This is a genomic window from Micromonospora sp. NPDC047521 (assembly GCF_055587305.1).
Window position 1 is genome coordinate 208,956 of record NZ_JBVJGN010000010.1, and the last position, 51,199, is coordinate 260,154.

Genomic DNA, 51,199 nt, shown 5'->3' on the forward strand with positions numbered 1-51,199 from the left:
CGGGGCCGATGGCCAGGGACACGCCCGGGCCGGGGCCGATCTCCCCAGGCGCGCCCGGGCCGGGGCCGATCGCCGTGACGGCTGCCGCCACGCCGCCCAGGCCGAGGGCCAGGCCAGCTGCCGCCGTCACTCCGCTGATCAGGATCTTTCGCATCATCATCGCTCTCCCCGTGTCGTTGGGCTGATGAATTGACCGTACGGAACCGGCGAATGCCATAAAACCCCCATTTAGTGACATTTATCTATACTCATGCCCGTTGATTGATCGACCTCGCTGTGCATGGCTGGCGATGTCCCGGACACGACACAAAAGGTCGGCCGAAGGTACGCAACCGCTCGGAGTGTCCGGCTGTGTGACGGGTGCCGGCGGGACACGCTGTCCGCGGCCACCACGGGGAGGACGAGTGCTTGTGACGAGAGAAGTACGGGTGGGCGGGCGGCCCCCCGACCCGTCGGGCGGTTCCGCCCCGGTGGCAGCCGAACTGGTCTTCGACGACTTCTACCACGCCCACTTCCGCGGGCTGGTCGTCCAGCTCACCGCGTACACCGGTGACCGTGGGCAGGCACAGGACCTGGTCCAGGAGGCGTTCTGCCGGGCGTACGCCCACTGGGACCGACTGGCCCGGTACGACGACCCGCTGGCCTGGGTGCGCCGGGTCGCCTGGAACCTCGGCCACAACCGCTGGCGGCGGCTGCGGACCGCGCAGGCGTGGCTGCTGCGGCAGCGGGAGACCCACGTGGCGGGACCAAGCCCCGACCGGGTCGCCCTGGACACGGCGCTGGCGAAGTTGCCGCCGAAACAGCGGCGGGCCGTCGTCCTGCACTACCTCGCCGATCTGTCGGTCGCCGAGATCGCCGCCCAGGAACGCGTCGCCGAGGGCACCGTCAAGTCCTGGCTGCACCGGGGCCGAGCGGCCCTCGCCACGCACCTGCGCGACACCACCGAGGAGGTGCGAGATGTCTGAGCAGGAGACCCTCGGCCTCGCCGAAGAGTTCGCCCACTACCGCCGTACCGTGCTGGAGGAGGTCGAGGTGCCCGGGCCCGCCGCCGTCCGGCGGACGGTACGGGGACGCGGCCGTCGTCGGCTGTTGGCCACCGCCACTGCGGCGCTCGCGCTGTTCGGCGGATCAGCCGTCGGGTACGCGGCGATGATCGGGCCGGAGCACCGGCCGGGTCCGGTCGACCCGACGCCGAGCATCTCGGTGTCGCCGACCCCGACCGACCCGGCGACCCCGACCACCAGCCCGTCCGCGACGAGCGGCGGCCCCGCCTCCACCGCGCCCAACGGCCGGTTCAGCCGGGCGCAACTGCTCGGTGCGACGGTGACCCTGCCGGCCTGGCGGGCCGGGCCGGGCTGCCCGACGTCGGCCGTGCGGATCAGCGGCGACGACCGCGAGGGCGTCAACTGGCTGATCGCGCTCGACCACGGTGACGTCGACGGGGACGGGGCGGTGGAGACCGTGGCGCTCGTGCAGTGCGTGCTCGGCACCCGGGGGCCGATGCAGGTGGTCGCCTTCGACCGGGACGAGGAGGGGAAGGTGGTCACCCTCGGCCGCGTGGCCGCAACCACCATCGACAAGCCGCAGTGGCTGTTCGGGCTCGACGTGGCCGACGACGGCACGGTGCGGGTGCAGGTCGGCGACATCGCCCCCGGCGGTGGCTGGCCCGGCGAATGGTCCCAGCGACAGTGGCGGGGCTACCGGTGGAAGGGGTCGGCCTTCGCCCAGGTCTCCGGGCCGACGAGCTTCGGGCCCAACCCGCACTCCGCGGACCTCGCGGTCACCGCCACCGCGCTCGTGCTGGGCACTGCGGATGACGGCTCACGAACGGGTACGACAACGGTGCGGATCCGCAACAAGGGCACCGCGGCGGTCCCGCGCGTGGAGCTGCGCCTGAACCTGCCGTCGGACGTCCGCCCGGACGTCGACGGGTGGGCACCGTGCACAAACGAGCCGCAGGACACCAGCCGGCCGGTGACCTGTGGCCTTGGCCGGATCGGGGCCGGCGCGGAGGTGACGTTGACGTTGAGCTTCCGGGTCGCGAAGGACGCCCCGGTGGGCACGGGAACAGCCGATGTGGAGGCCCGGCCGATGAGCGGCGACTTCAACTTCCTGCTGGACCTCAAGGACGCCGACAACCGGGTCGCCATGGCCTACCGGTGACATCCGCCGGCCCGCGTCGCACACCGCTTGGGTGTGCGCCGCGGGCCGGCGCTGCGCTCACCAGGAGGGCCGTTGCAGCAGACCCACGAACTCGACGAGCAGCCGCTCCCGCAGCGCCGGCGGCGCGGCGTCGAGCAGTGTGTTCACCACAGCCATCCGGTCCGGCGTCGGCGCGTTCCCGGCACCGAGCCCGAGCCCGCCGGCGATCCCGGCGACCAGATCGGGCGTGAGCGCGTCAGGGGTCAGCGACGCCGCCAGCGCCATCAACTCGGGCGGGAGGGCGACCGGACCGGCCGCCCGGGCGGCGGCCACCGCGTCCGCCAGGTCCGGTGCGAATTCGGCGACCCGCGGCGCGACCGAGGCGGTCACCGTGAGGTGCACGCTTGCCGGCAGACCGGCGTACGACAGTTGGGGCTGGGTGTGCCAGCCACGTGCGGTCAGCTCGTCGACCAGGACGAACAGGTCGGGCCCGCCCTCGGTGGCGGTGAAGCAGACGACAGTCGACTCCGGCTCGGCCATCAGCCGGAGTCCGTCGACGGAACGGACCGCGTCGGCGAGGCCGGCCACCGCGTCCCGGGTGGCGGTGGCCAGCCGCAGGTAGCCGTCGTCGCCCAGGTGCCGCAGTGTGGCGTACGCGGCGGCGATCGGCCCGCCCGAGCGGGTGGACGCGATCACCGGGTTGATCATCGTGTACCCGGGCCAGTCCGCGTACGCGAAGTACTGCGGGGCGCGCAGCGCGGCGTCGCGGTGCAGCAGCACCGACACCCCCTTCGGCGCGTACGCGTACTTGTGCAGGTCCACCGAGATCGAGGTGACGCCGGGGACCGCGAAGTCGAACGCCGGCACCGGCTCGCCGAGGCGGCGCAGGTACGGCAGGGTCCAACCGCCGAAGCAGGCGTCCACGTGGCAGCGCACCCCGGCCCCGGCCGCCGCCGCCGCGATCTGGGCGACCGGGTCCACCACCCCGTGCGCGTACGACGGCGCGGAGCAGGCCACCAGCACCGTCTCCGGCCCGATCGCGGCGGCCATCGCGGCGGGGTCGGGGCGCAGCGTGTCCGGGGACACCGGCACCACGTCCAGTGCCACCCGCAGGTAGTGCGCCGCCTTCGCGAACGCGGCGTGCGCTGTCGACGGCACCACGATCCGGGGTGCGGCGATCTCCGGGTGGGCGTCCCGGGCCGTCTTGACGGCGAGGATCAGCGACTCGGTGCCGCCGCTCGTGACACTGCCGACCACCTCCTCGGCGGTGGTGCCGGGGCCTCCGCCGAGCACCCGGGCCGCGGCGCCGACGAGCGCGTTCTCCATCGCCAGCAGGGACGGGAACGCGGTCGGGTCGAGCCCGTTGACGTGGGCGCTTTCGCGGTGCGCGGCGGCGGCCAGCTCGTCGAGCCCGGGCACCGCCGGGTCGTAGACGTACGCGAACAGCCGGCCGCCGTGGGTGGGCCGGTCCCCGTCCCGCAGCGCGCGGATCTCGGCGAGCACGACGTCCGCCGCCACCCCGTCCTTGTCGATCATGGAGTCATGGTGCCCTTCTCGTGACGGTCCCCCACCACGGCTTCCTGCCCGACGCGCGGGTGGTGCATGGCGGCGGCCAGGATGGCCGGGGTCAGGGTGTAGCGGCGCAGCAGGAGGATCGGGGGCGCGATCAGGACGGCGGGGATGACCGTGAAGCCCAGGAGCACGCCGAGGCGGGCCGCATCCGACTGGGCAGCCGCCGTGCCGGTGTCGGACGACACGTACCCGGAGAGCTGGAGCACCAGACCGTAGATGCCCGGCCCGAGGGCCAGGCCGAGGGTCTCCCCCGCGGTCCACAGGCCGGTGAAGACACCCGCCTGCCGGCGACCGGTGCGCGCCGTGTCGTACGCGACGCAGTCCGGCAGCATCGCCAACGCGAAGACCTGCTGCCCGGCGTACCCGACGCCGATCACCGCGACCACCAGGTACACGGCGACCGGCGGGAGCACCGGCGCGGCGACCAGCACGAGCGCCCCGGCGGCGAGGATCACGGCTGCGGCGACCAGGCCGGCCCGCTTGCCCAGCCGGGCGCCGACCCGGCTCCACACCGGCATCACCAGCAGCGCCGGCCCGACGAAGCAGGCGAAGAGCAGGGTCGGGCCGCTCTGCTCGTCGCGCAGGATCTGCCCGGCGAAGTAGTTGACGCCGGCCAGGATGGTCGCCACCCCGGCGGACTGCACCACGAAGCAGATCAGCAGCGCCCGGAACGGCCGGTTCGCGGCGGCGACCGCGAGCTGGGCGCGCAGGCTGGGTTCGCTGCCGCCCACCGTGCCGGTCGGCGCGGCGCGGGTGCCGACGAACGCGCCGACGGCGCCGAGGGCGATGAGCGTCGCCACGAACAGGCCCATCCACCGGTGCCCGGGCAGGCCGTCGCCGCCGGCTGTCACCACGAGCGGGGCGAGGGCGCCGGAGACCAGGATGGTCAGCGCCAGCACGGCGATCCGCCAGGTCATCAGGCGGGTGCGTTCGCTGTAGTCGTCGGTCAGTTCCGCCGGCATCGCCACGTACGGCACCTGGAAGAAGGCGAACGCGGTGGCGGTGGCGAGGAAGGCGAGCGCCACGTACGCCCCGGCGGCCGGACCGTTGCCGAACGGCGCGGCGAAGATGGCCGCGAAGAGCACAGCCAGCACGAGACCGGCGACGAGCAGGTACGGACGGCGCGCGCCCCAGCGGGACCGGGTGCGGTCGGAGATCCGCCCGGCGACCGGGTTGACAAGCACGTCCCACGCCTTCGGCAGCAGCACCAGCAGGGCGGCCACCCCGGCGGCCACGCCCAACGTGTCGGTCAGGTACGGCAGCAGCAGCAGACCGGGCACGGTGCCGAACGCGCCGGTGGCCAGGGATCCGAGCGCGTATCCGGCGTGCACCGTCCGGGGCAGCGGGGCAGCGGTAGGCGTACCGGTGGCACCCGGCGGCGGGTTCATGGGGCCGAATGTTACTCACGTTATGCCGGAGGTCACATCCCCTCCAGCGGGGACCAACCCGCCACCCGGATGTCCACTCCTTCGCCGCGCAGCGGCACGCCCTCGGCGCGCAGCCGGGCGCGTGCCTCCCGCTCGTGCCCCGGCGGCAACCGACCGGCCGAGCTGACCACCCGATGCCAGGGCACCGAGCCGCCGTGCCGGGCCATGATGTTTCCCACCAGGCGCGCGGAGGCACGGCCCGAGCGTTCGGCGAGCGCGTCGGCGACCGCCCCGTACGACATCACCCGGCCCGGCGGGATGCGCTCGACCAGGTCGAGCACCGCCTCGACGTACTCGTCAGGTGTCACAATCGGCCACCATATGGGAACGTCGCCGGGCGCTGCCGCCGTGACCACGCAGAATGGGCGGGTGCGCGACGCAGTCACGGCGGCCCGGCGGGTCGTCGTCAAGATCGGATCCTCCTCGTTGACCACCGCCACGGGCGGCCTGGCCGACGGGCGGGTCGACGCGCTCGTCGACACCCTGGGGCGGCTCACCGCCGAGGGGCGCGAGGTGGTGCTGGTGTCCTCCGGCGCGATCGCCGCCGGCCTGGCCCCGCTCGGCCTGACCCGACGTCCGCGCGACCTGGCCACCCAGCAGGCCGCCGCCAGCGTCGGGCAGGGCCTGCTGATCGGCAGGTACGCGGCCAGCTTCGCCCGGCACGGCCGCACCGTCGGGCAGGTGCTGCTCACCGTCGACGACGTGACCCGACGCGCGCACTACCGCAACGCGTACCGGACGCTGCGCAAGCTGCTCGACCTGCGGGCGGTGCCGATCGTCAACGAGAACGACACGGTGGCCACCGAGGAGATCCGGTTCGGGGACAACGACAGGCTGGCCGCCCTGGTGGCCGCGCTCGTGCACGCCGATCTGCTGGTGCTCCTGTCGGACGTGGACGCCCTCTGGACCGGCGACCCGACCCGGCCGCAGTCGACCCGGATCACCGAGGTCCGCGACGACGCCGACCTCGCCGGCACCACCATCGGCGGGGCCGGCCGCTCCGGCGTCGGCACCGGCGGCATGGTCACCAAGGTGGAGGCCGCCCGGATCGCCACCGGCTTCGGCATCCCGGTGGTGCTCACCGCCGCCGACCTGGCCGCTCCGGCGCTGGCGGGTGAGCCGGTCGGCACGCTGTTCCACCCGCAGCGGCAACGCCCCACCGCCCGGCTGTTCTGGCTGGCCCACGCCACCTCACCCAGGGGGCGGCTGCACCTCGACCCGGGCGCGGTGGCCGCGGTCGTCGCGCGGCGCAAGTCGCTGCTGCCCGCCGGCATCACCGCGGTGGACGGCACGTTCACCGCAGGCGACCCGGTGGACCTGGTGGACACCGCAGGCGCGCCGGTCGCCCGCGGCCTGGTCAACTACGACGCGGTGGAGCTGCCCGGGCTGCTCGGTCGTTCCACCTCCGAACTCGCCGCGGCGCTCGGCCCGGCATACGAACGGGAGGTCGTCCACCGCGACGACCTGGTACTGCTCTAAGGAGTCGATGATGAGCGTGACCGAGCAGGCGCGACGGGCGCGGGACGCCGCAGCGGACCTGGCCACCGCCACCCGTACCGCGAAGGACGCCGCGCTTGTCGCGATGGCCGACGCGCTTGTGGCGCGTACCCCGGAGATCCTGGCGGCGAACGAGGCGGACCTGGCGGCCGGCCGCGAGGCCGGGCTGAGCGCGGCCGTGCTGGACCGGCTCGCCCTCGACGCGGGCCGGGTGGCCGGCATCGCCGACGCGCTGCGCCAGATGGCCGCGCTGCCCGACCCGGTCGGCGAGGTGGTCCGCGGTTCGACCCTGCCCAACGGCCTGGAGCTGCGCCAGATCCGGGTGCCGTTCGGGGTGGTCGGCATCATCTACGAGGCGCGACCGAACGTGACGGTGGACGCCGCAGGGATCTGCCTGAAGTCAGGCAACGCGGCGCTGCTGCGCGGGTCGTCGTCGGCCGCGCACTCCAACGCCGCGCTGGTCGCGGTGCTGCGGGACGCGATCACCGGCGCCGGCCTGCCCGCCGACGCGGTGCAGTTGCTCGACGCCAGCTCCCGCGACTCGGTCAAGGAGCTGATGCGCGCCCGGGGGCTTGTCGACGTGCTCATCCCGCGCGGCGGCGCGTCGCTGATCCGCACAGTCGTCGAGGAGTCGACAGTGCCGGTGATCGAGACCGGGGTGGGCAACTGCCACGTGTACGTGGACGCCGCCGCCGACGTGGCACAGGCCGTCGCGGTGACGCTCAACGCCAAGACGCAGCGCCTCTCCACCTGCAACACGGCCGAGTCGCTGCTGGTGCACGCCGACGTCGCCGACGCGTTCCTGCCGGCCGCGCTCGCCGCGTTCGCCGAGGCCGGGGTGACGGTGCACGGCACCCCTGAGGTGGCCGCGTACTCCGCAGCGGTGGTCCCGGCCACCGACGAGGACTTCGCCACCGAGTACCTGTCGGCGGACATCTCCGTCGCGGTTGTCGACTCGCTCGACGCGGCGGTCGCGCACATCAGGCGCTACGGCACCGGGCACACCGAGGCGATCCTCACCGACTCGGCGAGCGCGGCCCGCGAGTTCGTCGCCCGGGTGGACGCGGCGGCCGTGATGGTGAACGCCTCGACCCGCTTCACCGACGGGGGCGAGTTCGGCTTCGGCGCGGAGATCGGCATCTCCACGCAGAAGCTGCACGCCCGCGGCCCGATGGGTCTGCCCGAGCTGACCAGCACCAAGTACGTGGTCACCGGGAACGGGCACGTCCGCTAGGCGACGGTCACCGGGCGGCAGGCCCGGATCGCCGAGAGCGTGGTGTGCACGTCGAACTGGTGGCCGTCGTCGCTCTCCCAGCCGCCGTCGCTGCGCTGCGTCTCGGCCAGCCGGCGCAGCGCCCGCACCATCACCCAGTCCTGCGCGTCGATGCCGACCCGGCGTAGCGTGGCCGCCAACCAGGCCACGTCACCCGGGGACATCGTCGCCATCCGCTCGGCCAGCACCACCTGGATGCGCGCCGACTCGTGGAACATGTCCTGCCGGTGCAGCACCGCCGCGCTCAGCCAGCCGGCGGCGAGGAACGACGGCCAGCTGCCGTCCGGGCGGATCCGTCCGGCTATCGAGTGGGCCGCCGCCTGGACGACGCCTGCGTACGCCCCGCCGACCCGGTGATCGAGCGGCCCGGAGGCGCGGGCGTCCAGCCCGGCGACGGTGAGCCAGAAGCCCGCGTTGGCGGTGACGAAGAGCTTGGCCTCGGGGTCGCCGGGACGGGCCCACTCCGGAGCGGAGCCGGCCAGCGAGGCGTCCTCGTCCCAGCCGCCGTCGGCCTGCTGGCGTGACGCCAGCCAGTCCAGTGCGCGGCGGGCGGCGGGACGGCCGAGCGCGCCCAGGTCGTCCAGCTCGGCGAGCCGGAAACAGGTCGCGTCGATCGAGGCGACCTCGCCACCCCACGTCGCCGGCCAACCGCCGTCGGACGACTGGCCGACCTCGGCCGTCTCCAACAGCTCGGCGGGCACCGGGGTGCCGTTGCGAAGCCACGAGAGACGGGCGCGTTCCACCGCGTCCCCATGCGCCACGACGAACCCGATGGCGGCTTCCATGTCGACCACGGCGGGAACGCTACCTGCGCAGACGCGATACCGCCTCGGGGAATCGGCCAGCCGGGAGTGGCTGCGTCGCTCCGGCCCGACGGCGACTCGTCGTCATGTGCGTCGATTTGCCGGGACGGCGGTGACGCCGTCCCGGCTCAACCGGTCAGTACGCGGGCAGCGACGGGTCGATCTGCTTGATCCAGGAGAGCACGCCGCCCTGCACGTGCACGGCGTCGCGGAACCCGGCGGCCTTGAGCGCGGCGAGCGCCTCCGCCGAGCGGACCCCGGACTTGCAGTGCAGCACGATCTGCCGGTCCTGCGGCAACTGCGCGAGGGCGTCACCGGAGATGATGTCGCCCTTGGGGATGAGGGTGGCGCCGGGGATCCGGACGATCTCGTACTCGGCCGGCTCCCGGACGTCGACGAGGAAGATGTCCTTGCCGGCGTCCTGCCACTCCTTCAGCTCCAGCGCGGTGATCGTCGAGTCGAGCGTCGCCTCCTGGGCCTCCACCGAGACCGCGCCGCAGAAGTCCTCGTAGTCCTCGAGGAGGTCGGTGACGCTCGGGTTCTCGCCGCAGAGCACGCAGTTCGGGTCCTTCCGGACCTTGATCTTGCGGTACTCCATCTCCAGGGCGTCGTACACCATCAGGCGGCCGACAAGCGGCTCACCGATGCCGGTGAGCAGCTTGATCGCCTCGTTGACCTGGATCGAGCCGATCGACGCGCAGAGCACACCGAGCACGCCGCCCTCGGCGCACGACGGGACCATGCCGGGCGGCGGCGGCTCCGGGTAGAGGCAGCGGTAGCACGGGCCGTGCTCGGCCCAGAACACCGACGCCTGGCCGTCGAAGCGGTAGATCGAGCCCCAGACGTACGGCTTGCCGAGCAGCACCGCCGCGTCGTTGACCATGTAGCGGGTGGCGAAGTTGTCGGTGCCGTCGACGATCAGGTCGTACTGGGCGAAGATCTCGCGGACGTTCTCCCGGTCCAGGGCGGTGTTGTGGATCTCCACGTTGACCAGCGGGTTGATCTCGCGGATCGACGCGGCGGCGGACTCGGCCTTGGACCGGCCGATGTCTGACACGCCGTGGATGACCTGGCGCTGGAGGTTCGACTCGTCGACGGTGTCGAAGTCGATGATGCCGAGCGTGCCGACTCCCGCCGCGGCGAGGTACAGCAGGGCGGGCGAGCCGAGGCCACCGGCCCCGACACAGAGCACCCTGGCGTTCTTCAGCCGCTTCTGCCCGGCCACCCCGACGTCCGGGATGATCAGGTGGCGCGAGTAGCGGCGGATCTCGTCAACGGTCAGCTCGGCGGCGGGCTCGACGAGCGGGGGCAACGACACGGTGGACTCCCCGGGATCGGCGGTGTGAACCGCGCCATTGTTGCTCGCCGGAGCACCCCTCGGCCATGAGGGAGGACACGTGGTCCGCGATGCGGGAGCGGGAATAACCGACAGCCGGTCGATCAGGGGACGATGTCACCCGCGTAGCGACGACCGTCGACGTACGGCCAGGCGTTTGCCACGCAGCCCTCGAGGCCGTACGTCTGCTGCTGCATGACCGGCGCCGGCTCACCCGGGCCCGGGCAGGCCTCGTGCTGCTCGCCGAACTCGTGGCCCACCTCGTGGTTGACGACGTAGGTGCGGTACGTGTCCAGCGGGGCGCCGTAGTCGGGCACGGCCTCCTGCCAGCGCGCCAGGTTGATGATCACCTGCCCGGCCAGCCGGCAGGACGTGTACCGCTCGGTGCTCAGCCCACCCTCGGCGCACATCCGCTCCGAGGTGACGGGGGTGGCCAGGTAGATGGTGAAGTCGGCCGCCCCCGCGTCGGCGACCCGTTGGACGCGCAACTCACCGGAGGCGATCCAGCTGCGCCTGTCGGTCAGTACCTCGTCCACCTTGGCGGCGAACGCGTCGACGTCCTGGCCGGTGCCGCGTTCGACAGCGACCCGGTACCGGTGCAGCGGGCCGTCCTCGCCGTGCACTGTGGTTCCGCCGTCGGCGGCGGTGAAGCGTCCCGCGCCGACGGACGGGTAGCTGCTGGGCGCCGGGTGGGCGGCCCCACCGCCCAGTCCCATTCCGCCCTGGGTGGTGGTGGCCGGCACGTCGGCCGGCGGTTCGCCGCCGCGGGAGACGGTCACACCGACGGCGGTGGCGAGCACCAGCGCGCCGATCAGCAGGCTGCGGCGCCGGCGCCGGCGCATCCGGACGAGGGTGGGACGGCCGTGCCGGTACGCCGACCGGCCCGACGGATCGGGCGGCTGAGGCGGGCCGTAAGGGGACGACGGCGTCATGACGTCCAGCCTGCCAGATTATTCGGGCATTTCTCCTCTTATACCGCTATTCACGCAAGAGGGATTCTTCGTCACAGCCCGGGACCGGCGTAACGGCGTCCGTCCAGGTACGGCCACGGATTGACCCGACACCCGTTGAGGAACAGCGTCTGCTGCATCATCACCGGCGCCGGCCGCCCCGCCCCCGGACAGCGCTCGTGCCGGTGCCCGAGCTGGTGACCCACCTCGTGGTTGACCACGTAAGTCCGGTAGACCGACAGCGGCACACCGGCCGAGACGTAGTGCGGCACGGACAGCCGCCACCGGTCCAGGTTGATGATCACCTGACCGGGTGCCCGGCAGGACGTGTACGGGCGACCCCCGATCCGGATGTCCACGCCACCGGCGGCGCACATCCGACCCGCCGTACGGGCCGTGGCCAGATAGACGGTGAAGTCGCGGGGCGCGTTGCCGGGCACCTGCTGCAACCGCAGCCGCCCGCTGTCGACCCAGCTGCCCGGCCCGGCGAGCGCCGCCTCGACGGCCCGCCCGAACCCGACGGCGTCCTCGGCACTGCCCGACTCCACGGCCACCCGGTAGCGCCGCAACTCACCCGCGCGACCCAGCACCGGGCCGGAGCGGTCGTCGTAACCGAACCGGCCCGCACCCGCGCTGGGCACCGACCCCGGCAGCCGCAGCACCGCAGGCGCACTCGGCGACGCCGACACGGACGGCGACGGGTCCGCCGACGGCGGCAGCGGCGCGGCCACCAGCGGCGGCGGCGCGCTGCTGATCTCGTCCGCCGCAAGCCGGTCCGCCTCGGGACGGCCACCCGGCCCCTCGGCGACCACGGTCACCACCGCACCGACGGCCACCACCACCGCCACCAGTTGCGCGAACAGGGCGAAGCGACGGTGACGGCGAGCTGACCTGGGCATCCGGCTCAGCCTGCCAGATCAGACCGCCCGGTCGCGTCCTCCGTTTCGGCGAGCAGACCCACCACCGCCCGGGCGACCAGCCGGGGCACCTCCAACTGCGCCACATGACCCACGCCGTCGAGCATCAGCAGACGGCTGTCCGGGATGACCCGCGCGGTCTGCGGCGCGACCCGCACATCGACCAGCCGGTCCGCCCGACCGCCCACCACGAGCGTCGGCGCCCGCACCGACCGGGCCAGCCGCCACAGCGACCCCGACCCCGGCAGGTACGCCCGCAGGAAACTGGAGACCAACCCGCGGAACGTCCGCACGTACGCGGCCGCGTAGTGCTCCGCCTCGTAGCGCACCCGGATCTCCTCCAGCGCCTCGGCGCGGCGCTGGTCGCAGATCCGGTCGAGGTCAGCCACACACGCCTCCAGCACCTGCTGGGCCATCACCTCGGGCGCGAGCTGGGTGAGGTACCGGCCGACGAGCCGTTCACCCCCGGGGATGGCGAGCACCGGCAGCATCCGACCCTGCAACGAGCGCCGGAAGTCGAGGAACGGCAGCGCCGGAGAGATCAGGGTGAGCGTTCGGACCAGGTCCGGTCGCAGGGCGGCCACCTGGACCGAGACCGCACCGCCCAACGAATTGCCGAACAGGTGCACCGGCCCCCGGCCGGAGTGCTCGATCCAGCGGACGACCAGATCCGCGAAGGCGGGGATCGTGTAGCGGCGACCCGGCTCGCTGCGACCGAACCCGGGCAGGTCGATGGCCTGACCGTCGAGCCGGTCGGAGAGCAGCCCGGCCAGGTCCGTCCAGTTCTGCGACGAGCCGCCCAGCCCGTGCACGTACAACGCCGGTTCCGCTCCGGCGGCGGTTGCCGGAGTGTCCCGCACGTACGTGACCGAGCTGCCGAGGCGTACCTCACGCCCCGGCCACGGCGGCGGAACCCGGTGCTCGGGCAGAAGCTCGTCCGGCCAGAGGATGGCGCATTTCATCGTTCCAGTCTGCCCCGGACCACTCAGGACAGCAGTGCCTCCAGCCGACGGTTCACCGCCGCCAGCGTCGCCCGAACCACCGCCTGCCGCGGGTCACCTGCGACAAGCGCCGACCCGGCGAGCTGCTCCACCCAGCCCTCGCAGACCAGCAGCACCACCACCGTCGCCACCTCGCAGTTGCCGAACGGCACCACCGCCGCGTGCTCGACGAAGCAGCGCCCCCGCTCGGCGTTCTCGACGCCGCGCAGCAACTCGTCCACGGCGGCGGCAGCGGCCACCGCGCAGAGCCGCAGCACGTACCCGTCCACCGCCGGCCCGGTCGCGTACCCGGAGGCGTTCTCGCCGCCGGCCAGCAACCGCACCTCCACGTTGGCGTCCAGCCCGAACGTGCTCACCTGCACGTGGTCGATCACCACCCGGGGACCCGGCGTGCCGCCGGTGTCCAGCGGCCGGGACGGCGCCGACTCCGTGGTGGTCACCTGACCACCGGAGTACGACGTCCCGAGCGTCGCCGGGCTGCCGGTGGCGGCCCCGGCTGGCGCGGCCGAGACCGAGCCCGGCTCCTCCACGGTGGCACGACCCCGGTGCGGGGCGCTCTGCCGGCGACGACGTGACGTGTCCCCCACCGGCGGGGTCTCCACCCGCCCGCTCACGGTGGGCTCGGCGGCGCGTACCTCCCCGGGCCGTGGTTCGGTGCCGGCGTCCCGGGTCTCCGGGGCGCGCCGCTCGACGGCACGCGACTCGGCGCTGCGCGGCTCCACACCACGGGGCTCAGGGCTGCGCGGTTCGGGGCTGCGCGGCTCTGCGCTGCGGCGGCGGACCGGCGGGGCCGGCGTGGTGGGCAGTCCGGGCAGGTTCTGCGGGGCGGCGGCGAGACCCATCCGCTCCTGGAGCAGCCGGGCGACCTGTCGACTCACCTCGGCCGGGTCGGCGCCGTCGGCCAGGTCCAGTCGGAGGCTGTGCGCGCCCGCCGGCGTACGCCGCAGCGCCGCGTCGCGGACGCCTGCCACCTCCCGGACGGCGTCCAGGATGGCGTTGACGTCGAACCCCTCGGGGCGCTCCCGCAGAGGCGCGGGTTCGTCGTCGCGGCGCAGGTGGGTGGCGATACGGGCGAGTTCCGGGGTTTCGGCGGGGGGCTCCACGGCTGGCGGCTCCGGCACGACGGGCACGTCCGGTTCGGCGGGGACGCGCTGCGGCAGCACCGCCGCCGTCGTTTCCGCTCGACGGCCGGGGTCGGCCGGGTCGGGGGCGGAGCGGCGTGCCGCGTAGGGAGGGGCTGACGCGGGTGAGGGCCGGTCACGGCGGCCGCTCGCGCCCGGGACGACGCCCGTCGACGCGGGTGCGGCGTCGGTGGAGGTCGGACCGGTCGACGAGGGTGCGGGGCGGGGCGGCTCCGGCGGCTCAGGGGTCGCCGGGCGCAGCCGGAAGGGTGCGACCGACCGTGGCTCGGGGCGCAGCGGGCCGGGCCCGTCGCCCGCCTCGTCGAGTCGGGGCATGCTCGCCGGCCAGGACGGGCGCTCACCCGGGGACGCGGGGATGCGCCCCTCGGACCAGTCCGGCCGCTCGGCCGGCGGTGGGCTGCTGGACGCCGTGGGCGTTCCACCGGCCCAGGAGGATCGTTCCGCAGTCAGCGCCGGACCGGCGGGCGCCGGTGGCGGCGTGACCGCCGGGGGTGGCATGACCGCCGGGGGTGGCATGACCGCCGGGGGTGGCATGACCGCCGGGGGTGGCATGACCGCCGGCGGTGGCACGTCGGCGGGAGCCGTCGCTGTAGGGGCGGGGGACGCAGCAGGCGTCGGGTCGGTCGACGGCGGGCGTGCCCAGGACGGCCGCTCGGCGGAGGGCGTGGGAGCCGACTCAGGCCGACCGGCCCACGACGGCCGCGACGGCGCGCCGCTCGTCGGAGCCGCATCAGCCCCACCAGCCCACGACGGGCGCGACGGCGCGCCGCTCGTCGGAGCCGGGCCGGCCCACGACGGGCGGGACGGCGGGGCGCTGGTCGGGGCGGGGCCGTCGGCCCAGGTCGGCCGATCGACGGCCGAGGGCGCCGTCCCCGCGGGGGCGGGCGGGCCACTTGTCGGTGCCGATTCGGCAGCACGCGGCTGCCGGTCGACAGGCGGGGTGGCGCTCGGGGCCGGAGCAGCCCAGGACGGGCGGTCCTTCGGCGGCGCGCTGACCGGGGTGGTCGCCTGGCGTTCGCCGGCCCAGGACGGGCGCTCGGGGGTCGGCTCCGGTTCGGGTGCGTCCCGGTCGGCGTCGTACGCGCGGGGCGCCTCGGCGCGTACCGGCTCGTACGGGCGGGTGGGCTCGGCGCGTACCGGCTCGTAGGGCAGGTTGGGCTCGGCGACCCAGCCCGGGGCGGACTCGTCCCGGGCCCGGCGGCCGGTCGGCTCGTCATCCTGTCTGGACCACTGTGGCGCCCAGCCGCTGCCCCAGCTCGGGCGGTTCCAGTTCGGCCCGGACCAGTCCGGTTCGATGGCCGACGACTCCCCGGCCCGGGGCGGGTCCGCGGCGCGGGGGCCCTCGGCGGACCGGGGCGGTTCGGCAGGGTCGTCGGTAGGCAGGTCCGGAGTGCGGCCGGACTCGGCGGACGCCTCCGCCGGTAGCGGGTTTCTCCACTCGCGCGGCGCGGCTGACTGGTCGTCGGCGGCCAGCCGGTCGGCGCTGGGCGCGTGGAAGCCGGGCGGGACCTCGAAACCCGAGGCGGCGGTGCCCACGGGAGGCACCTGGACGGCCGGCGGCGACGGTGCGGGACGTTGGGCGGGCACCACCAGCCGGTCGCCGCCCGCAGCGGGCCGGTCGTCGTCGGTAGGACCGGGCGGCGCGCTCACCGGCGCGGGGCGGCCCGGCGACGCGTCGAGCCCCGGGTGGTGGACGCCGTTGGCCTCGGCTCCGGCGTGTCGGACGCCGTTGGTGTGGTGGCCGTTGACACGGGCCGGTGGCTCGGGACCGTCGGGCGGCCCGGCCAGTGGCGGCGGCAGGTCGCCGTGCCGCGCGGATGACGTACGCCACCCGGCCGCCGGGTCGGGCTGCCAACGTGTCGCCTGCTCCGGGTCGTCCGCACGCTCGGCGGCCCGGGACCACCCGCCCGACTGGGGCGCCCACCCACTGCCGGAACGGCCCGGGTCGTCGTGCTGACCCGTTCCGTCACCGTGCTCTCCCGGGGTGGCGGCTCCGGGTTGCCCTGTTTCACTCACCGCGCGCTCCTTGGTCGCCCCCGCTGAGGCTACCGTGTGGCGACAGTGGCGATAAGTTACAGCGGCGGGCCATTTCCACAACGAGGGTCACGGGCCTCGCCCGGTCTGGGGGGAAAATGCCGGCTCGTACGGAGAACTCGGAGGATCCCATGACCGCTGCGGGGAATGGCGCACAGACCGCTGGCCGACCCACCCGTCTGCCCCGGTCGGCGCGCCGTAAGCAGCTGCTCGCGGCGGCCCAGGAGGTGTTCGTCGCGCAGGGCTACCACGCCGCGGCGATGGACGACATCGCCGAACGGGCGGGGGTCTCCAAGCCCGTCCTGTACCAACACTTTCCCGGAAAGATGGACCTCTACCTGGCCCTGCTCGACACACACTGCGACGCGATCGTCGCCAAGGTGCGCGACGCGATGCACGGCACGATCGACAACAAGGAACGTGTCGGCGCGTCGGTACGGGCGTACTTCGACTTCGTCGACCACGAGAGCGAGGCGTTCCGTCTCGTCTTCGAATCGGACCTGCGCAACGACCCGGCGGTACGGCAGCGCGTGGAGAGGGTCGAGCAGGGGTGCATCGCGGCGATCACCGACACGATCATCTCGGACACGGGTGTGAGCCGGGCGCACGCCGAGCTGCTCGCCTCCGGGCTGGTCGGCGCGGCGGAGACGGCCGCCCAGTTCTGGCTGGCCGGCGGTCGGCAGGTGCCGAAGGCGGAGGCCGAGGCGTTGGTGGCGGCGCTGTCCTGGCGGGGCATCGCCAGCTTCCCGCTGCAAGGTGAGTCAGCCTGACCACTCACCCCGTGATCGGATAGCCTTCGCCTGGCGGTTCTTTCGCCCCAGTTGAGGAGGCACAGTGGAGGTCAAGATCGGCGTGCAGTACGCGCCGCGCGAGCTGGTTCTGGACAGCGCGCAGTCGCCGGCCGAGATCGAGCAGATCGTGACCGACGCCTTCGCCGGCAACGGCGGCACGCTCTCCCTGACCGATGAGAAGGGCCGGCGGGTGATCGTGCCGGTCGAGAAGGTCGCGTACGTCGAGATCGCCGAGGCGTCGCCGCGCGCGGTCGGTTTCACCGTCCGCTGACCGGTCCGGCCGTCGCGGCAGGTCGGCGCAGTCGTACCTGCCGCGGGCCGGTGCCGCGGTTTCAGTTGTTGAGGCCGACGACTGCCATCCGCGCGGTGTGCGCGGTGGTGAGCCTCCCGAACAGCCCGGGTACGTCGACCCGGTCGCCCCGCCCGACGAGTGCGGTGAGCGCGGCCCGCTCGGCGGCGACACGGCCGGCCTGGGACAGCGCCTCGCCCACCAGCCGGCGGGCCCACATGGAGAGCCGCCCGGCCACCCGGGGGTCGGCGGCGACGGCCTTTCTGATCTCGGCGGCGGCGAACTCCGCGTACCCGGAGTCGTGCAGGACGTCGAGCACCAGCGCCCGGTCTGGCCCGTCCAGGGTGTCGGCGATCTCGCGGAGGAAGTCGTCGGTGATGGCGTCGCCGACGTACGCCTTGGTCACCACCTCCGCCCAGTCCCGCGGCTCGGTCGAGTCGTGGTACGCCTGCAACGGCGCCACGTAGGGGGCCATCGCGTCCGCCGGCGGCACTCCCAGCTCGGTGAGTCGGTCGGCGAGCCGCCGGTAGTTGCTGATCTCGGCCGCCGCCATCTCGTCGAGCGTGGCCCGGCGGCGCAGGTCGGGGGCGAGTCGGGAGTCGCCGGCCATCCGCTCGAAGGCGAGCAGTTCACCAAAGGCGACCAGGCCCAGCAGGTCGGCCACGGCGGGACCGGGGGTGGTCGGCGCGGACACGAGCGCAGGCTACCGCGCGGAACTCGATGCGGATAATGTGACGCAGGACACATCCGCCGACCCCGCGTGGCGGCTGGCCGACCGGGAATCGGGACGTGAGCTTGCCTGTTCAGGTAACATAGAGCAGTTGCCGTGGGCGCCGATCTGATCGAAGCTCAGCCCGCGGCGCGCGTGCGGCCCGGTCCGGCTCGGCAGTGTGCCCCCGACCGTGTGGCCCGCGTCATACCGAACGCGCCCTGAGGACATGACGGGGCGCACCCACGAGAGGGCACCCCCACATCCACATGAGCGATCTGACTCAAGACCTGATGGACGGCCAGGAACTGGCCCCCACCGCCCCGGTTCGACCGGAGGCCCCCACCTTCGCCGCACTCGGCGCCCGCGACGAGACCGTCGAGGCGCTGGCCGCGGCCGGCATCACCCGCGCCTTCGCGATCCAGGAGTACGCGATCCCGATCGCCCTGCGCGGCGTCGACCTGATCGGTCAGGCGCCCACCGGCACCGGCAAGACCCTCGGCTTCGGCGTACCGCTGCTGGACCGGGTGTTCGCGCCCAGCGAGGGCAGCGACGGCGTCCCGCAGGCGCTTGTCGTCGTCCCCACCCGTGAGCTGGGCATCCAGGTCGCCAAGGACCTGGCCGCAGCCGGCCGTACGCGTGGCGTGCGGGTGCTGCCGATCTACGGCGGCGTGGCGTACGAGCCGCAGATCGAGGCGCTGCGCAAGGGCGTCGAGATCCTGGTCGGCACGCCCGGGCGACTGATGGACCTGCAGAAGCAGAAGCACCTGCGCCTCGACCGCGTCCACGCGCTGGTGCTGGACGAGGCCGACCGGATGCTCGACCTGGGCTTCCTCGACGACGTCGAGAAGATCCTGGCGATGCTGCCGGAGGACCGGCAGACCATGCTCTTCTCGGCCACCATGCCGGACCCGATCGTCACCCTGTCGCGGCGTTTCCTGCGCCAGCCGATGACGATCCACGCCGGGCACACCGCCGAGACCGGGCCGTCGCCGCAGACCGAGCAGCTGGTCTACCGCACCCACTCGATGAACAAGGTCGAGGTGGTGGCGCGCATCCTCCAGGCGGAGGGTCGCGGGCTGACCATGATCTTCACCCGTACGAAGCGGGCCGCCGACCGGGTGGCCGAGGACCTCGACTTCCGCGGGTTCGCGGTCGCCGCGGTGCACGGTGACCTTGGCCAGGGCGCCCGTGAGCGGGCGCTGCGGGCGTTCCGCGCCGGGAAGATCGACATCCTGGTCGCCACCGACGTGGCCGCCCGGGGTCTGGACGTCACAGGCGTCACCCACGTCATCAACTACGACTGCCCGGAAGACCAGGACACCTACACCCACCGGATCGGTCGTACCGGCCGGGCCGGGGCGACAGGCGTCGCGGTGACCTTCGTCGACTGGGACGACATGCCGCGCTGGCGCATCATCGACAAGACCCTCGGTCTGGAGATGCCGGAGCCGCCGGAGACGTACCACACGTCCCCGCACCTCTACACCGACCTGCACATCTCCACCGAGGTCACCGGCACGCTGCCCACCGCCGAGCGCACCAGGGCCGGGCTGTCCGCCGAGATCGAGGAGGACCTGGGCGGCACCACGCGCTCCCGTCGCGGCGACGGCGGCGGCCGTGGCTCCCGGCGCGGTGACAGCCGTGGCGGCGAGGGTCGGGGCGAGCGCCGTGGCCGGGGCGACGGCCGTCGGGACCGCTCCGACGCGGCCACGCCGGTCGCCGCCGAGGCGGCCACTGACGACACCGCCGAGGAGGGCACCCGTACCCCGCGTCGCAGGCGTCGCCGCCGGGCCGGCGAGGTGGTCGTGGGCGAGCCCACCGCGGTGATCTCCGCCGACGCCGGTCCGTCCGAGCCGGCCGCCGCAGCCGCCGACGGTGAGCCGTCGAAGCCGCGTCGCCGCCGGCGCCGTCGTGGTGGCGGTTCCGGCGCGGGTACGCCGGCCGAGGCGACCGCGGACTGACGCACAGCGACACCCGACATCCCCCGCACCGCGTCAGCGCGGTACGGGGGATGTTTCCCTTCCCGCCCCACCTGCCGAAGATGGAACGATGCCTGAACCACTGGACGCTGCCCTGACCGAAGTCCGGGCACTGCTGCTCGACCCCGCGCTGACCCGGGCGGTGGCCGCCGGCCGCCGCCGTGGGCGTCGGCCCACAGTGGTCCGGGCCGAGTTGCGGCCGGTGACGCTCAAGGCCGGGCCCCGGCTCCAGATCGCCACCTCCGACGGCGCGCGCCCGTACACCCGTAACGTCGCCCCCGGTGCGGAGGCCGCGGTGGCGGTCGACGAGCTGCTGGCCGAGCCGTTCGGCAACTGGCACGTGGAGACGGCCGACGCGACGCTCCAGCTGCGGGTGACCAAGTCCGGCGAGGCGCAGGTGCACCGCGCGGCGACGGCCCGACCGGCGGCGACGCCGGCTGGGAACGACAGGGCGAAGGAGTACCTGCTCGATCCGGGCGACGAGATCTTCGCCGAGATCGGCGGGTCGGCGGCCAAGCGTCGCCAGGTCGACGCGTTCCTGCGGGCCCTCGCCGCGACCCTGCCCGACGACCTGACAGGTCCGCTGCGGGTGGTCGACCTGGGCTGCGGCAACGCGTACCTGACCTTCGCCGCCTACCGCTACCTGACCGGCCGGGGGCTGGACGTCGAGCTGGTCGGCGTGGACGTGCGGGAGGACCAGCGGCGACGCAACACCGAGCTGGCGCGGCGCCTGGGCTGGGCCGACAAGGTCAGCTTCGTGGCCGGCACGATCGCCGACGCCGTCGTCGACCCCGCCCCGGATCTGGTGCTGGCGCTGCACGCCTGCGACACCGCCACCGACGAGGCACTGGCCCGCGCGGTGCGCTGGGACGCCCGTTGGGTGCTGGCCGCGCCGTGCTGCCACCACGACCTGGCCAAGCAGCTCCGCGCCAACCCCGCCCCTGCCCCGTACGAGCTGCTGACCCGGCAGGGCATCCTGCGGGAGCGCTTCGCCGACGTGCTGACCGACGCGTTGCGGGCCGGGCTGCTGCGGGTGCACGGGTACCGGGCCGAGGTGGTGGAGTTCGTCGACTCGCAGCACACGCCGCGCAACCTGCTGATCCGGGCCCGCCGCACGGGCACCGGCCCGACCGACGCGCAGCGCACCGAGTACCGCGAGCTGGTCGACAAGTGGCAGGTCACGCCCCGGCTGGAGACGCTGCTGGCCTCCGACGGGGTGCGGCCCTAGCGGAGGAGGTCGCCGCCCCGGTCGCGCCCGACCCGGTCACGGGTCGGCACCCGCTCGATGCCGGCCCGCTGGGAGGCCCAGTCGCTGTCCCCCGTGGCGGACGGGAACGGCACGACCTTGCCGGTGCTCCCGGCGTTGCCGGCTGCGGCGAAGGCGTTCCAGGAGATGTCGACGAGCAGCTTCTTCATCTCGGCGTGCCGGACCGAGGCGTTGCGCTGCAAGGCCATCCGGGCGCCGAGCACCACAGCGACAAGCGTGGTGGTGATCGCGCCGGTGGCCGCCAGCACCTGCGCTCCGGTCGCCGAACCGGTGCGCAGCACCAGGACCAGCAGCCAGATCCAGAACCCGGCGGCGAACACACCGGCCTTGGCGACGAAGAAGAGGCTCACCGCACCGGGCTGGTACGGCCGCCGGCGGCTCGGTTCGGCCATGATGCTGCTCCTCAGCAATGCTGCGAGAACCCGGCGTACGGGACGGACGTTACGCCGGGAGCAGAGCTTAGTTGATGAGCGGCGATGGTTCCTGCTCGTCGGTTCCGCATGTTCGTCGATGCGGCCGAAGAAAAAGTCCCGTCCACGGGACAGATTGTGCGGTCAGTCAATTGTTTCCGGCCCCTGGCGTACTACCCTCGGAAGGCGCATCGCCCAGTGTTCCGGCCGGGAGGGAAGACCCGCAGGGATGGGTTCCGCAGAGGTTTCGCCGCAGATGGCGTTCGCCCGCTTCGTCAGGCGAGCGATCGACGACGCCCGCGAGGAACGCGGGTGGACCGTGACCGATCTTGCCTCGCACACGGGCGTCGGCCGCTCGACTGTGTTCCGCTGGCTGGCCGGAGATTGGCAGGACTATCCCGAATTGGCCAAAGTACGGGGCTTCTGCGCGGCACTGGATCTGCCGGTTGCGGCCGCGTTCCGGGCGCTCGGTCTGCCCGATGCCGGCCCGACTCCCCGCCGCCGCAGCGACGACGGCCCGGTCGAGGCCGACGTCCGGGCCATCCTCGAACGGCTGGCCGACCCCGGTGTCCCGGCCGAGGAGAAGCACCACATCCGCGACCTGCTCCGCTACCTGGCCCGCCGTCCCATCCGCCGCGCCGGCTGAGCCTCCCAGGGTCAGGGAACGGTGAGCGTGAACTCGGCGGTGTGGACCTTCGCGTCTGTCTGGAAGTCCAGGAAGAGGCGGTAGCGGCCGGGGCCGGGGACGGTCAGCCAGAACCGCACCTGCCCGTCCACCAGTTCCGGCTCCGGGTGCACGTGCAGGTAGGCGAGGTCGCCCTCGCGCAGCGCCACCAGGTGCCCGTACGCCCCGAGGTAACGCTCCAGCGGGGCCGCGCCCGCCGCGCCGTCGATCCGGAAGGTCAGCGGCACGGTGGCACCGACCTGGGCCGTGCCCTGGTAGCCGACGGTGAACCCGTCAACTGTCGTCGAGGTGGCCGCCTCGGGCAGCGGACGGGGCTGGTAGCCGCCCGGCGCGGCTAGGTCCACGCCGAGGGTCACCGCGGTCTGACCGCCGTTGTCGGCGACGACCGTGAAGTCGGCGTACGCCCGCCAGACGCCTGCCCCGTCGAGGGTCAGCGGCACCGACCAGGTGCCGTCCGACGCCATGCTCGGGTGCAGGTGCTGGTAGCCGGTCAGGTCCCGGCGTACGACTATGAGGTGCATCGGCTTGTCGTGGACGACGGCGAAGCGGGTCACCGGCTGGCGCTGCGCGTCCCGTACCTGGAAGCGGAACTGCCCCGCCCGACCGGACGGGAATTCGGTGGCCACCGGGGCCAGCGTGTAGCCCGCCGCGCTGACCGACAGGCCTCCCGGCTCGACGCCCGCGCCCTGGTCGCCGCCGCCCACCACGGAACCGTGGTTGTGCGGGGCGGTGCCGGGCGGGTCGGTGTGCTCGGCGGCCAGTGACGGGCCGCCGGCGCCTGTGGTGGTGCCGGTGTTCATCCGGCCGAGACCGAAGCCGAGCAGCACCGCGAGCACCAGACCGCCGACCACCAGGGCCAGCCGCAGGGTGCTCCGATCCGGTGCGGCGGAGACCTGGTCAGGCACCGCCGACGTCCAGTGTGCGGCCGGTGACGGGGTGCTGATCGGTCATGCCGCCCACGGTACCGCCGCACCCGCCCGCCCCCGGCGGACGCCCGGACGGCGTGGCGACAGTCGCATTCCGCCGCGCCAGGGAACTTTTCCGCACCAGCGCGTTCAGCCGGCCACGGCGAGGGCCAGCGGAAGCACGTCGGGTGCGCCGGCCCGGCGCAGAGCACGGGTCACCATCGTCATCGTCCAGCCGGAGTCGACCAGGTCGTCGACGAGCAGCACCGGGCCGTCCAGCCCGGCCAGCGCGTCGGCCAGGTCGGTCGGGACGGTGAAGGCGTCGTGCAGCGCGCGTACCCGTTGGGCGCTGTTGCCGCGCGGCCCGCCGGTGCCGCCAGGGCCGTCGGGGACGACCTCGCCGAGCAACGGCAGCCGGCCCACGGCGGCGATCCGCTCGGCCAGCGACCCGACCAGCCGGGGCCGCCGCCGGGAACCGACCGCGACCACCGCCACCGGCCGGCGCGGCCACGGGTCGTCGCCGTGCGCCCACGCCTTCAGCACCTCCACCACGGCGGCGGCCACGTCGTCGGGCACCGGCACGTCGGGTGCCTCCGGGCCGACCAGGTCACGCAGCCGGGCACCCCAGCCCAGGTCGGAGAGCCTCCCGACGGCACGGCCCGGCAACGCCTGCTCCGCCGGCGGGATCCGGCCCTTCAGGGGTACGCCCACCGCGTCCAACCCGGTGGGCCAGAGCTTCTTCGGGGCGATCTCCATGCCGGGGCGGCCCAGGAAGGTCTGCGCGGCGGCGAGCGCGGCAGTCGACACGTCGGCGGAGAAGAGCGGGTCGGCGCACCTGTCGCACCTGCCGCAGTCGGTGGCCCCGGTGTCGTCCAGGCGTTCCCGTAGATACCGCATCCGGCAGTCGGACGTGGTCGCGTACTCCCGCATGGCCTGCTGCTCGACGGTGCGTGCCTCGGCGACGCGGCGCAACCGGGCCTCGTCGTAGACCCAGGGCTCGCCGGTGGCGAGCCAACCACCGCGCACCCGGCGGACCGCGCCGTCCACGTCGAGGACCTTGAGCATCAACTCGAGGCGGGCGCGACGCAGGTCGACGAGCGGTTCGAGGGCCTGGGTGGAGAGCGGACGGTCGGTGTGCAGGGCGGCCAGCACGGCCCGGACCTGCTCCTCGGGTGGGAAGGCAAGCGAGGCGAAGTACCGCCAGATGGCGGCGTCCTCCGCGCCGGGCAGGAGCAGCACCTCGGCGTGCTCCACGGCGCGGCCCGCGCGACCGACCTGCTGGTAGTACGCGATCGGCGACGGAGGCGCGCCGAGGTGCACGACGAAGCCCAGGTCGGGCTTGTCGAAGCCCATGCCGAGCGCGCTCGTCGCCACCAACGCCTTGATCTTGTTGTCGAGCAGGTCCTGTTCGGCGGCCCGCCGGTCGGCGTCCTCGACCTGCCCGGTGTACGAGGCCACCGGGTAACCCCGGGACCGCAGGAACTCGGCAGTCTCCCCGGCCGCCGCTACGGTAAGCGTGTAGACGATGCCCGAGCCGGGCAGCTGGTCCAGGTGGTCGGCGAGCCAGGCCAGCCGGTGCGCCGGGCTGGGCAGATCGAGCACTCCGAGGCGCAGCGACTCGCGGTCCAGGGTGCCGCGCAGGACGAGGGCGTCGCCCAGCTGCTCCGCCACGTCCTGGGTGACCCGGGAGTTCGCGGTGGCGGTGGTGGCCAGCACGGGGGTGCGCTCGGGCAGCTCGGCCAGGAACGTGCGCAGCCGCCGGTAGTCGGGCCGGAAGTCGTGCCCCCAGTCGGAGACGCAGTGCGCCTCGTCGACCACCAGCAGACCTGTGGTCGCGGCGAGCTTCGGCAGGACACCGTCGCGGAAGTCCGGATTGTTGAGCCGTTCCGGACTGATCAGCAGGACGTCCACCGCGCCGGTCTGGATCTCGGCGGTGATCTCGCCCCACTCGTCGAGGTTCGCCGAGTTGATGGTGCGGGCGCGGATGCCGGCCCGGGCGGCGGCCTCCACCTGGTTACGCATCAACGCCAGCAGCGGCGACACGATGACGGTCGGCCCGGCCTGCTCGGCCCGTGTGTCGTCGCGGAGCAGCGCCGTGGCGACGAAGTACACAGCCGACTTGCCCCACCCCGTCCGCTGCACGCAGAGCACCCGCCGCCTGTCGACGACGAGCGCCTCGATGGCCCGCCACTGGTCCTCACGCAGCCGGGCGTGGTCACCGGCCAGCCGGCGCAGCACCGCCTCGGCCCGCTCCCGTACCCCTGCCCGCTCTGCTGTCTCCACCCGACATGTCTACCAGCGCCGTCCGTCATCCCTCTGTTGATCAAGAGGTTTGCGTCACCGTCCGGCCGACTTCTGACGCAAACCTCTTGATCAACACGCGTCAGCGAGGGGGTCGGGGTGGGCGGAGGGATCTGGTCAGGTGGGCCAGGCGGGGGGCCAGGCTGGTCAGGCCTCCGGGGAAGAAGTAGACGGCCAGGATGAAGACCGTGCCCAGGACGAACAGGGGCTGGCTCAGCGGGCGGCTGAGGACGGCCGGCAGGTTGTCCACCGCGTCGCTGGTGCCGAAGGCGGTGAGCCGGTGGTCCAGGTACATGTAGAGGACGCCGCCGAGCACCGGCCCCCACCTGGTGCCCGGCCCGCCGAGCACCACCATGACCAGCAGTGACAGGGTCAGCTCGGAGGACGTGATGTGCGGCGACGCGCCCCCGACGATCAGGACGTAGACCACCCCGCCCGCCGACGCCAGCCCGCCGGCCAGGGTGAACGCCACAAGCTTGTAGCGGTACGGGTCCAGCCCGAGCACACCGATCCGTCGCTCGTCGTCGCGCAGCCCGGCGAGCACCCGCCCGGTCGGCGACCCGCTCACCCGGTGCACCACGAAGACCACGAGCGTCAGGTACGCCAGTGCCAGCCAGTACAGGTTGACCGTGTTTGTCACCCCCACCAGCCCGGCGGGCAGCCCTGACACGTCCAGCGGCAGGCCCTCCTCGCCGCCGGTAAGCCCACCGAAGTCGCGGGCCACCAGGATCGCCCCGACCTGCGCGAAGGCCAAGGTGACCATGGCGAACGCGATGCCCACGGTCCGCAGTGCCACCGCCCCGAGCAGCGCGGCGAGGATCGTCCCACCGGTGACGGTCAGCAGCGCCGCCTGCCACAGCGGCAGACCCGCCCGGGTGACCAGGATGTCGGTGCCGTACACGCCTGCCGCGAAGTACAGCGCGTGCCCGAAGGACAACATGCCGGTCCGGCCGAAGAGCAGGTCGTAGCCGGCGGCCAGCCCGCCGAAGATCAGGCAGATCGCGAGCAGTTGCAGGGTGCCTGGCGAGTTGACAGGCCCCTCGAAGATCCCCGGCAGGGAGATCGTCGAGTACGGCAGGATCGCCAGCACGGCCAGCGCGACGAGCGGCAGGAACGGCCGCGCCCGGTGCCACCGCCCCCGCTGCGGGGTCAACTCGTCGGGCACCTGCGCGGGAGGCGCGTCGATCACCGTCATGCCGTTGCCACCTTTCCGGCGATGCCCTGCGGACGCAGCAGCAGCACCACTGCCAGCAGCCCGACCACGCAGATGTCGCCCAGCCCGGACGTGCCGTAGTAGTTGACGAACTGCTGCACCAGCCCCACGACTACCGCCGCGTACGCGGAGCCGACCACCGAGCCCATCCCGCCGATCACCACCACGATGAACGCGAAGATCAGCAGTGAGCCGCCCTGCCCGGGCGAGACGGCGCCGAAGTAGACCCCGCCGAGCGCACCGGCGAGCGCGGCAGCCGCCCCACCGATCGCGAAGACAAGCGTGAACGCCTTGCGCACGTCGATGCCGAGCGCCGTCACCATCTCCCGGTTCTCCACGCCGGCCCGGATCACCAGGCCGTACCGGGTCCAGCGCAGGAACGCCAGGATCGCGCCGAGCACCAGCACCGCCGCGATGATCAGCAGCAGGCCACCGTTGGGTACCTGCGCGCCGAGGATCCCGGTCACCTGCCGGGTCCAGTCCGGGCGCGGGAAGGTGCGGGCGTCCGCACCCCAGGTGGCCTGGAGCAACGCCACCCCGGCCAGGGACAGGCCGACGGTGACAAGCACCTGTTCGATGGTGCGGGAGTACAGCGGACGGATCAGCACCAGCTCCACCAGGACTGCCACAAGCGTGCCGGCGGCCACCCCGAAGGCGACAGCGACCACGAAGCCGAACCCGTCCGAGCCGGCGCCCGGCAGGTTGCCCGCCGCCCACCAGGTGCCGTACGCGCCGACGCCGAGGAACAGCCCGTGCGCGAAGTTCAGCACGTCGGCCAGACCGAAGACCAGGGACAGGCCGGACGCGACCAGGAAGTACAGCGCGGCCAGGCCGAGCCCGGTCAACGTCAACAGGATCACGGTCCCCATCAGTGGGACACCTCCGCCGAGCCCACACCCAGCAACGACTTGGTAAGCGCCGTCTCCAGCAGCAGTTCCCGGGCGTCACCGGTCCAGGCCACCTTGCCGGCGGCAAGCACCACCGCGTCCTTCGCGAGCCGCCGGACCACCGCCAGGTTCTGCTCGACGAGCAGCACCGGCACCGACTCCGCGACCCGTTCCAACACCTCGGCCACCTCGGTCACCACCTTCGGCGCCAACCCCTTGGTCGGCTCGTCGACCAGCAGCAGCCGGTTGTCGTTGAGCAGCACCCGCCCGATCGCGAGCATCTGCTGCTGCCCGCCGGATAGCGAACCCGCCCGTTGCCGTCCGCGCCGGTCCAGCTCCGGGAAGAGCGCGAAGACCTTGTCGTACGCCGGGGTGGTGCCGCGCCGCTCGGCGAGCCGCAGGTTCTCGGCGACGGTGAGGCCGGCGAACACGCACCGGTCCTCGGGTACGTAGCCGAGCCCGCCACGGACCAGCCGGTGCGTCGGCCGGGCCAGCAAACTCCGCGCGCCCATCCGGATGGTGCCGCGGACCTCCCCGGCGGGCGGGGTGAGGCCGACGATCGCGCGCAACGTGGTGGTCTTGCCGACCCCGTTGCGGCCGAGCAGGACCGTCACGCCGGTCGGGGCGACAGTGAAGGACACCCCCTGGAGGATGTGCAGCCCGGAGATCCGGACCGACAGATCCTCCACGGTGAGGATCGGCTCGGTCATAGCGCCTCCCCGAGGTAGGCCTCTTGCACGGTGGGGTTGGCCATCACCGTCTCCGGGGTGTCGCAGGCCAGCAGCGCGCCGTGGTGCATGACGGCGATCCGGTCGGCCAACTCCAGAATGACGTCCATGTGGTGCTCGACCATCAGCACCGCCCGGCCGCTGTCCCCGGTCAACGACTTGATGACGGCGACCAGCTCGGGGACGTCCTCGGCGCTGACCCCGGCCATCGGCTCGTCCAGCAGCATCACCCTTGGTTCACCGGCGAGCAGCAGGGCGATCTCCAGCTTGCGTTTCTCGCCGTGCGCCAGGGTGCCGGCGAGCGCCGTACCCCGGTGGGCGAGGCCGACCCGGTCGAGCGCCGCGTCGGCGGCGGCGGCCACCTCCCGGTCGGCCGCCGCCCGCCGCCACAGTGCCATCGAGCCCCCGCGGTGCGCCTGCACGGCGAGCCGGACGTTCTCCCGCACGCTCAGCGAGCCGAAGACCGAAGACGCCTGGAAGGTACGGCCGAGGCCGAGGCGGGCCCGCCGGTGCGGCGGAAGTTCCCCGATGTCCTGCCCGTCCAGGGTGACCCGGCCCTCCGTGGCCCGGCGCAGGCCGGTGATCAGGTTGAACAGTGAGGTCTTGCCGGCGCCGTTCGGCCCGATCACGCCCAGGAACTCCCCGGGCGCCAGGTCGAGGTAGACGCTGTCGACGATGGCGACCTCACCGATCCGCCAGGTCAGACCGCGGGTGGCGAGCATTTCTCAGCCCTTCATCGCCACGGCCGGCGGCGCCGACTCGTCACCGGTGAGGCTCTTCTGCGCGGTGGCTGTGAAGGCGGTGCCGCTGCCGGTCAGCTTGGCCTGGAACATCGGCTGGAGCAGCGCGTGGTCGGCGGCCCGGATGGTCATCTTGCCCTTGACCCCGTCGAAGCTCCAGCCCTCCAGGGCGGTGACCATCTTGTCGACGTCGTCGCCACCCTCCTGCACCGCGCGGACCACCATCTGGGCGGCGGCGAAGCCGTCCGGGTGGAACAGGTCGATGGTGCTGACCTTCGCCTTGAGCGCCTTGCTCGCCTCGGTGTCGCTGGCACCGTCGAAGTAGTGCGACAGGAACGAGATCTTCGCGCCGGCCGCGCCGAAGGTAGGCCAGGAGGCACGGATGTCCAGGCCGGTGACGACGGTGGTGGACGACAGCACGCCCTGCTGGTCGAGGGTCTGCCACATCGCCGGAGCGGTCGTACCGGCCCACGCCACGAAGAGCAGGTCCGGCTTTGCCGCCTTGATCTGGCTGGCGAACGGCGTGAACTCGGTGGCGCTGGCCGGCGCCCGTACGCTGCTCACTGTGGCGCCCGCACTGCCGATGACGGCCTTCACGGCGGCCTCGTTGGCGTCGCCGAACGCACCGTCCTGGGCGAACACCACCACCTTCTTGCCTGTGGGGTCGCCGATGAACGACTTGGCGGTCACCACGTCCTGGTACGACTGCCTACCGGAACGGAACGTGTACTTGTTCGCACCGGTCACCGCGTCCGTGGCGGCCGGGCCGGAGATGAACAGGACCTTGTTCTGCGCCGCGATCGGCGCGACCTGGAGCGCCACGCCGGAGGCGGTGGAACCAGCGATGATCTTCGTGCCCTTGCCGATCAGGTCCTTCGCCGCGGACACCGCCTTGGCCGGGTCCCCCGCGTCGTCGACCTCGGTCAGCTCGATCTTCCGGTCGCCGACCTTGCCGGTGCCCTTGGTGGCGAAGTCCAACCCCGCCTTGAACCCCTCGATGTACTGCTTTCCATAACTGGCCAGGGCTCCCGACTGGGAGTACACCAGGCCGACCTTCACCGGCGCGGCGCTGTCGCCGCCGCCGGTGGCGGTGTCCTGCGGGCTACCACAGGCGGTGGCGGCGAGCGCCGCAGCCATCATCGTGGCGGCGGAGAGGAACGCCCGCCGCGTATGCCGGACCGTCATCGCGACTCCAGGTGAGGACAGGATGCTGTGTTGTCGGCTCACGCTAGAAGTGACGTCACCCACGGGCTATGTGGCAGAAACACACAAGTAACAGGAACGAGGTGGCCCGGGGTTACAGCGGAGCACACCCCCGTCCCCGACCCGGGCCTTCCGGTAGCCCGAAGCGCCACGGGTGAATCGACGGGTGTGTCGCCCCGAGCCATCCGCCGTCAGCCGCACGGCCCGTTGTGGTCCGCCGGGCGCGGGCACCGCCGCCGGCCGCCGAGCAGGTGGTCACAGAAAACCCGATGTCGTACGCACTGAGCATCCTCTTCCGACACCGTCGTCTCGGCCCGGTCCACGTCGGCGAGGAAACCCAGCGCCCGCGTGATCGCCCGAGCGAAGCGCAGCGCTCCCGACAGATCCTCAGCGATTACCGGCAGGTGCACCACGAACCGTTCCCTCGTCATGCCAGAGCCACCGTCCTCGACTCGTCGACCTGGAGGGCGGTCCGGTGTGCGGGTAGGGGACGCCCACCGGACCGCCCGGCCCCACGCCCGCAGCCTTCGACGGCGGCGACACGAGCGCGGGACCAACCAAAGGCCCGTACTCCGAGGGGTTTGCCGAACCAACCGGAGCCGGACATTCAGCAACCTACCCCAAATACTTGTGTAGGTCGACCCTCGGAACTGGCGGCGTCGCAGCTTGTTGCAGTAACTGGTGTAGGCCGGCATGATCGAAGACGCCGAACCAACCGGAGTCCTCACCATGCCCACCGCAGAAGCGCCATATCGCCGCATCGCCAACGAGATCGCCGCCAAGATCAAGAGCGGCGAGCTGAAGCCCGGCGACAAGCTCCCCTCGACTCGGGAACTCGCCGAGTCCTACGCCGTGCACATGAACACCGCATCGCGAGCGCTCTCCCTGCTGCACGACCGTGAGCTGATCACCGGCCAGCCCGGCCGCGGCACCTACGTCGCCGAGCACCCCCGCCGGTAGGCACTCCGGCAACCCGCCAGACGACCAACGACGGCTCCAGCGCACCAAAGCCCGCGCCACCGCCGTTCCCTGTGTCAGATCATGGACTGAGGACTGCGCGACGGCCAATCACTAACGAGCCGTCGGCGCTGCTCGCCGGGCGTCCCCGATCGAATCCGCTCCGGGTTGGCCCACTTTGCGGGCAGCGAACCCAGCAACGCAGCGCTACCTTCTCATGACCGAAGGTGAGCGATGCGGGGAGGGCCGTTGTCCAGCAACGACGAATTTTTCCGGTCGAAAAAGGCGGCGGCCGTACTGAAGCACGGCATCCTCAAGCGCTATCCCGTGGTATTCGCCTCCAAGACAGGGCAGGGAAACCCGATCGTCTTCCTCGACGGCTACGCCGGCAGAGGCGAGTACGACGGTGGAGAGCCAGGATCTCCGCTGCTGTTGTCCCGGTGCGCCGAGTTCGTCCAAGGCTTCCGCGACGTGCTCGCGTTCTTCGTCGAGCAGGACCCGGACAGCTACGCGAACCTGGAGCAGGTGCTCCGCGACAAGGGCGGGGCGGTTCGACGCGAACTTCGCCAAGGCACCCTCGACCAGCACCTGCCCGAGGTGCTGGCCTTAGCCAAGGGCGCCTCGCTCTTCGCCTTTCTCGATCCCTTCGGGCCGGCTCTTGACTTCGATCTGATCCGGACGCGGCTGCTCGGGCGTCCCAGTTGGCCGCCGACCGAATTGCTGCTGCACTTCAGCGTTTCCACCGTGGCTCGGATGGGACGGGCGGTCCACGTTGCCGAGAGTCGATCGGGTGGACTCTCGGAAAGCGACCGGAGGACGGCCGCGCGATTGGATCGGTTCCTGGGTGGCGGCTGGTGGCGTAGCTATTTCGCCAAGGTGTCGGACGCGGGCGATGACCAGCGCGCCATGGACGTCGCACTCCGGGTTGCGGACAGGTACGCCCGAGATCTCACCCAGGGGTCCAACTACCAGGCGGTGCAGATGCCGGTGCGCCCACGCCCCGGTCTCGCCCCGAAATACGTCCTCGCCCTGTTCACCACCCATGGCGAAGGTGCCTGGCATTTCGCCGACACCCTCGGCAAGGCTGGCGTCGAATGGGAGGAGGCGTGGGTCCGGGAGCAGATCCGCCGGGGCGACCACGTAGCGGAGACACTGTTCGGCGACGGTCCCGTCTTCGACGCCGAGCAGTACAAGGCCGAGAACGCCCCTCGCTGGTCAGGTGCGATCGAGCGGAACATCATCAAGTTGCTCGAGCAGACTTCTACGATCAAAATCGTCGATCATGTGCCGGAGATCTACGGTGACGTGCTTGGGCAGGCCTGGGCACCACATGTACGACAGGCCGTCAAGTCACTGCATCGACAGGGCCGTATCAGCAGCCCCGGCACGGGTGACTTCTGGAAGGAAGTCCTCTGGCGGCCTTGAGCCGAGGCTTGACCCGCGGCAGCCCTTATGTCCGCACAAGTAGGCGCGGGGCGGGCATCTCGTCCCAAGTCCGACCGTCGAGGTGCCGGCCGCCAAGTTTCGGCGTACGCCCGCCCCACTGCTTGAAGAAGAAGGCGGTGCCAGCAGAAGCGCACTGATCCCGGAGGTCACGCACCCACGCCGGATCCATCGGGCGGCAGCCCTGCCCCGACTCGCCCCCCGCGATCAGCCAGTCGATGCCGTCGAGATCCAGGTCGACCAGCGGCCCCAGCAGCGGCTCAGCCGAGATGAAACGTACCGCAGCCGGCACCTCGCGGAGCTGGGCGACCCGTTCCCGCTGAGCGTGATCCTCGACGCTCACGCCCATCCATACGTTCGCCGGCCAGTCGATCTGATGGGCGACCTTCGCCAGCCTGGAGGCGCGCTTGGTGAGCACCTGGAAGGTATGCCTGGGGGTCTCGCGCATGACAGCGAAGACCTGTTGCACGTAGGTGAGTGGAACCCGGGCGTGGAACAGATCCGACATGGAGTTGACGAAAACGGTCCGTGGGTCACGCCACCGACGAGGGATATCGAGAGCATCAGGGTGCAGGGCGACGCCAAAACCGGGGCCGGAAGTGCGCGGGTCTCCGTCGGTCTGATATTTGGCCGAGCCCATGGCCTTCAGGCGCTTCGCGAGAGTCAACGCGTAGCAGTTGTCGCAGCCCGAAGAGATGCGGTCACAGCCTGTGGTGGGGTTCCAAGTTGCTTCCGTCCACTCGATGGCGCTTTTGTCCGCCATGCGCGGCCCCTTTCCGCTCGACGCGACAATACTGTCGAACAACCGTACGCATGGGAAGCGTTGCAGGGCGTGTCGGCCAACATGCTCTCCTCGTACCCGGCGGTTGGCTAGGCGTCGCCGACGTGCGCCACTGCGACGAATCAGGCGCTACCGCACCCATGGTCGACTCCACATCGGTGAGGTAGCGCCATCGCGTCGTCCAGACACCCCCACCTCGCCGATCTGGAGTCGATCAAGCCACCAAGCCCGCCCCGGCCCCGCTCGGCACCAGCCCCCGGACGTGCCGCTGGCCCGCCGTCCGGGTGGCGGACGACGGGCCAGCGCGTGGGCCGGGCGTGATCGGCCCGGTGGTCGGCCCGGAGCGGGTCAGCTCCGGACCGAGGCTCGCAGCGGGTTATAGGCCGGGCCGAGGCTCGCAGAGGATCAGAGGCCGGCGCGGGCGGCGACGGCGGTGTCCGGGTGGTCACTGAAGACGCCGTCCAGGCCCAGGCCGAGGAAGAGTTCGTACTCGGCCGTGATGTCGCCGCGCGCGTTCGGGTCGGTGCCGATCCGGAAGTCGACGGGGAGGAACTGGTTCTCCGCGCGGAACGTCCAGGAGTGCACGAGCAGCCGCTCGCGGTGCGCGTCACGCACCACGTTCGTCGGGGCGAGCAGCTTGCCGGCGGCGTCGCGGGGCACGAGCAGGTTCTTGTTCGCCCCGATGCCGTCGGCGTACCCGGCGATCCACTTCAGGCCGGCCGCCGTGGCGAGGTCCTGGTAGCTGCGGGTGTCGCCGGCGACGGTGAAGTCGTACGGGCGGCCTGTGGCGTCGAGCAGTTGGATCAGCTTCACGTCGGTGAGGCGGCTCAACCGACGCAGGTTCGCCGTCTCGAACGACTGGATGAAGACCGGCGAGTTTCCGCGGTCCAGCTTGTTCTGCCGCAGCACCGTCAGCAGCGGCTCCTCCAGCGGCAGGCCGATCGACGTGAAGTAGCTGGGGTGCTTGGTCTCCGGGTAGATGCCGATGGTGCGGCCCCGTGCCCGCCCCTCGGTCCGGGCCAGGTCGATGACCTCCTGGAGGGTGGGCACCTCGAAGCGGCCGTCGAAGGCGGTGTTCGCGACGCGGACCTGCGGCAGTCGCTCCTTGGCCCGCAGCGTCTTCAGCTCGGCAAGGGTGAAGTCCTCGGTGAACCACCCGGTCACGGCGACACCGTCGATGGTCTTCGTCGCCTTGCGCGCCGCGAACTCCTGGTGCGTCGACACGTCGGTGGTGCCGGAGATCTCATTCTCGTGCCGCGCGACCAGGACGCCGTCGGCCGTGGACACCAGGTCCGGCTCGATGTAGTCCGCGCCCATCCGGATCGCCAGCCGGTAGGCCTCCAGGGTGTGCTCCGGCCGGTAGCCGCTGGCGCCCCGGTGACCGATCACGATCGGGCGGTCGTTCGCCCGGGCGCGGTCCCCGCTGGTCGAGGGCTCGGCGGTGGCCACGGTGGGCACGGCCACGGCGGCGGCGAGCAGCGCGCCGGCCAGGCCGAGGGTCGAGAGGGTACGTCGCAACGCCGTCTCCTGTCATCGAGGGATGCCGAAGACAGCAGACCGTCCGCGCTTGGCCGGGAGTTGGTCGGTGACTGGCCGGCAGGTGAATCTCCGGAATGGGCGTTCCCGCTCCGACGCCCGTACGGAAAAGGAAGATTGTCTGGTGCGCCGTCTTCTCCGCAACCCTGTGCGGCTGGTGCCGCTGGGGTTCCTGGTGCCGATCCTGCTCGGCACCGCGTTGCTGATGGCGCGCTGGGCCACCGTCCAGCACCAGCGGCCTCCCCTGGTCACCGCCCTGTTCACCGCGACCTCGGCGGTGTCGGTCACCGGAATGGCGATCACCGACACCCCCAACTACTGGTCCGGCTGGGGCCTGCTGGTGATCACCCTGCTCACCCAGCTCGGTGGTCTCGGCATCCTCACCGCCGCGGCGCTGGTGATCCTGGTGGTCTCGCGCCAGCTCGGTCTGCGCAACCGGCTGCTGGTGCAGGCCGAGACTGGCGAGTTCGGCGTCGGTGACGTGGCGCGGCTGCTGCGCCGGATCGCGGTGACCGTCTTCGCCTGCGAGGCGGTGATGACCGCGCTGGTCGCCGGCCGGCTCCTCTGGGCGTACGACTACGCGCCCGGGCGGGCACTCTGGTCGGGCGTTTTCCATGCCGTCCAGGCGTTCAACAACGGCGGCTTCGCGCTCTACAGCGACGGTCTGCTCGCCTTCGACCGCGACCCGTGGGTGTCGCTGCCGTTGGCGTTCGGCGCCATCGTCGGCGGGCTCGGGTTCCCCGCCCTGTTCGAGGCCTTCCGCGAGTGGCGCGGGCCGGCCGGGTGGGCGGTGGCCACCAAGCTGACCATCTGGGGCAGCGCGGCCCTGCTGCTGCTCGGCTTCCTCGGTCTGCTGGCATCCGAGTGGACGAACGTCAGCACCATCGGCTCGTACGACGTCGGGGGCAAGGCGCTCGCGTCGTTCACCCAGATCGCGTTGAGCCGCACCGGCGGCTTCAGCGTGTTGAACATCGCCGACCTCCAGGAGGAGAGCTACCCGCTGCTGATCGTGCTGATGTTCATCGGCGGCGGCAGCGCCAGCACTGCCGGCGGCATCAAGGTGTCCACGTTCTTCCTGTTGGCGTTCACCATCTGGGCGGAGCTGCGTGGCGAGCCCGACGTGACTGTCGGGCACCGCCGGGTGGCCACCGCCAGCCAGCGGCAGGCCGTCACCGTGGCCCTGCTCAGCGTCGCGCTGGTCACCGCCGGGACGATGCTCCTGCTGCTGCTCACCGAGGGCGTGCGCTTCGTGGCGGCCCTGTTCGAGGTCACCTCGGCGTTCAGCACCACCGGGCTGACCATCGGCCTGGCCGGCGAGCTGCCGGCCAGCGGCCAGCTGGTGCTGACCGTGTTGATGTTCATCGGCCGGGTCGGGCCGCTCACCCTCGGGTCGGCGATCGCCCTGAACACCAGGCGCAGGCTCTACCGCTATCCGCAGGAACAACCAATTGTCGGCTAGTCGCGAGGAGGTCGGGATGTCGGCGAGACGATCGGACGGCGGCGGCGTCGTGGTGATCGGGTTGGGTCGGTTCGGCTGCCACCTGGCCGGGTCACTCACCCGGATGGGCCGCGAGGTGCTGACCGTCGACCGCAACCCGGATCAGGTGCAGCGCTTCTCGGCGCAGTTCGACCGTGTGGTCCAGGCCGACTCGACGGAGGACGGGGCGCTGCGCCAGCTCGGCGTGGCCAGCTTCGAACGGGCGGTGGTGGCCATCGGGGCCTCGGTGGAGGCGAGCGTGCTCACCGTGCTGGCGTTGACCGAGCTGGGTCTGCCGCAGATCTGGGCGCGCGCCACGTCCCAGAAGCACGCCAAGATCCTGTCGTCGGTGGGCGCCCACCACGTGATCTTCCCGGAGGCGGAGACGGGCGACCGGGTGGCGCATCTGATCGTCAGCCGGCTGCTCGACTTCATTGAGTTCGACGACGACTTCGCCATCGCCACCATCCGGGTGCCGGAGTCGCTCGTCGGTCGGACCCTGCTCGACCTGCGCCCGGACGAACGTTACGGGGTCCGGGTGATCGGCGCGAAGGCGCCGGGTGAGCGTTTCCGGTACGCCTCGGACGACACCGCGCTGGCGCAGGGTGGGGTGCTGGTGGTGGAGGGTGGGATCGACCAGGTCCAGCAGTTCGCGGGGCGACGCTGACCGTCACCTCCGGTGGCCGCCACCGTGCCCCTCAGCGGCTTTCACCCTTTTCCCGGACCACCCGGCCCCTTGCCCTTGCCCGGCTTCTTCGGAGCCTTCGCCGGCGCCGGGGCCTTCGGCGCGACCTTCGTGGTGGTCTTCGTCGTCTTCTTCGGCGGGGTCTTCGTGGTGGCCGCCTTGGTCGCCGGGGCGGTCAACGGCGCGCTGCCGGCCACCCCGGAGACGCGTACGCCGCAGGTGCTGTCGCCGACCCGGAACTCCACCGGCAGCGGGTTCGCACCGCTGTACGTCCCGGTCAGGGTGACCTTCTCGGCCGCGCCTGGCGCGAGAGTGCTGCGCTGGGCCGCCGGGCGGATCAGCACCGTGTTCCCCTCCTGCCGCACCGACGTCGGGTCCGCCTTGGTCACCGCCTGCTGGCCGGGGAAGGTGAAACTCATCGTCCAGTCCCGCAGCTCCTGTTCACCCTTGTTGGTCAGGGTCAGCTCGGCGGCGAAGTCCTTGCCCGAGTCGGTCCGCAGCGCGTACGCCACCTCGCAGGGCGCCGCCTTCGGCAGGCCCATCCGGGCCTCGGTGGTGGGCCGGTCCTCGCCGCTGGCCGGGCTGCGCGAGGTGAACCCCCACATCGCGCCGGTGACCGCGATGAGGCCGACGGCGGCCACCCCTGCCTCCACCCGCCGCCGACGGCTGTGCTCCCGCCGGGTGCGGTTACGGGTCCGGGAAAGCGGCAACGCGTCGGTCGCCGCCGACCAGGGCAGGATGGTGGTGCCCGCGCTGGCCAACGCCGCCGGGTCCAGATTCCCGGCGGCAGGCGAGACAGGCACGGCCGACAGCATTCCGGCAGCCTCGGCGAGGGTCCGGGCCAGCTCGGCGGTGGCCGGACGGTCCGCGGGCTTCTTGGCCAGGCAGCGCCGCACCAGATCGCTCACCGCGTCCGGCAGGCCGGGTACCTGTGGCATCGGGTCCGGGTCGTTGTACATGTGCGCGCGCAGCATCTGCGTGGTCGTGCTGGCCTGCCACGGCAGCCGGCCGGTGAGCATCCGGTAGAGCAGCAGTCCGACGGCGTACACGTCGGTGGCCGGGGAGACCTGGCCGTTGTCCAGCCGTTCCGGGGCGAGGTACGCGGGTGTGCCGAGCAGCGCGCCGTCCGGCCCCTTCTCGCTCTCCCCCACCAGCGCGGAGATGCCGAAGTCGACGACCTTGACGCCGGTCGAGGTGAGCATGACGTTGCCCGGGGTGACGTCGCGGTGCACCACACCGCGAGCGTGCGCGGTGGCCAGCGCGGAGCTGACCTCGGCACCGATCGTCACCGCCTCCCGCCACGGCAGCTTCACCTCGCGGCCCAGCCGACTGGCGAGTGACGTGCCGTCCACCAGCTCCATCACGACGTACGGCACGGTCAGGCCGACCTGCTCGGACTCGCCGTAGTCGTACACGTTCGTGATGTTGGGGTGGCAGAGCCGCGCGGCGGCCTGCGCCTCCACCCGGATCCGGTGCCGGAACGCACGGTCGCTGGCCAGCCGGGACGCCAGGACCTTCACGGCGACCTGGCGACCGAGCACCTCGTCGTAGCCGCGCCAGACCACCGACATCCCGCCCGCGCCGAGTTGCTCGACGAGCCGGTACCGCTCATCGAGGAGTTGCGCGCCGTTCCGGTCCCCACCGCCCATGGTGGCCGTAGTTGCCCGCCCGGGGGACACCTACACCTGGACGATCGGAATCGGTCAGGATGTCACCCGATCAGGCGGTCGCCAGCAGCTGGTCCACAGGGGCGTAGTCGTCGGTCAGCACGAGCGCCGAACCGACGAAGTCCGTGAGGTCGGTGCCGGAGAGCAGACTGACCTTGCTGTCGGTCTCGCCCAGCCGGCCGCGGACGGCGTCCAGCGGCAGCGGAGCGTCGGACGCGACGATCAGGAAGTTGGAGCCCTGCTCCTCGGCGAGCGCCTCCGGTGGGGCGATCAGCGCGACGTGCGTGAACTCGGCGGCCACCGTGGCCAGCTCGGCGCGGATGAACCGCAGCGGCGGGTAGTCGATGACGTTCTGCACGTACACCCCGCCCGGGCGGGTCACCCGGCGGATCTCGGCGGCCATCTCCCGGGTGGCCAGGTGCCACGGCACCACCAGGTGCCCGAACGCGTCACCCACCACCAGGTCACGGCTGTCCGTCGGCTCCCCGGCGACGAGCATCCGGGCGTCGCCCACCACCGCCCGCAGGTCCGGGCCTGTGCGTACGCCCAACTCCCGCTCGCCCAGCTCGACCAGCCCGCCGTCGATCTCGAAGACGACGTTGTCGGTGCCCGGCCGGGTGGCGGTCAGGTACCGCGGCACCGTGAAACCGCCACCGCCCAGGTGCAGGGCGTCCAGCCGCTGCCCGGCCGGCGCGGCCACGTCGGCGACCGCGCCGATCCACTTGGTGTACGCGTACTCCAGGTGTTTCGGGTCGGCCAGGTCCACGTACGAGTGCTGGGCGGAGTTGAGCAGCAACGTCCGGCCGTCGGGCCGGCCGGGGTCAGTGGTCACGCGGGCACAGTGGTACGCCGTCTCGATGTCGCACGGGTTCGGGGCGACGGTGCTGAGACCCGCGCCGAGCAGGCCGAGCACGGCCAGCGCGGCCCGGGTGCGGGCCGGACCGGGCAGGTCGGTGGGCGCCTGCCGGCGCAGATACCACCCCAGGGCGATGCCGGCCAGCCCGAGCGCCACCGCCAACGCCACCAGGATCACTGTGGTGGGCAGGGCGGCGACCAGCACGAACCCGGTGAGCAGGGTGGCGGTGATGCCGCCGAGGGTGCCGATGCCGGACAGCCGCCCGACGACCTGACCGGTGCGGCGCAGGTCGGCGAGTTGGAGCTTCACGACAAGCGGGGTGACCGCGGCGAGCAGCGCGGCAGGCACGAACACGGCCAACGCGACGAGCAGCAGGATGGCGCTGGCCGCGCCGCCGCGCAGCACCTCACCGGCGTACCTGACGACGGGCAGCGTGATCGCGGTGGCGATGCCGGCCAGCACCAGCGCCGGCGCCAGCAGGCCGCGCGGGTCGCGCCGGTCGGCCAGCCAGCCGCCGGACCAGGCGCCGTACGCGATGGCGGCGAGCGCGATGCCGATCACCGAACTGGTGACCTGGAGGGTCACCCCGACGTACGGGCCGACCAGGCGCAACGCGACGGTCTCCAGCACCAGCACGGCACCGCTGGAGAAGAAGACCAGGAACGCGGCCAGGCCGTTGGGCAGCGCCCGGCCGGTGGCAGGTACGGGCGCGGCCGAGGCCTGCGGGGCCGCTACGTCGGACGGTGGGGAGCTCATCGTCGCGATGGTACGCAGCGAAGCTGGCGCTCCGGGTCAGTACATCGAGAGATGAACATGGTTCGTGTGGCTGGCGGCGGGACTGCCGCTGCCGCTGTACGCGCGCCAACCCGTGCCGGGATGCCAGATCTGCCGGTACCAGATCACGTAGAGCACACCGAGCCGGTCGGCGTTTCGGACGTGCCAGGCGGCCAGGCTGTCGCCGTACGCCTTGTCGCCGCCCGTCGCGTTGCGGTCCTCGAAGCCGTTCGTGGCTGCCGAGAAGTCACAGGCGCGGCCCTTTGGGTGCTCGCCGCCGCCGCCTTCACGCTTGCAGGAGACGTGCCGCTTGTAACCGGCCGCCTGGGTCTGCTTGAGGGCGTTGAGGGTGCGCGGGGTGATGCAGCCGGAGGTGGTCGGGTCCTTCACCGAGCACGACTCGGACGGCCACGACCCGTCGGGGTTCCGCGGCGCCGGCTTCGCCGAGGCGGAGCTGCCGCCGCTGAAACCGCCGCTGACGCCCGAGCTGACCTCGGCGAGAGCCGCCTCGGCCTCCTTCTTCTTCTTCGCCATCACGGCGAGCTGCTTCTGCTGCTCGCGGACCTCCGCGTCGATGGCGAGCTTGGCCTGCTGGGCCTCCTGCTGGGCGTTGACGAGATCGCGCAGCCGCTTGCTGTCCCGTTGGGCCATCATGTCGAGGTCGCTGACGCGTTCCAGGAACGCCTGCGGGGTGCTGGTGTTGAGCAGCATTGTCGCCGGGGTGAGCCGGCCGACCCGGTACGACTGCGCGGCCACCTCGCCGACCTGGGCGGTGAGCCCCACCAGCCGACCTTCGACGGACTTCAACTCGCCGGTCAGCGCCGTCTGCCGGCGCTTGGAGTTGTCCAGTTTGGCCTTGGCCTCGATGTGGCCCTTGGCGGTCAGCTCCAACGCGTCCCGCAGCTTCTTGGTGCCACCCTCGTCGGGCTCCGCGTACGCGGGGACGGCGCCGCCGACGAGCACGAGCGTGACGGCGGCGAGCACGGCGAGCAGAGCGCGGCGACCGCGCCGCTGGGTGAGCCTGGTCCTGGGCACGAAAGCGTCCTTCCGTCGACCGCCGGCCCCGGTGAAACCCACTACGCGGCGGCGTCCCCGCCGGCGCCGGTCGGCGGCCTGCTGGCGGAGACCGCCGGTCACGATACCGGAACGCCCGCCGGTGACCAGCCCCCTGACCCTCCGACGGGCTCGATGTCGACGCAGCGTCCCGGCACTGTCGCGCAGCGCTCGGATCAGGAGCTGAGGAGGGCTTCGTGCACCTCGGCCCAGACCTGCTCGTTGGCCGCGACGAGCAGACCTCGCCCCTCGTCGGCGGGGTGGTAGTCGACGCCGTCGAACCGGCGGGCCACCCCACCGGCGGCACGCACGAGCAGCACCCCCGGGGCGTGGTCCCAGGGCAGGGTGCGCCAGAACAGGGTGAACTGCTGCTCACCGGTGAGGATGTCCAGGTACTCCCGGCCCGCGCAGTGCTGGCCGGGCAGCAGCTCGCCGAGTCGCCGGCCGCCGGCACGGACCCGGTCCCGGGCCTCGGGGGGCAGGAACCGGGTCATGGCCGCGCCGCGCAGCTCACCCAGCGACGGCACCTGGCCCGCGTTGTCCACCGGCTCGCCGTTGAGCAGGGCGCCCTCGTCGGCCCAGCCCGAGGCCAGCGTCTCGGCCAGCGGATCGAGGATCCAGCCGGCGGTCGGCCGCCCGTCGGTCAACAGCGCCACCATCAGTGCGAACGGTCGACGGCCGGCGGCGAAGTTGGCGGTGCCGTCGACCGGGTCGACGAGCCACACGTCCCCGCCGTCGCGCAGGTGCCGCAGCAGCTCCGGATCGTCGGCGACGCCCTCCTCGCCCACCACGATCGAGCCGGGGCGCAGGTGCCGCAGCCGCGCCGAGATCAGCTCCTCGGCCCGGCGGTCCGCGACGGTGACGACCTCGCCCGGCGCCTTCTCCGACACGTCGGCGTCGTCGAGTTTGCGGAACAGCGGCAGCACGACCTGGTCGGCGGCCTCGCGGAGCAGGTCACCGACGTCGTCGAGCAGGGTGTCAGCCACGCGGCGGCAACTTGACCACGCTGACGAAGAACTCGTCGATCTGGCGGACCACCGAGATGAAGCGCTCGAAGTCCACCGGCTTGGTCACGTAGGCGTTGGCGTGCAGCTGGTAGCTGCGCAGGATGTCCTCGTCGGCCTGGGAGGTGGTGAGCACCACGACGGGGATGCGGCGCAGCTCCTCGTCCTTCTTGATCTCTTCGAGCACCTCCCGGCCGTCGCGGCGGGGCAGGTTGAGGTCGAGCAGGATCAGGTCGGGGGTCACCGCGTCGGCGTACTGGCCCTCCCGCCGCAGGTAGGCGAGCGCCTCGGCGCCGTCGGAGACGACGGTCAGCCGGTTGCGGAGCTTGTGCTCCTCGAACGCCTCCTGGGTCATCAACACGTCACCCGGATCGTCCTCGACGAGCAGGACCTCGATCGGGCTCTTGCCGTCCGCTGGCGCGGTCATCCCACCGTCTCCCTCATGTCACCCGTTCTACCGCTTTCCGGTGCTCCGTCGGCCCGGTCCGGCCGGTCCGGGTCGGCGGACTGCTCCGGCGGCCCGGCCGGCGCCTCGGCCGGGGTCGCCGCGTCGTCCGGCGCGGAGGGCTCCGACTGCTCCGGCGCGTCGGCGGCGGCAGCGGCCTCGACGTCCTCGGGGAGCGCCGGCAGGGTGAACCGGATCGCGGTGCCCTCCGGAACGTCGGTGTCCACCCAGACCCGGCCACCGTGGTATTCCACGATCTTCTTGACGATGGCCAACCCGATGCCGGTGCCCGGGTACGCGTCCTTCGAGTGCAGCCGCTGGAAGATCACGAAGATCTTGTCGGCGAACTCCGGCTCGATCCCGATGCCGTTGTCCTGACAGGTGATCTCCCACTCGGCGCCGACCAGCCGGGCCGACACGTGCACCTTCGGCGGCACGTCCGGACGGCGGAACTTGACCGAGTTGCTCACCAGGTTTGCCAGCAGGTTGGTGAGCAGGGGTTCCTCGCCACGGATCACCGGCATCTCGGTCCAGGTCAGCTCGGCGTCCGCGTACTGCCGGGCGGCCTCGGTCTGACCTGCCACGTCACCGAGCACCTTGTTCAGGTCGACCTCGGTGAAGCCGGTGGTGAGGCGGCCGATGCGGGAGAACGCCAGCAGGTCGTTGATCAGGCGCTGCATCCGCTGGGCGCCGTCGACCGCGAACGCGATGTACTGGTCGGCCCGCTCGTCGAGCTGCCCGGCGTAGCGGCGCTGGAGCAGCTGGCAGAAGCTGGCCACCTTGCGCAGCGGCTCCTGGAGGTCGTGCGAGGCCACGTACGCGAACTGCTCCAGGTCACGGTTGGACCGGGTCAGCTCCTCGGCCTGCTTCTGGAGCTGGCTGTTGACCCACTCGATGCGTTCCCGTGCCTGGCGCACCTCGGCCAGGTCGGAGGCGATCTTCTGGCGCATCGCGTCCACGTCGTCGCCGAGCCTGATGAACTCCGGTGGGCCGTCGGTGGCGATGCGGTGCTGGTAGTCGCCCTCGGCGACCTCGCGGACCTGGCCGGCCAGGCCGGTCAGCGGCCGGACCACCATCCGGTCCAGCGAGACCAGCAGCACCGTGCCGGCCACGACCACCACCAGGGCGGCGACGATCAACAGGACGACCAGCACGTTGCTGCTGCTGCGGACGTCGGCGGCGGACTGCTCCCGGGCGGCCAGGATCTCCTCCTGGAGGCTGGAGACCGCCGCGCGGACCTCGTCGAACTGCTGCCGAGCCTGGTCGGTGACCAACGCCTGGCCGGCCTGGGTGCCACTGCGCTCGGTCGTGGTGATCACCGGCTCCGCCACCGTCTGCCGCCACTGCCCGACGCGTTCCTGGACTATCCGCAGCTCCCGGCCGACCTGCGGATAGTCCCCGATCAGCTCGCCCATCGAGGCGATGACCGCCTTCTCCTGGTCCAGCCCTTCCCGGTACGGACCCAGGTCGGCCGGCTTGCCGCTGACCGCGTACCCCCGGACCGCCGTCTCCTGGTCGAGCAGCGCGTTGAGCAGCTCCTGCGACTGCACCCGCAGCGGACCTGTCTGGTTCAGGACGGCGTCGATCTGCGTGCGGTTGCGGGCCGCCACCGCCGCCTCCGCGGCGGCCAGACCGATCAACAGCACACCCACGACGGTGAGCAGGGTGATGACCCGGCGGCGCAGACTCCAGCCGCCGCTCATTGCCTTCACCGCCCACCACCCCGGCTGACCAGCAGCATGGCCACGTCGTCGGCGAGCGGGCCGCCGTTGATCTGCTCCGCGCGACCGACCAGCCAGGCCGGCAGATCGGGCAGCGACACCTCGCGGTTGGCCGGTTCGTCGAGCAGGCCGCTCAGACCCGGCACGTCGAGGCGTTCGTTGCCCGCGCCCACACGCCCCTCGATGAGGCCGTCGGTGTACATCAGCAGGGACCAGTCATCGGTGTCGAACTCCAGGTCGTAGGCGATCGGCCGGCGGGGTCGTACGCCCAGCAGCAGGCCGCCGGGTGCGGGCACCGGGACGACCCGGCCGCCGGAGAGCAGCAGCGGCGGCGGATGCCCGGCGAGTCGGACGGTGGCCCGGTTGGCGTCCAGGTCCAGTCGGGTGGTGGCCACCGTCGCGAAGATCTCCTGGAGCCGGCGCTCGCTCATCAGCACCTGCTCCAGCGCGGGCAGCACCTCGTCGTCCGGTACCCCGGCGAGCACCAGCGCCCGCCAGGCCACCCGCAGCTCGACGCCGAGGGCCGCCTCGTCCACCCCGTGTCCGCAGACGTCCCCGACGATCAGGTAGAGACGGTCCGGACGGGTCTGGACCACGTCGAAGAAGTCCCCGCCGATGAGCGCCGCGTGCCGGCCCGGCCGGTAGAAGGTGTGCACCGCCACCTGGTCGGTGGTCATCAGCGGCTGGGGCAGCAGGCCGCGTTCGAGGCGGGCCGACTCGGCCTGGCGCAGCTCGACCTCACGCAGCCGGCGGGCGTTCTCGTCGGCCCGTTTGCGCTCCACGGCGTAGCGCAGCGCCCGGGTCAGCAGCACCCCGTCCACCTGGCCCTTGACCAGGTAGTCCTGTGCGCCCTCGGCGACCGCCACGATGCCCAGGTGCTCGTCGGAGCGGCCGGTCAGCACGCACACCGCCGCGCCGCTGGACATCTCCAGCACCTGACGCAGCCCGTCCAGCCCCTGCGCGTCGGGCAGGCCCAGGTCGAGCAGGACGCAGTCGACGCCGGTGACCCGCTGCCGCGCCTCGCTGAGGCTGGTGGCGACCAGCAGTTCGATCATCGAGTTGGTCTCGGCGAGCAGTTCACCGACCAGGAAGGCGTCACCCTCGTCGTCCTCCACCAGCAGCACCCGCAGCCGCTCGCCCGGCGGCAGGTTGGCGTGCCGCGCCAGGCCGCCGTGCGGGTACGGCACGACTGGGGAACCGGCCAGGCCGGGTCCCCGGTGCGGCCGGGTCACCGCCGCGAGACGCGGGAGTTCGCTGGTGATGTCGGGCTCCTTCCGAGTGCCCTGCTGATCCTGTATTAGACAACGGTCGCACACAACACGGCGGCCTCGGCGCGGGCGGGGATGGGCCGCGTCACTGCCCCCGTGACCGTTCGGCCCGATCGCTGGCCGACCGGCCATCCCGCCCGAAGTCGCTGGACGGCAGGATAGTGCCACCCCAGGCCCCCACCACCTTCGAGGAGTTCCCCGTGGGCGCACCCCCCACCCAGGCTGCGACGGGCCGTCCGGCCCGCCCCGGTCCGGGCGTACCTCCCGCCGACCGCGCGTTGGCCCGACCGCGCCGCCGGCTCCTGGCCGTCGCGGCTGCGATGGCGGCGCTGGCCGCGGTGGGCGCCGGCAGCCTGCTCGACCTGCGCACTCCGGCGCCGTCCCCGGCGAGCGCGCCGGCCGACGAGTTCAGCGCCGGCCGGGCGTACGAGGACGTCCAGGTCATCGCGGCCCGGCCGCACGTCGCCGGCAGCGCGGCAAACGATCAGGTACGCGCGCACATCGAGCAGCGGTTGCGCGGGCTGGGCCTGGAGACCGAGGTGCAGGACACGGTGGCCCCGGAGGCCGGCCAGCTCAGCGGCGCGGCGGGTGGGGCGACTGTGGCCCGGGTCCGCAACGTGGTGGCCCGGCTTCCCGGCACCGATCCGACCGGCCGGGTGTTCCTCGTCGCCCACTACGACTCGGTGCAGACCGGGCCGGGTGGCAACGACGACGCGGCGGGCACCTCGGCGATCCTGGAGGTGGCGCGGGCGCTGGCGGCCGGTCCGAAGCCCCGCAACGACATCGTCTTCGTGCTTACCGACGCGGAGGAGGCGTGCCTGTGCGGCGCGGCCGCGTTCGCCGCCAGCCACCCGCTGGCCGCCGACGGCGGGGTGGTGCTCAACCTGGAGGCGCGCGGCTCCACCGGTCCGGTGATCATGTTCGAGACGTCGAAGAACAACTCCCGGCTGGTGGACGTCTTCGGCCGGGCCGCCCCACACCCGGTCGGCACCTCGTTCGCGGTGGAGATCTACCGGGCGCTGCCCAACGACACCGACTTCACCGCCTTCCTGGACCAGAAGTTCGTCGGGCTGAACTCGGCGTACATCGACGGCGGCGCCATCTACCACACCCCGCTGGACACCCCTGCGGCGATGGACCGGGGCAGTCTCCAGCAGCACGGGGACAACGCGCTGGGCCTGGCCCGGGAGTTCGGCCGCACCGACCTGACCGACATGCGTTCCGGGCACGACGCCACCTACTTCCCGGTCCCCGGCGGGCTGGTCCGCTACCCCGGCTGGCTCACCCTGCCGCTGGCCCTGCTCGCCGTGGCAGCCGTGGCCGCGCTGGGCTGGCTGACCCGCCGCGCCGGGCGGGCCAGCGCCGGCCGGCTGGCCGCCGGCTTCGGGCTGGCCCTGGTGCCGATCGTGGTCGCGCCGGTCGCCGCCCAGCTGCTCTGGCTGGCGATCACCACGATCCGCCCGGGGTACGCGGAGCTGCTCGACCCGTACCGCCCGATCTGGTACCGGCTGGCCGTGCTGGCGCTCGCCGCCGCGATCGTGTTCGCCTGGTACGCGCTGCTGCGCCGCCGGATCGGCCCGGCCGCGCTGGCCGTGGGCGGGCTGGCCTGGCTGGCGCTGCTCGGCGTGCTGCTCGCCGTGGCGGTTCCCGGCGGGGCGTACCTCACGACCCTGCCGGCCCTGGCCGGTGCCATCGGCGGGCTGGTCGCGCTGCGGACCCGGCAGACCGGGCCGTGGCCGGTGGTGGCGGTGACCGCCGCCGCCGCGGTCGGGGTGGCCATCCTGCTGCCGACGGTGGTGCTGCTCTTCCCCGCGCTGGGCATGGCGATGGGTGGGGTGGCCGCGCTGTTCGCGGTACTGCTCGGTCTGACCGCCCTGCCGGTGGTCGACCTGCTGCATCCGCAGGCCGGCGGGCAGCGCGGGCTGGTCGCACTGCGGGCCCGGCGGCTCGCGATGCTGCCGGCCGGGGCCGCCGCCGTCGCGGCGGTGGTGCTCGCCGGGGTCGGGCTGGCCGTCGACCGCTTCGACGCCGACCATCCCGCGCCCACCCACCTGATGTACGCACTGGACGCCGGCACCGGCCAGGCCCGCTGGCTGAGCCGCGAAACCGACCCGCAGCCGTGGACGGACGGCTACGTGGACGGGGTGACCGATGTCGGCGACGACTTCCCCGGGCTCGGCGACGCTGAGCTGCGCGCCGGGCCCGCGCAGGCGGCGAACCTGCCGGCGCCGAAGGTCGACGTGGTGGCCGACAGCACCTCCGGCGACGAACGCACGCTGCGGCTGCGGCTCACCCCGCAGCGGACGGTACGGCTCGCCACGCTGCACGTCGACGCGTCGACGGCCACGGTGCTGCGCGCCGAGGTCGCCGGCCGGCCGGTGCCGGTGGAGGCCCGCGAGGGGAGGTGGGGATTCGGGCTGGTCTTCCACGCCCCTCCGGCCGAGGGGATCGAGGTGACGTTGACGCTGCGGCCTACCGCCGCGCAGGTGTCGCTGCGGGCGATGGACGCCAGTGATGGCCTCGACGCGCTGCCCGGTTTCCGCCCCCGGCCGCCGGACGTCGGCGTCGTCGGGTCGCACAGCTCCGAGATGCTGGCGGTCGCGCGCACCTATCCGATCTGACCCGAAGCGGCCCGGCGGAGTCCCTCCTCCGCCGGGTCGCCGCCCTTCGGCGTCAGTGCGGTGCAGCCGGGCCGAGGTCGCTCGGGTCGGTGTTGCCGCCGCAGACGATCACCGCCACCCGCTCCCCCGCCTGCGGCACGTACGCCCCGCCGACCAGCGCGGCGAGCGCGGTGGCACCGCCGAACTCGGCGGCCACCCGCAGCTCCGACCAGAGCAGCCGACGCGCCCGCACCAGGTCCTCGTCGCTGACCAGCACGGAGACCACACCGGTCCGGCGGGCGGTGTCGAACGCGATGTCGCCGATCCGGCGGGCGCCCAGCGAGTCCATGGCGATGCCGCCGACCTCGATGTCGACAGGCCCGCCGGCCTTGAGCGCGGAGTGCAGGGTGGGGATCTGCTCGGGCTCGACGGCCACGACCCGCACCGACCCGTCGAACCAGCTCGCGATGCCGGACACCAGCCCACCGCCGCCGACCGCCACCAGCACGGTGTCGATCCCGTCGAGCTGCGCCTCCAACTCCCGGCCGACGGTGCCCTGACCGGCCACCACCTCCGGCTGGTCGTAGGCGTGCACGACCAGCGCGCCGGTCTCCGCGGCCCGCTGGGTGCTCGCCGCAAACGCCTCGGCGTAGTGCTGGCCCACCTGCCGCACCTGGGCACCCAGCCCGGCCAGCCGCTGCACCTTCACCGGTGCGGAGGTGACCGGCACGAAGACCTCCGCCGGCACGCCCAGCGACCGGGCCGCGTACGCCACCGCGAGGCCGTGGTTGCCACCGGAGGCGGCGATCACCCCGGCCGAGGGCAGCGGCCCCTGGAGCATCCGGTTGAACGCCCCCCGCGGCTTGAACGAGCCGGTGTGTTGGTGCAGCTCCAGCTTGAGGCTGAGCTGGCCGGGCACGCCCAGGTCAGCGCCGTCGACAGCGATGACCGGAGTTTCCCGGACCCGCCCGGAGACCAGCGCGGCAGCGGCCTCGACGTCGCTTCTGTTCACCATGGGAAACGCCCTCTCACTGGGACCGTGGTCGGTGAGCCATCCTATGGAGCGTCAACGGGGTCGCCCCTGTCGGCTGCGCGCCGCAACCGGCGGTGCTCGGCGGTCACCACCCCCAGCAGGGCCAGGTCGATCGCGACCACGGCTACCGCGTTGAACTGGTTGACAGTGAAGTTGAAGACCTGCCCGAACAGCAGGCTGACCAGCAGCGCGAGCTTGAAGAACCGGAACGCCTCGAGCCGGTTCGAGCGCAGCAGCCACGCCGCCCGCAGACTGAGGACCGCCGTGACAAGCGCGGTAGCGGTGACACCGAGCACCGCGCCCCACTCGCGCTCCTGGTCCAGCTCTCCGGTCACACCGTCCAGCAGCACCGCCACCACGACCAGCACCGGCTCCACCACCAGGTAGACCACCACCAGCCAGACCAGCCAGCGCTGCCGCGTCGCCCAGGCGGCGAGACGCCGGGCCCGGTCGGCCGCCCGCTGCCAGAACCGGACCGACGGCGGCTCACGTCGGGGCATCGTGTCCAGCAACTGCTCCATGGCAGCCGCGGTGGCAGGCCCGGCGCCCCGCACGAGACGCCGCACGTCCGCCCGGCGCCGGTCCGTCAGCCCGGCGGGCTGAGCGCTGAGCACCACGTCCAGCGCGTTGGCCGTACGCTCGGCCGGGGTCAACTGGGATCGACCGGTACGCCCACGCACCGCCTGGGTGAGCAGGACGAGCAGGGCGAACGCGACGTAGATGATGGCGGCAGCCGGGGCGTAGAAGTAGTCGGTGCCGGTGGTGACGAACTTGCCCACCTCGTCGATGAACAGGCCGAAGCCGACGCCGCCGACGATCGCCCCGGCGGTGCGTGCCCCTTCGCCCAGGAAGATCAACGGGATCGCCAGGCCGACCGCGAGCAGCAGGCCGCCCCAGAGCACATGCGCGATGTGCAGCCCGCCGCCGCCGAGCTGCGGATAGTCGGTGGCCTCCAGGTACGCCCGCAGGGCCAGCACGGTGACCACGCCGGAGAGTACGAAAGCCTGGAGGTGGGACGCCGCCTGGACCGCCCGGGTCGGCAGCCGGCGGACCAGCCAACCAACTCCGGGGCGGTGGCGCGAAGGTCCAGATGGCATGTTCCGAAACCTAGTAGCTGCCGACTCCTCGCGGACGTGGTCCGGGTGGACCCGGCAACGCCGGCCCGTCCAGCGGGTACGCCACGGGCTGACGCCGCTCGCGCGATGCCTGATACTTCGTCCATGACGCTGTCGGCGACGCGCCCTGCCCTCGTCGGGACGGGCAGGGCCGACCCGCGCGCCTCGTTCCTGGTGCTGATCGGCTGGTACGCGGCGGTCGTGGTGGCGTTCGGCCTGTTTCTCGGCACGCTCTCCGGGTCGGTCCCGGTGGGCTGCGGCGAGGTGTGCGACTCGGAACGGTCCCGGATGCTGCTCTTCGGGCTCTACGTGGCCCTGCCGGCGATGTTCCTCGCGCTGCTGGTCAGCCTGGCGACGCTCGCGGCGCTCGTCTCCCGTACCCGGATTCGTTCGGCGGCGCTCGTGGGGACGCTGTCCGCTGTGGTGCCGCTGGCCGGGTGCGCCCTGCTCACCGCGAGCCTCTGACCCGCCCGAGGCTCAGCTACTTCCAGCGGTATTGATCTCGCTGGTCGGCAGAGACGATCAAAGCGGGCGTCACGCCGCGCGAGCTGGGACGCAAGCGGTCAACGTTGGTCATCCT

Annotated in this window: 45 protein-coding genes; 15 read left to right on the plus strand and 30 right to left on the minus strand. The window is 72.6% G+C overall.

What is annotated here, in order from left to right:
* Nucleotides 1-428: 428 nt before the first annotated feature.
* On the plus strand, nt 429-965 hold the full coding sequence (locus ACZ6N8_RS22415) for an RNA polymerase sigma factor (RefSeq protein ID WP_466012397.1): 537 nt from the start codon (nt 429-431) through the stop codon (nt 963-965).
* Nucleotides 958-2,163, plus strand: coding sequence for a hypothetical protein (locus ACZ6N8_RS22420; protein ID WP_466012399.1), 1,206 nt, complete (start codon nt 958-960; stop codon nt 2,161-2,163). The genes ACZ6N8_RS22415 and ACZ6N8_RS22420 overlap by 8 nt, the downstream gene beginning before the upstream one ends.
* A gap of 57 nt (nt 2,164-2,220) precedes the next feature.
* On the opposite strand, the gene ACZ6N8_RS22425 is transcribed toward ACZ6N8_RS22420, so the two are convergent.
* The 3 genes from ACZ6N8_RS22425 to ACZ6N8_RS22435 are packed head-to-tail and all read right to left on the minus strand — an operon-like array spanning nt 2,221 to nt 5,449.
* The gene (locus ACZ6N8_RS22425; RefSeq protein WP_466012400.1) at nt 2,221-3,678 is read right to left on the minus strand and encodes a pyridoxal phosphate-dependent decarboxylase family protein; all 1,458 of its coding nucleotides are present in this window, start codon (nt 3,676-3,678) and stop codon (nt 2,221-2,223) included.
* A complete protein-coding gene (locus ACZ6N8_RS22430) occupies nt 3,675-5,102 on the minus strand; it encodes an MFS transporter (protein ID WP_466012402.1) in 1,428 nt (475 codons plus the stop codon). The genes ACZ6N8_RS22425 and ACZ6N8_RS22430 overlap by 4 nt, the downstream gene beginning before the upstream one ends.
* 32 nt (nt 5,103-5,134) lie before the next feature.
* Nucleotides 5,135-5,449, minus strand: a complete 315-nt coding sequence (locus tag ACZ6N8_RS22435) for an MGMT family protein (protein WP_364373262.1) — start codon at nt 5,447-5,449, stop codon at nt 5,135-5,137.
* Between the two features lie 13 nt (nt 5,450-5,462).
* Here ACZ6N8_RS22435 and proB point away from each other — a divergent pair, with 13 nt between their 5' ends.
* Together proB and ACZ6N8_RS22445 are read left to right on the plus strand one after the other, a co-directional pair.
* A complete protein-coding gene (gene proB, locus ACZ6N8_RS22440; protein ID WP_466012404.1) occupies nt 5,463-6,620 on the plus strand; it encodes a glutamate 5-kinase in 1,158 nt (385 codons plus the stop codon).
* A 10-nt stretch (nt 6,621-6,630) separates the two neighbouring features.
* Complete coding sequence (locus ACZ6N8_RS22445; RefSeq protein ID WP_466012405.1) at nt 6,631-7,872, plus strand: glutamate-5-semialdehyde dehydrogenase; 1,242 nt, start codon at nt 6,631-6,633, stop codon at nt 7,870-7,872.
* On the opposite strand, the gene ACZ6N8_RS22450 is transcribed toward ACZ6N8_RS22445, so the two are convergent.
* From ACZ6N8_RS22450 to ACZ6N8_RS22475, 6 genes are all read right to left on the minus strand, one after another.
* Nucleotides 7,869-8,696 (minus strand): prenyltransferase/squalene oxidase repeat-containing protein, encoded by an 828-nt coding sequence (locus ACZ6N8_RS22450; protein ID WP_466012471.1) that lies wholly within the window; start codon nt 8,694-8,696, stop codon nt 7,869-7,871. The two genes, ACZ6N8_RS22445 and ACZ6N8_RS22450, sit on opposite strands and share 4 nt — an antisense overlap.
* 154 nt (nt 8,697-8,850) lie before the next feature.
* On the minus strand, nt 8,851-10,032 hold the full coding sequence (moeZ, locus tag ACZ6N8_RS22455; protein ID WP_466012407.1) for an adenylyltransferase/sulfurtransferase MoeZ: 1,182 nt from the start codon (nt 10,030-10,032) through the stop codon (nt 8,851-8,853).
* Between the two features lie 122 nt (nt 10,033-10,154).
* Nucleotides 10,155-10,892: a DUF3152 domain-containing protein gene (locus ACZ6N8_RS22460; protein ID WP_466012409.1), complete on the minus strand. Its 738-nt coding sequence runs from the start codon at nt 10,890-10,892 to the stop codon at nt 10,155-10,157.
* 161 nt (nt 10,893-11,053) lie between these two features.
* Nucleotides 11,054-11,899 carry a DUF3152 domain-containing protein gene (locus tag ACZ6N8_RS22465; protein ID WP_466012410.1) on the minus strand — a complete coding sequence of 282 codons (846 nt, stop codon included), beginning with the start codon at nt 11,897-11,899 and terminating at the stop codon, nt 11,054-11,056.
* 5 nt (nt 11,900-11,904) lie between these two features.
* Complete coding sequence (locus ACZ6N8_RS22470) at nt 11,905-12,879, minus strand: alpha/beta fold hydrolase (protein ID WP_466012412.1); 975 nt, start codon at nt 12,877-12,879, stop codon at nt 11,905-11,907.
* Between the two features lie 23 nt (nt 12,880-12,902).
* Nucleotides 12,903-14,576 (minus strand): hypothetical protein, encoded by a 1,674-nt coding sequence (locus ACZ6N8_RS22475; protein WP_466012473.1) that lies wholly within the window; start codon nt 14,574-14,576, stop codon nt 12,903-12,905.
* 1,649 nt (nt 14,577-16,225) lie between these two features.
* On the opposite strand from ACZ6N8_RS22475, the gene ACZ6N8_RS22480 reads away from it, so the two are divergent.
* Both ACZ6N8_RS22480 and ACZ6N8_RS22485 read left to right on the plus strand, forming a co-directional pair.
* Nucleotides 16,226-16,864, plus strand: a complete 639-nt coding sequence (locus ACZ6N8_RS22480) for a TetR/AcrR family transcriptional regulator (RefSeq protein WP_139586375.1) — start codon at nt 16,226-16,228, stop codon at nt 16,862-16,864.
* A gap of 64 nt (nt 16,865-16,928) precedes the next feature.
* Nucleotides 16,929-17,156, plus strand: a complete 228-nt coding sequence (locus tag ACZ6N8_RS22485; RefSeq protein WP_030329796.1) for a DUF3107 domain-containing protein — start codon at nt 16,929-16,931, stop codon at nt 17,154-17,156.
* Nucleotides 17,157-17,217: 61 nt separating this feature from the next.
* On the opposite strand, the gene ACZ6N8_RS22490 is transcribed toward ACZ6N8_RS22485, so the two are convergent.
* Complete coding sequence (locus ACZ6N8_RS22490; protein ID WP_466012414.1) at nt 17,218-17,868, minus strand: ferritin-like fold-containing protein; 651 nt, start codon at nt 17,866-17,868, stop codon at nt 17,218-17,220.
* A gap of 284 nt (nt 17,869-18,152) precedes the next feature.
* Here ACZ6N8_RS22490 and ACZ6N8_RS22495 point away from each other — a divergent pair, with 284 nt between their 5' ends.
* Together ACZ6N8_RS22495 and ACZ6N8_RS22500 are read left to right on the plus strand one after the other, a co-directional pair.
* Nucleotides 18,153-19,847 carry a DEAD/DEAH box helicase gene (locus ACZ6N8_RS22495; protein ID WP_466012416.1) on the plus strand — a complete coding sequence of 565 codons (1,695 nt, stop codon included), beginning with the start codon at nt 18,153-18,155 and terminating at the stop codon, nt 19,845-19,847.
* Between the two features lie 88 nt (nt 19,848-19,935).
* The gene (locus ACZ6N8_RS22500; RefSeq protein WP_466012417.1) at nt 19,936-21,093 is read left to right on the plus strand and encodes a class I SAM-dependent methyltransferase; all 1,158 of its coding nucleotides are present in this window, start codon (nt 19,936-19,938) and stop codon (nt 21,091-21,093) included.
* Here ACZ6N8_RS22500 and ACZ6N8_RS22505 read toward each other — a convergent pair.
* Complete coding sequence (locus tag ACZ6N8_RS22505; protein ID WP_466012418.1) at nt 21,090-21,524, minus strand: hypothetical protein; 435 nt, start codon at nt 21,522-21,524, stop codon at nt 21,090-21,092. The genes ACZ6N8_RS22500 and ACZ6N8_RS22505 overlap by 4 nt on opposite strands.
* A 247-nt stretch (nt 21,525-21,771) precedes the next feature.
* Here ACZ6N8_RS22505 and ACZ6N8_RS22510 point away from each other — a divergent pair, with 247 nt between their 5' ends.
* Entirely contained in the window at nt 21,772-22,188 is a 417-nt protein-coding gene (locus tag ACZ6N8_RS22510; RefSeq protein ID WP_364373232.1) for a helix-turn-helix domain-containing protein, read from the plus strand.
* An 11-nt stretch (nt 22,189-22,199) separates the two neighbouring features.
* Here the strand turns inward: ACZ6N8_RS22510 and ACZ6N8_RS22515 are convergent, their stop codons facing one another.
* From ACZ6N8_RS22515 to ACZ6N8_RS22550, 8 genes are all read right to left on the minus strand, one after another.
* Nucleotides 22,200-23,132: a hypothetical protein gene (locus ACZ6N8_RS22515; protein ID WP_466012420.1), complete on the minus strand. Its 933-nt coding sequence runs from the start codon at nt 23,130-23,132 to the stop codon at nt 22,200-22,202.
* Nucleotides 23,133-23,282: 150 nt separating this feature from the next.
* Complete coding sequence (locus ACZ6N8_RS22520; protein WP_466012421.1) at nt 23,283-25,415, minus strand: DEAD/DEAH box helicase; 2,133 nt, start codon at nt 25,413-25,415, stop codon at nt 23,283-23,285.
* A 100-nt stretch (nt 25,416-25,515) separates the two neighbouring features.
* Nucleotides 25,516-26,628: a branched-chain amino acid ABC transporter permease gene (locus ACZ6N8_RS22525; RefSeq protein WP_466012423.1), complete on the minus strand. Its 1,113-nt coding sequence runs from the start codon at nt 26,626-26,628 to the stop codon at nt 25,516-25,518.
* A complete protein-coding gene (locus tag ACZ6N8_RS22530) occupies nt 26,625-27,515 on the minus strand; it encodes a branched-chain amino acid ABC transporter permease (protein WP_466012425.1) in 891 nt (296 codons plus the stop codon). The genes ACZ6N8_RS22525 and ACZ6N8_RS22530 overlap by 4 nt, the downstream gene beginning before the upstream one ends.
* On the minus strand, nt 27,515-28,243 hold the full coding sequence (locus tag ACZ6N8_RS22535) for an ABC transporter ATP-binding protein (protein WP_466012427.1): 729 nt from the start codon (nt 28,241-28,243) through the stop codon (nt 27,515-27,517). The genes ACZ6N8_RS22530 and ACZ6N8_RS22535 overlap by 1 nt, the downstream gene beginning before the upstream one ends.
* On the minus strand, nt 28,240-28,983 hold the full coding sequence (locus tag ACZ6N8_RS22540) for an ABC transporter ATP-binding protein (protein WP_466012428.1): 744 nt from the start codon (nt 28,981-28,983) through the stop codon (nt 28,240-28,242). Before ACZ6N8_RS22540 ends, ACZ6N8_RS22535 begins: the two co-directional genes overlap by 4 nt.
* Nucleotides 28,984-28,986: 3 nt before the next feature.
* On the minus strand, nt 28,987-30,186 hold the full coding sequence (locus tag ACZ6N8_RS22545) for a substrate-binding domain-containing protein (RefSeq protein ID WP_364373208.1): 1,200 nt from the start codon (nt 30,184-30,186) through the stop codon (nt 28,987-28,989).
* 209 nt (nt 30,187-30,395) lie between these two features.
* Nucleotides 30,396-30,635: a hypothetical protein gene (locus tag ACZ6N8_RS22550; RefSeq protein ID WP_466012431.1), complete on the minus strand. Its 240-nt coding sequence runs from the start codon at nt 30,633-30,635 to the stop codon at nt 30,396-30,398.
* A 262-nt stretch (nt 30,636-30,897) separates the two neighbouring features.
* Here ACZ6N8_RS22550 and ACZ6N8_RS22555 point away from each other — a divergent pair, with 262 nt between their 5' ends.
* Both ACZ6N8_RS22555 and tcmP read left to right on the plus strand, forming a co-directional pair.
* Nucleotides 30,898-31,164 carry a GntR family transcriptional regulator gene (locus ACZ6N8_RS22555; RefSeq protein WP_436837443.1) on the plus strand — a complete coding sequence of 89 codons (267 nt, stop codon included), beginning with the start codon at nt 30,898-30,900 and terminating at the stop codon, nt 31,162-31,164.
* 246 nt (nt 31,165-31,410) lie between these two features.
* Nucleotides 31,411-32,586, plus strand: coding sequence for a three-Cys-motif partner protein TcmP (gene tcmP, locus ACZ6N8_RS22560; RefSeq protein WP_466012433.1), 1,176 nt, complete (start codon nt 31,411-31,413; stop codon nt 32,584-32,586).
* A 25-nt stretch (nt 32,587-32,611) separates the two neighbouring features.
* On the opposite strand, the gene ACZ6N8_RS22565 is transcribed toward tcmP, so the two are convergent.
* On the minus strand, nt 32,612-33,367 hold the full coding sequence (locus ACZ6N8_RS22565) for a DUF5131 family protein (RefSeq protein ID WP_466012435.1): 756 nt from the start codon (nt 33,365-33,367) through the stop codon (nt 32,612-32,614).
* A gap of 423 nt (nt 33,368-33,790) precedes the next feature.
* On the minus strand, nt 33,791-34,903 hold the full coding sequence (locus ACZ6N8_RS22570; protein WP_466012436.1) for a glycerophosphodiester phosphodiesterase: 1,113 nt from the start codon (nt 34,901-34,903) through the stop codon (nt 33,791-33,793).
* 142 nt (nt 34,904-35,045) lie between these two features.
* Here ACZ6N8_RS22570 and ACZ6N8_RS22575 point away from each other — a divergent pair, with 142 nt between their 5' ends.
* Nucleotides 35,046-36,380, plus strand: coding sequence for a TrkH family potassium uptake protein (locus ACZ6N8_RS22575; protein ID WP_466012438.1), 1,335 nt, complete (start codon nt 35,046-35,048; stop codon nt 36,378-36,380).
* Between the two features lie 16 nt (nt 36,381-36,396).
* Nucleotides 36,397-37,065 (plus strand): potassium channel family protein, encoded by a 669-nt coding sequence (locus ACZ6N8_RS22580; protein ID WP_466012440.1) that lies wholly within the window; start codon nt 36,397-36,399, stop codon nt 37,063-37,065.
* A 41-nt stretch (nt 37,066-37,106) separates the two neighbouring features.
* Here the strand turns inward: ACZ6N8_RS22580 and ACZ6N8_RS22585 are convergent, their stop codons facing one another.
* From ACZ6N8_RS22585 to ACZ6N8_RS22615, 7 genes are all read right to left on the minus strand, one after another.
* Nucleotides 37,107-38,732: a serine/threonine-protein kinase gene (locus ACZ6N8_RS22585; RefSeq protein ID WP_466012441.1), complete on the minus strand. Its 1,626-nt coding sequence runs from the start codon at nt 38,730-38,732 to the stop codon at nt 37,107-37,109.
* Between the two features lie 70 nt (nt 38,733-38,802).
* Nucleotides 38,803-40,362 carry a fused MFS/spermidine synthase gene (locus ACZ6N8_RS22590; protein WP_466012443.1) on the minus strand — a complete coding sequence of 520 codons (1,560 nt, stop codon included), beginning with the start codon at nt 40,360-40,362 and terminating at the stop codon, nt 38,803-38,805.
* A 36-nt stretch (nt 40,363-40,398) separates the two neighbouring features.
* Complete coding sequence (locus ACZ6N8_RS22595) at nt 40,399-41,415, minus strand: coiled-coil domain-containing protein (protein WP_387115312.1); 1,017 nt, start codon at nt 41,413-41,415, stop codon at nt 40,399-40,401.
* A 194-nt stretch (nt 41,416-41,609) separates the two neighbouring features.
* Nucleotides 41,610-42,419 carry an inositol monophosphatase family protein gene (locus ACZ6N8_RS22600; protein ID WP_466012445.1) on the minus strand — a complete coding sequence of 270 codons (810 nt, stop codon included), beginning with the start codon at nt 42,417-42,419 and terminating at the stop codon, nt 41,610-41,612.
* The gene (locus tag ACZ6N8_RS22605) at nt 42,412-42,864 is read right to left on the minus strand and encodes a response regulator (protein WP_091569521.1); all 453 of its coding nucleotides are present in this window, start codon (nt 42,862-42,864) and stop codon (nt 42,412-42,414) included. Before ACZ6N8_RS22605 ends, ACZ6N8_RS22600 begins: the two co-directional genes overlap by 8 nt.
* On the minus strand, nt 42,861-44,594 hold the full coding sequence (locus ACZ6N8_RS22610) for a sensor histidine kinase (RefSeq protein ID WP_466012447.1): 1,734 nt from the start codon (nt 44,592-44,594) through the stop codon (nt 42,861-42,863). Before ACZ6N8_RS22610 ends, ACZ6N8_RS22605 begins: the two co-directional genes overlap by 4 nt.
* On the minus strand, nt 44,591-45,790 hold the full coding sequence (locus ACZ6N8_RS22615) for a PP2C family protein-serine/threonine phosphatase (RefSeq protein ID WP_466012449.1): 1,200 nt from the start codon (nt 45,788-45,790) through the stop codon (nt 44,591-44,593). Before ACZ6N8_RS22615 ends, ACZ6N8_RS22610 begins: the two co-directional genes overlap by 4 nt.
* 281 nt (nt 45,791-46,071) lie before the next feature.
* Between ACZ6N8_RS22615 and ACZ6N8_RS22620 the strand changes: the two genes are divergently transcribed.
* Nucleotides 46,072-48,492 (plus strand): M28 family peptidase, encoded by a 2,421-nt coding sequence (locus tag ACZ6N8_RS22620; RefSeq protein WP_466012451.1) that lies wholly within the window; start codon nt 46,072-46,074, stop codon nt 48,490-48,492.
* Between the two features lie 52 nt (nt 48,493-48,544).
* Here ACZ6N8_RS22620 and ACZ6N8_RS22625 read toward each other — a convergent pair whose 3' ends face one another.
* The gene (locus ACZ6N8_RS22625) at nt 48,545-49,486 is read right to left on the minus strand and encodes a threonine/serine dehydratase (protein WP_466012453.1); all 942 of its coding nucleotides are present in this window, start codon (nt 49,484-49,486) and stop codon (nt 48,545-48,547) included.
* A gap of 41 nt (nt 49,487-49,527) precedes the next feature.
* Nucleotides 49,528-50,547, minus strand: coding sequence for a hypothetical protein (locus ACZ6N8_RS22630; RefSeq protein ID WP_466012474.1), 1,020 nt, complete (start codon nt 50,545-50,547; stop codon nt 49,528-49,530).
* 177 nt (nt 50,548-50,724) lie between these two features.
* Between ACZ6N8_RS22630 and ACZ6N8_RS22635 the strand changes: the two genes are divergently transcribed.
* On the plus strand, nt 50,725-51,084 hold the full coding sequence (locus ACZ6N8_RS22635) for a hypothetical protein (protein WP_466012455.1): 360 nt from the start codon (nt 50,725-50,727) through the stop codon (nt 51,082-51,084).
* The last annotated feature ends 115 nt before the right edge of the window (nt 51,085-51,199 follow it).

What these genes read in the sequence shown, in the direction of transcription:
- ACZ6N8_RS22470 (WP_466012412.1), bottom strand. Translation starts at nt 12,879, where the DNA reads ATGAAATGCGCCATCCTCTGGCCGGACGAGCTTCTGCCCGAGCACCGG.
- ACZ6N8_RS22510 (WP_364373232.1), top strand. Translation starts at nt 21,772, where the DNA reads ATGGGTTCCGCAGAGGTTTCGCCGCAGATGGCGTTCGCCCGCTTCGTC.
- ACZ6N8_RS22420 (WP_466012399.1), top strand. Translation starts at nt 958, where the DNA reads ATGTCTGAGCAGGAGACCCTCGGCCTCGCCGAAGAGTTCGCCCACTAC.
- ACZ6N8_RS22495 (WP_466012416.1), top strand. Translation starts at nt 18,153, where the DNA reads ATGAGCGATCTGACTCAAGACCTGATGGACGGCCAGGAACTGGCCCCC.
- ACZ6N8_RS22580 (WP_466012440.1), top strand. Translation starts at nt 36,397, where the DNA reads ATGTCGGCGAGACGATCGGACGGCGGCGGCGTCGTGGTGATCGGGTTG.
- ACZ6N8_RS22585 (WP_466012441.1), bottom strand. Translation starts at nt 38,732, where the DNA reads ATGGGCGGTGGGGACCGGAACGGCGCGCAACTCCTCGATGAGCGGTAC.
- ACZ6N8_RS22445 (WP_466012405.1), top strand. Translation starts at nt 6,631, where the DNA reads ATGAGCGTGACCGAGCAGGCGCGACGGGCGCGGGACGCCGCAGCGGAC.
- ACZ6N8_RS22480 (WP_139586375.1), top strand. Translation starts at nt 16,226, where the DNA reads ATGACCGCTGCGGGGAATGGCGCACAGACCGCTGGCCGACCCACCCGT.
- ACZ6N8_RS22460 (WP_466012409.1), bottom strand. Translation starts at nt 10,892, where the DNA reads ATGCGCCGGCGCCGGCGCCGCAGCCTGCTGATCGGCGCGCTGGTGCTC.
- ACZ6N8_RS22635 (WP_466012455.1), top strand. Translation starts at nt 50,725, where the DNA reads ATGACGCTGTCGGCGACGCGCCCTGCCCTCGTCGGGACGGGCAGGGCC.
- ACZ6N8_RS22465 (WP_466012410.1), bottom strand. Translation starts at nt 11,899, where the DNA reads ATGCCCAGGTCAGCTCGCCGTCACCGTCGCTTCGCCCTGTTCGCGCAA.
- ACZ6N8_RS22525 (WP_466012423.1), bottom strand. Translation starts at nt 26,628, where the DNA reads ATGACGGTGATCGACGCGCCTCCCGCGCAGGTGCCCGACGAGTTGACC.
- ACZ6N8_RS22625 (WP_466012453.1), bottom strand. Translation starts at nt 49,486, where the DNA reads ATGGTGAACAGAAGCGACGTCGAGGCCGCTGCCGCGCTGGTCTCCGGG.
- ACZ6N8_RS22425 (WP_466012400.1), bottom strand. Translation starts at nt 3,678, where the DNA reads ATGATCGACAAGGACGGGGTGGCGGCGGACGTCGTGCTCGCCGAGATC.
- ACZ6N8_RS22530 (WP_466012425.1), bottom strand. Translation starts at nt 27,515, where the DNA reads ATGGGGACCGTGATCCTGTTGACGTTGACCGGGCTCGGCCTGGCCGCG.
- ACZ6N8_RS22535 (WP_466012427.1), bottom strand. Translation starts at nt 28,243, where the DNA reads ATGACCGAGCCGATCCTCACCGTGGAGGATCTGTCGGTCCGGATCTCC.
- ACZ6N8_RS22605 (WP_091569521.1), bottom strand. Translation starts at nt 42,864, where the DNA reads ATGACCGCGCCAGCGGACGGCAAGAGCCCGATCGAGGTCCTGCTCGTC.
- ACZ6N8_RS22545 (WP_364373208.1), bottom strand. Translation starts at nt 30,186, where the DNA reads ATGACGGTCCGGCATACGCGGCGGGCGTTCCTCTCCGCCGCCACGATG.
- ACZ6N8_RS22555 (WP_436837443.1), top strand. Translation starts at nt 30,898, where the DNA reads ATGATCGAAGACGCCGAACCAACCGGAGTCCTCACCATGCCCACCGCA.
- ACZ6N8_RS22590 (WP_466012443.1), bottom strand. Translation starts at nt 40,362, where the DNA reads ATGAGCTCCCCACCGTCCGACGTAGCGGCCCCGCAGGCCTCGGCCGCG.
- proB (WP_466012404.1), top strand. Translation starts at nt 5,463, where the DNA reads ATGGGAACGTCGCCGGGCGCTGCCGCCGTGACCACGCAGAATGGGCGG.
- ACZ6N8_RS22550 (WP_466012431.1), bottom strand. Translation starts at nt 30,635, where the DNA reads ATGACGAGGGAACGGTTCGTGGTGCACCTGCCGGTAATCGCTGAGGAT.
- ACZ6N8_RS22500 (WP_466012417.1), top strand. Translation starts at nt 19,936, where the DNA reads ATGCCTGAACCACTGGACGCTGCCCTGACCGAAGTCCGGGCACTGCTG.
- ACZ6N8_RS22450 (WP_466012471.1), bottom strand. Translation starts at nt 8,696, where the DNA reads ATGGAAGCCGCCATCGGGTTCGTCGTGGCGCATGGGGACGCGGTGGAA.
- ACZ6N8_RS22505 (WP_466012418.1), bottom strand. Translation starts at nt 21,524, where the DNA reads ATGGCCGAACCGAGCCGCCGGCGGCCGTACCAGCCCGGTGCGGTGAGC.
- ACZ6N8_RS22540 (WP_466012428.1), bottom strand. Translation starts at nt 28,983, where the DNA reads ATGCTCGCCACCCGCGGTCTGACCTGGCGGATCGGTGAGGTCGCCATC.
- ACZ6N8_RS22475 (WP_466012473.1), bottom strand. Translation starts at nt 14,576, where the DNA reads ATGCCACCCCCGGCGGTCATGCCACCCCCGGCGGTCACGCCGCCACCG.
- ACZ6N8_RS22430 (WP_466012402.1), bottom strand. Translation starts at nt 5,102, where the DNA reads ATGAACCCGCCGCCGGGTGCCACCGGTACGCCTACCGCTGCCCCGCTG.
- ACZ6N8_RS22565 (WP_466012435.1), bottom strand. Translation starts at nt 33,367, where the DNA reads ATGGCGGACAAAAGCGCCATCGAGTGGACGGAAGCAACTTGGAACCCC.